The 56,906-nt window shown below is 40.8% G+C and carries 63 protein-coding genes and 1 tRNA gene; 30 read left to right on the top strand and 34 right to left on the bottom strand.

The features are described 5' to 3' along the window. Positions 1-125: 125 nt before the first annotated feature. The 8 genes from G564_RS0109295 (at position 126) to G564_RS0109255 (ending at position 9,030) form a co-directional block, all read left to right on the top strand. Positions 126-1,574, top strand: coding sequence for a glyceraldehyde-3-phosphate dehydrogenase (locus tag G564_RS0109295; protein WP_029037424.1), 1,449 nt, complete (start codon positions 126-128; stop codon positions 1,572-1,574). A 115-nt stretch (positions 1,575-1,689) separates the two neighbouring features. Then, a complete protein-coding gene (locus G564_RS0109290; protein ID WP_029037423.1) occupies positions 1,690-2,757 on the top strand; it encodes an AsmA family protein in 1,068 nt (355 codons plus the stop codon). 173 nt (positions 2,758-2,930) lie between these two features. After that, on the top strand, positions 2,931-3,512 hold the full coding sequence (locus tag G564_RS0109285; RefSeq protein ID WP_029037422.1) for a hypothetical protein: 582 nt from the start codon (positions 2,931-2,933) through the stop codon (positions 3,510-3,512). Between the two features lie 66 nt (positions 3,513-3,578). Further along, positions 3,579-4,265, top strand: coding sequence for a tRNA (guanosine(37)-N1)-methyltransferase TrmD (gene trmD / locus G564_RS0109280; RefSeq protein ID WP_029037421.1), 687 nt, complete (start codon positions 3,579-3,581; stop codon positions 4,263-4,265). A 119-nt stretch (positions 4,266-4,384) separates the two neighbouring features. After that, positions 4,385-4,735 carry a 50S ribosomal protein L19 gene (rplS, locus tag G564_RS0109275; protein ID WP_029037420.1) on the top strand — a complete coding sequence of 117 codons (351 nt, stop codon included), beginning with the start codon at positions 4,385-4,387 and terminating at the stop codon, positions 4,733-4,735. Between the two features lie 535 nt (positions 4,736-5,270). Then, entirely contained in the window at positions 5,271-7,493 is a 2,223-nt protein-coding gene (locus G564_RS0109265) for an NADP-dependent isocitrate dehydrogenase (protein ID WP_029037419.1), read from the top strand. Positions 7,494-7,629: 136 nt separating this feature from the next. Further along, a complete protein-coding gene (locus G564_RS0109260) occupies positions 7,630-8,010 on the top strand; it encodes a DUF2141 domain-containing protein (protein WP_029037418.1) in 381 nt (126 codons plus the stop codon). 78 nt (positions 8,011-8,088) lie between these two features. Beyond that, positions 8,089-9,030 carry a LysR family transcriptional regulator gene (locus G564_RS0109255; protein WP_029037417.1) on the top strand — a complete coding sequence of 314 codons (942 nt, stop codon included), beginning with the start codon at positions 8,089-8,091 and terminating at the stop codon, positions 9,028-9,030. Positions 9,031-9,087: 57 nt separating this feature from the next. On the opposite strand, the gene G564_RS20710 is transcribed toward G564_RS0109255, so the two are convergent. From G564_RS20710 to G564_RS0109240, 3 genes are all read right to left on the bottom strand, one after another. Beyond that, the gene (locus tag G564_RS20710) at positions 9,088-9,285 is read right to left on the bottom strand and encodes a hypothetical protein (RefSeq protein WP_029037416.1); all 198 of its coding nucleotides are present in this window, start codon (positions 9,283-9,285) and stop codon (positions 9,088-9,090) included. Positions 9,286-9,417: 132 nt separating this feature from the next. Continuing rightward, positions 9,418-10,218 carry a TIGR00266 family protein gene (locus G564_RS0109245; protein ID WP_029037415.1) on the bottom strand — a complete coding sequence of 267 codons (801 nt, stop codon included), beginning with the start codon at positions 10,216-10,218 and terminating at the stop codon, positions 9,418-9,420. A gap of 190 nt (positions 10,219-10,408) precedes the next feature. Beyond that, the gene (locus tag G564_RS0109240; RefSeq protein WP_029037414.1) at positions 10,409-10,861 is read right to left on the bottom strand and encodes a DUF4442 domain-containing protein; all 453 of its coding nucleotides are present in this window, start codon (positions 10,859-10,861) and stop codon (positions 10,409-10,411) included. Positions 10,862-11,006: 145 nt separating this feature from the next. On the opposite strand from G564_RS0109240, the gene G564_RS18975 reads away from it, so the two are divergent. The 4 genes from G564_RS18975 (at position 11,007) to G564_RS20310 (ending at position 13,785) form a co-directional block, all read left to right on the top strand. Next, positions 11,007-11,531 carry a DUF4870 domain-containing protein gene (locus tag G564_RS18975; RefSeq protein WP_037373775.1) on the top strand — a complete coding sequence of 175 codons (525 nt, stop codon included), beginning with the start codon at positions 11,007-11,009 and terminating at the stop codon, positions 11,529-11,531. Positions 11,532-11,607: 76 nt separating this feature from the next. Beyond that, entirely contained in the window at positions 11,608-11,952 is a 345-nt protein-coding gene (locus tag G564_RS0109230; protein ID WP_029037413.1) for a PadR family transcriptional regulator, read from the top strand. Next, the gene (locus G564_RS18970; RefSeq protein ID WP_051205377.1) at positions 11,945-13,645 is read left to right on the top strand and encodes a PspC domain-containing protein; all 1,701 of its coding nucleotides are present in this window, start codon (positions 11,945-11,947) and stop codon (positions 13,643-13,645) included. Before G564_RS0109230 ends, G564_RS18970 begins: the two co-directional genes overlap by 8 nt. Then, positions 13,645-13,785, top strand: a complete 141-nt coding sequence (locus tag G564_RS20310; protein WP_156879211.1) for a hypothetical protein — start codon at positions 13,645-13,647, stop codon at positions 13,783-13,785. Before G564_RS18970 ends, G564_RS20310 begins: the two co-directional genes overlap by 1 nt. 69 nt (positions 13,786-13,854) lie before the next feature. On the opposite strand, the gene trxB is transcribed toward G564_RS20310, so the two are convergent. Next, positions 13,855-14,826 (bottom strand): thioredoxin-disulfide reductase, encoded by a 972-nt coding sequence (gene trxB / locus G564_RS0109215; protein WP_029037412.1) that lies wholly within the window; start codon positions 14,824-14,826, stop codon positions 13,855-13,857. Between the two features lie 141 nt (positions 14,827-14,967). Here trxB and G564_RS0109210 point away from each other — a divergent pair, with 141 nt between their 5' ends. Both G564_RS0109210 and G564_RS0109205 read left to right on the top strand, forming a co-directional pair. Next, on the top strand, positions 14,968-15,603 hold the full coding sequence (locus tag G564_RS0109210; RefSeq protein WP_037373774.1) for a trimeric intracellular cation channel family protein: 636 nt from the start codon (positions 14,968-14,970) through the stop codon (positions 15,601-15,603). A gap of 139 nt (positions 15,604-15,742) precedes the next feature. Next, entirely contained in the window at positions 15,743-16,105 is a 363-nt protein-coding gene (locus tag G564_RS0109205; protein WP_029037410.1) for a hypothetical protein, read from the top strand. On the opposite strand, the gene G564_RS0109200 is transcribed toward G564_RS0109205, so the two are convergent. From G564_RS0109200 to G564_RS0109135, 14 genes are all read right to left on the bottom strand, one after another. After that, entirely contained in the window at positions 16,102-16,518 is a 417-nt protein-coding gene (locus G564_RS0109200) for a DUF6691 family protein (protein WP_029037409.1), read from the bottom strand. The genes G564_RS0109205 and G564_RS0109200 overlap by 4 nt on opposite strands. A gap of 1 nt (position 16,519) precedes the next feature. Further along, positions 16,520-17,080, bottom strand: coding sequence for a YeeE/YedE family protein (locus G564_RS0109195; RefSeq protein ID WP_029037408.1), 561 nt, complete (start codon positions 17,078-17,080; stop codon positions 16,520-16,522). A gap of 77 nt (positions 17,081-17,157) precedes the next feature. After that, positions 17,158-18,054, bottom strand: coding sequence for an NAD(P)-dependent oxidoreductase (locus G564_RS0109190; protein WP_029037407.1), 897 nt, complete (start codon positions 18,052-18,054; stop codon positions 17,158-17,160). A gap of 160 nt (positions 18,055-18,214) precedes the next feature. Next, positions 18,215-19,756, bottom strand: coding sequence for an acyl-CoA carboxylase subunit beta (locus tag G564_RS0109185; protein WP_029037406.1), 1,542 nt, complete (start codon positions 19,754-19,756; stop codon positions 18,215-18,217). Between the two features lie 20 nt (positions 19,757-19,776). Next, positions 19,777-21,219: an acetyl-CoA carboxylase biotin carboxylase subunit gene (gene accC, locus G564_RS0109180; RefSeq protein WP_029037405.1), complete on the bottom strand. Its 1,443-nt coding sequence runs from the start codon at positions 21,217-21,219 to the stop codon at positions 19,777-19,779. Positions 21,220-21,270: 51 nt separating this feature from the next. After that, positions 21,271-21,756 carry a biotin/lipoyl-containing protein gene (locus tag G564_RS0109175; RefSeq protein ID WP_029037404.1) on the bottom strand — a complete coding sequence of 162 codons (486 nt, stop codon included), beginning with the start codon at positions 21,754-21,756 and terminating at the stop codon, positions 21,271-21,273. A gap of 145 nt (positions 21,757-21,901) precedes the next feature. Beyond that, positions 21,902-22,264 (bottom strand): DUF3703 domain-containing protein, encoded by a 363-nt coding sequence (locus tag G564_RS0109170; protein WP_029037403.1) that lies wholly within the window; start codon positions 22,262-22,264, stop codon positions 21,902-21,904. 9 nt (positions 22,265-22,273) lie between these two features. After that, on the bottom strand, positions 22,274-23,611 hold the full coding sequence (locus G564_RS0109165) for an MBL fold metallo-hydrolase (RefSeq protein ID WP_029037402.1): 1,338 nt from the start codon (positions 23,609-23,611) through the stop codon (positions 22,274-22,276). A 134-nt stretch (positions 23,612-23,745) separates the two neighbouring features. After that, the gene (locus G564_RS0109160) at positions 23,746-24,357 is read right to left on the bottom strand and encodes a class I SAM-dependent methyltransferase (RefSeq protein WP_029037401.1); all 612 of its coding nucleotides are present in this window, start codon (positions 24,355-24,357) and stop codon (positions 23,746-23,748) included. 13 nt (positions 24,358-24,370) lie between these two features. After that, entirely contained in the window at positions 24,371-24,988 is a 618-nt protein-coding gene (locus G564_RS0109155; RefSeq protein ID WP_029037400.1) for a class I SAM-dependent methyltransferase, read from the bottom strand. Beyond that, a complete protein-coding gene (locus G564_RS18965; protein WP_051205376.1) occupies positions 24,960-26,033 on the bottom strand; it encodes an MBL fold metallo-hydrolase in 1,074 nt (357 codons plus the stop codon). The genes G564_RS0109155 and G564_RS18965 overlap by 29 nt, the downstream gene beginning before the upstream one ends. A gap of 6 nt (positions 26,034-26,039) precedes the next feature. Continuing rightward, positions 26,040-26,504 carry a methyltransferase family protein gene (locus G564_RS0109145; RefSeq protein WP_037373773.1) on the bottom strand — a complete coding sequence of 155 codons (465 nt, stop codon included), beginning with the start codon at positions 26,502-26,504 and terminating at the stop codon, positions 26,040-26,042. A gap of 65 nt (positions 26,505-26,569) precedes the next feature. Further along, positions 26,570-27,367 carry a sulfite exporter TauE/SafE family protein gene (locus G564_RS0109140; RefSeq protein ID WP_029037398.1) on the bottom strand — a complete coding sequence of 266 codons (798 nt, stop codon included), beginning with the start codon at positions 27,365-27,367 and terminating at the stop codon, positions 26,570-26,572. 66 nt (positions 27,368-27,433) lie between these two features. Further along, positions 27,434-28,069 (bottom strand): Crp/Fnr family transcriptional regulator, encoded by a 636-nt coding sequence (locus G564_RS0109135; RefSeq protein WP_029037397.1) that lies wholly within the window; start codon positions 28,067-28,069, stop codon positions 27,434-27,436. A gap of 219 nt (positions 28,070-28,288) precedes the next feature. Between G564_RS0109135 and G564_RS18960 the strand changes: the two genes are divergently transcribed. Continuing rightward, the gene (locus G564_RS18960; RefSeq protein ID WP_051205375.1) at positions 28,289-29,107 is read left to right on the top strand and encodes a TlpA family protein disulfide reductase; all 819 of its coding nucleotides are present in this window, start codon (positions 28,289-28,291) and stop codon (positions 29,105-29,107) included. Between the two features lie 417 nt (positions 29,108-29,524). Here G564_RS18960 and G564_RS0109120 read toward each other — a convergent pair whose 3' ends face one another. Both G564_RS0109120 and serA read right to left on the bottom strand, forming a co-directional pair. Continuing rightward, positions 29,525-31,324 carry a nitronate monooxygenase family protein gene (locus G564_RS0109120; RefSeq protein WP_037373772.1) on the bottom strand — a complete coding sequence of 600 codons (1,800 nt, stop codon included), beginning with the start codon at positions 31,322-31,324 and terminating at the stop codon, positions 29,525-29,527. 598 nt (positions 31,325-31,922) lie between these two features. Then, positions 31,923-33,815, bottom strand: a complete 1,893-nt coding sequence (serA, locus tag G564_RS0109110) for a phosphoglycerate dehydrogenase (RefSeq protein WP_029037395.1) — start codon at positions 33,813-33,815, stop codon at positions 31,923-31,925. Between the two features lie 60 nt (positions 33,816-33,875). Between serA and G564_RS20305 the strand changes: the two genes are divergently transcribed. The 4 genes from G564_RS20305 (at position 33,876) to G564_RS18955 (ending at position 36,685) form a co-directional block, all read left to right on the top strand. Beyond that, positions 33,876-34,052 (top strand): hypothetical protein, encoded by a 177-nt coding sequence (locus tag G564_RS20305; protein WP_156879210.1) that lies wholly within the window; start codon positions 33,876-33,878, stop codon positions 34,050-34,052. Positions 34,053-34,188: 136 nt separating this feature from the next. Beyond that, positions 34,189-34,605, top strand: a complete 417-nt coding sequence (locus G564_RS0109100; protein WP_029037394.1) for a hypothetical protein — start codon at positions 34,189-34,191, stop codon at positions 34,603-34,605. A 142-nt stretch (positions 34,606-34,747) separates the two neighbouring features. Then, positions 34,748-36,055, top strand: coding sequence for a sulfurtransferase (locus G564_RS0109095; protein WP_029037393.1), 1,308 nt, complete (start codon positions 34,748-34,750; stop codon positions 36,053-36,055). A gap of 63 nt (positions 36,056-36,118) precedes the next feature. Beyond that, the gene (locus G564_RS18955; RefSeq protein WP_037373771.1) at positions 36,119-36,685 is read left to right on the top strand and encodes a cupin domain-containing protein; all 567 of its coding nucleotides are present in this window, start codon (positions 36,119-36,121) and stop codon (positions 36,683-36,685) included. Positions 36,686-37,057: 372 nt separating this feature from the next. Here the strand turns inward: G564_RS18955 and G564_RS0109085 are convergent, their stop codons facing one another. After that, positions 37,058-38,527 carry an SLC13 family permease gene (locus tag G564_RS0109085; RefSeq protein ID WP_029037391.1) on the bottom strand — a complete coding sequence of 490 codons (1,470 nt, stop codon included), beginning with the start codon at positions 38,525-38,527 and terminating at the stop codon, positions 37,058-37,060. Positions 38,528-38,661: 134 nt separating this feature from the next. Between G564_RS0109085 and G564_RS0109080 the strand changes: the two genes are divergently transcribed. The 5 genes from G564_RS0109080 to G564_RS0109060 all read left to right on the top strand — a co-directional run bounded on the left by G564_RS0109080 (position 38,662) and on the right by G564_RS0109060 (position 43,036). Next, complete coding sequence (locus G564_RS0109080) at positions 38,662-39,135, top strand: hypothetical protein (RefSeq protein WP_029037390.1); 474 nt, start codon at positions 38,662-38,664, stop codon at positions 39,133-39,135. A gap of 149 nt (positions 39,136-39,284) precedes the next feature. Beyond that, positions 39,285-39,719 carry an RrF2 family transcriptional regulator gene (locus G564_RS0109075; RefSeq protein WP_029037389.1) on the top strand — a complete coding sequence of 145 codons (435 nt, stop codon included), beginning with the start codon at positions 39,285-39,287 and terminating at the stop codon, positions 39,717-39,719. A gap of 18 nt (positions 39,720-39,737) precedes the next feature. Continuing rightward, on the top strand, positions 39,738-40,685 hold the full coding sequence (gene nadA / locus G564_RS0109070) for a quinolinate synthase NadA (RefSeq protein WP_037373769.1): 948 nt from the start codon (positions 39,738-39,740) through the stop codon (positions 40,683-40,685). 2 nt (positions 40,686-40,687) lie between these two features. Continuing rightward, positions 40,688-42,214 (top strand): L-aspartate oxidase, encoded by a 1,527-nt coding sequence (gene nadB, locus G564_RS0109065; RefSeq protein ID WP_051205374.1) that lies wholly within the window; start codon positions 40,688-40,690, stop codon positions 42,212-42,214. A 90-nt stretch (positions 42,215-42,304) separates the two neighbouring features. After that, a complete protein-coding gene (locus G564_RS0109060; RefSeq protein ID WP_029037386.1) occupies positions 42,305-43,036 on the top strand; it encodes a PepSY domain-containing protein in 732 nt (243 codons plus the stop codon). Positions 43,037-43,095: 59 nt separating this feature from the next. Here the strand turns inward: G564_RS0109060 and G564_RS0109055 are convergent, their stop codons facing one another. Both G564_RS0109055 and trhA read right to left on the bottom strand, forming a co-directional pair. Then, positions 43,096-43,398, bottom strand: coding sequence for a DUF202 domain-containing protein (locus G564_RS0109055; protein WP_084625614.1), 303 nt, complete (start codon positions 43,396-43,398; stop codon positions 43,096-43,098). A gap of 50 nt (positions 43,399-43,448) precedes the next feature. After that, positions 43,449-44,105, bottom strand: coding sequence for a PAQR family membrane homeostasis protein TrhA (trhA, locus tag G564_RS0109050; RefSeq protein ID WP_029037384.1), 657 nt, complete (start codon positions 44,103-44,105; stop codon positions 43,449-43,451). A gap of 218 nt (positions 44,106-44,323) precedes the next feature. Between trhA and G564_RS0109045 the strand changes: the two genes are divergently transcribed. From G564_RS0109045 to G564_RS0109035, 3 genes are all read left to right on the top strand, one after another. After that, positions 44,324-44,668, top strand: a complete 345-nt coding sequence (locus tag G564_RS0109045; RefSeq protein ID WP_029037383.1) for a hypothetical protein — start codon at positions 44,324-44,326, stop codon at positions 44,666-44,668. A 70-nt stretch (positions 44,669-44,738) separates the two neighbouring features. Beyond that, positions 44,739-44,909 (top strand): DUF1059 domain-containing protein, encoded by a 171-nt coding sequence (locus G564_RS20155; protein WP_084625613.1) that lies wholly within the window; start codon positions 44,739-44,741, stop codon positions 44,907-44,909. 169 nt (positions 44,910-45,078) lie between these two features. Further along, positions 45,079-46,449, top strand: a complete 1,371-nt coding sequence (locus tag G564_RS0109035; RefSeq protein ID WP_029037382.1) for a TIGR00366 family protein — start codon at positions 45,079-45,081, stop codon at positions 46,447-46,449. A gap of 12 nt (positions 46,450-46,461) precedes the next feature. On the opposite strand, the gene G564_RS0109030 is transcribed toward G564_RS0109035, so the two are convergent. The 6 genes from G564_RS0109030 to G564_RS18945 form a co-directional block, all read right to left on the bottom strand. Next, on the bottom strand, positions 46,462-46,833 hold the full coding sequence (locus G564_RS0109030; protein WP_029037381.1) for an SPW repeat domain-containing protein: 372 nt from the start codon (positions 46,831-46,833) through the stop codon (positions 46,462-46,464). Positions 46,834-47,097: 264 nt separating this feature from the next. Then, positions 47,098-47,853, bottom strand: coding sequence for a LytR/AlgR family response regulator transcription factor (locus G564_RS0109025; protein ID WP_029037380.1), 756 nt, complete (start codon positions 47,851-47,853; stop codon positions 47,098-47,100). Positions 47,854-48,121: 268 nt separating this feature from the next. Further along, positions 48,122-48,673: a hypothetical protein gene (locus G564_RS0109020; RefSeq protein WP_156879209.1), complete on the bottom strand. Its 552-nt coding sequence runs from the start codon at positions 48,671-48,673 to the stop codon at positions 48,122-48,124. A gap of 865 nt (positions 48,674-49,538) precedes the next feature. Next, a tRNA-Pro gene (locus G564_RS0109010) sits at positions 49,539-49,612 on the bottom strand. 230 nt (positions 49,613-49,842) lie between these two features. Beyond that, positions 49,843-50,058 carry a hypothetical protein gene (locus tag G564_RS0109005; RefSeq protein WP_029037378.1) on the bottom strand — a complete coding sequence of 72 codons (216 nt, stop codon included), beginning with the start codon at positions 50,056-50,058 and terminating at the stop codon, positions 49,843-49,845. A gap of 154 nt (positions 50,059-50,212) precedes the next feature. Continuing rightward, on the bottom strand, positions 50,213-51,205 hold the full coding sequence (locus G564_RS18945) for a hypothetical protein (RefSeq protein ID WP_051205373.1): 993 nt from the start codon (positions 51,203-51,205) through the stop codon (positions 50,213-50,215). Positions 51,206-51,432: 227 nt separating this feature from the next. On the opposite strand from G564_RS18945, the gene G564_RS0108995 reads away from it, so the two are divergent. After that, complete coding sequence (locus G564_RS0108995) at positions 51,433-52,323, top strand: arsenite methyltransferase (protein WP_029037377.1); 891 nt, start codon at positions 51,433-51,435, stop codon at positions 52,321-52,323. 27 nt (positions 52,324-52,350) lie between these two features. Here G564_RS0108995 and G564_RS0108990 read toward each other — a convergent pair whose 3' ends face one another. The 5 genes from G564_RS0108990 to G564_RS0108970 form a co-directional block, all read right to left on the bottom strand. After that, a complete protein-coding gene (locus G564_RS0108990; RefSeq protein WP_029037376.1) occupies positions 52,351-53,070 on the bottom strand; it encodes a Dph6-related ATP pyrophosphatase in 720 nt (239 codons plus the stop codon). Between the two features lie 72 nt (positions 53,071-53,142). Next, positions 53,143-53,688 carry a porin family protein gene (locus tag G564_RS0108985; protein ID WP_029037375.1) on the bottom strand — a complete coding sequence of 182 codons (546 nt, stop codon included), beginning with the start codon at positions 53,686-53,688 and terminating at the stop codon, positions 53,143-53,145. 126 nt (positions 53,689-53,814) lie between these two features. Then, a complete protein-coding gene (gene aroQ / locus G564_RS0108980; RefSeq protein WP_029037374.1) occupies positions 53,815-54,228 on the bottom strand; it encodes a type II 3-dehydroquinate dehydratase in 414 nt (137 codons plus the stop codon). A 115-nt stretch (positions 54,229-54,343) separates the two neighbouring features. Beyond that, positions 54,344-54,826 (bottom strand): hypothetical protein, encoded by a 483-nt coding sequence (locus G564_RS0108975; RefSeq protein ID WP_245583678.1) that lies wholly within the window; start codon positions 54,824-54,826, stop codon positions 54,344-54,346. A 124-nt stretch (positions 54,827-54,950) separates the two neighbouring features. Continuing rightward, entirely contained in the window at positions 54,951-55,538 is a 588-nt protein-coding gene (locus tag G564_RS0108970; RefSeq protein WP_029037372.1) for a porin family protein, read from the bottom strand. Positions 55,539-55,650: 112 nt separating this feature from the next. Between G564_RS0108970 and xerD the strand changes: the two genes are divergently transcribed. Next, the gene (xerD, locus tag G564_RS0108965) at positions 55,651-56,547 is read left to right on the top strand and encodes a site-specific tyrosine recombinase XerD (RefSeq protein WP_029037371.1); all 897 of its coding nucleotides are present in this window, start codon (positions 55,651-55,653) and stop codon (positions 56,545-56,547) included. A gap of 100 nt (positions 56,548-56,647) precedes the next feature. Further along, on the top strand, positions 56,648-56,906 hold a 259-nt coding region (locus G564_RS18940; RefSeq protein ID WP_037373762.1), incomplete at its 3' end, for a hypothetical protein.

Raw genomic sequence — 56,906 nt, 5'->3', positions numbered from 1 at the left:
TACGGGGAAAGACAAACCAAAAAAATACCTGCCGGCAAGCAGGTATTTTTTTTGTTAAAAAACATCTACGAAAACGTTTGAAATATATATTTTTGCCGCGAAAACAAAACAACCAAATTAAAATAATGAGCACGAACGAAGTTTACGAGAAAGAATTAGCCTTCCAGGCAGATCGCCGAAGGGCGGCAGTTCAATTTATTAAGACCGTAAGTGACCTTTGGTATGATAAGTCTATTGAACTGGTCCTTTTCAGAAATCAGTTGATCGACAGAAATGTGAGTGATATTCTTGACCTTCATGAGTATGCCGGGGAATTTGTTCAAAAACCTATTTCTATTTTTGATTCGGTGGAAATTGCAGAAGCCATTCAGAGGCTGGATTTTCCACCTTCAAAGCTTGATATTGGAAAACTTACTTATGAATACCATCTGGAAGACCAAAAATATGCCAATGCTACGGCCTTTGTTTCAGACAAGCTAAAAGATGCAAAAAAGGTCGAGGAGCTAACACCAAAGGATGTAGTGCTTTATGGCTTTGGGAGGATTGGCCGGCTTCTTGCCCGGGAATTAATGACCCGTACAGGCAAAGGAAGTCAGTTAAGACTTCGTGCAATCGTCACCAGGGGAAAGATCGATGAAACTGTTCTTGAAAAGAGAGCTAGTCTTCTAAAAAATGATTCCGTACACGGAGATTTTTCCGGAACGGTATCTTTTAATTCTGAGAAAAAATGCCTTGTGATCAATGGAACCACAGTTCACATGATCTCTGCAAACGAACCCGAAGAAATTGATTATACTGTTTATGGTATTCGGGATGCCTTAGTCATCGACAATACGGGGGCTTTTAGAGACGAAGAAGCATTAAGCAGACATCTAAGCTCCAAAGGAGCTACAAAGGTTCTTTTGACTGCTCCGGGCAAGGGAGTTCCCAATATTGTACACGGAGTGAATCACAAGGAATATAATCCAGATGAAGTATCTATTTTCTCGGCAGCATCATGTACTACAAACGCTATTACCCCTGTTCTAAAAGCAGTGCAGGATTCTCTCGGAGTTGTCCATGGTCATCTTGAAACCATACACGCATATACTAATGACCAGAACCTTGTAGATAACATGCATAGAAAATACAGGAGAGGTAGGGCAGCCGCACTTAACATGGTGATCACTGAGACTGGTGCAGGACAGGCAGTCTCCAAGGCTCTTCCTATTTTTGACGGTAAATTGACCTCTAACGCAATCCGGGTTCCCGTTCCTAATGGTTCGCTGGCTATTCTTAATCTTGAGCTGGAAACCCCTACAACAAAGGAAGATATCAACAAAATCCTGAAAAAATATGCTCTTGAAGGAGATCTTGTGGAGCAGATAAAATATTCTATCGACAACGAACTGGTATCTACAGACATTGTGGGATCTGCCCAGCCATCAATATATGACAGTAATGCGACAATTGTTACCGAAGACGGTAAAAATGCGGTACTTTATGTTTGGTATGACAATGAGTATGGTTACAGCCACCAGGTGATAAGACTTGCGAAATATATCGCCAAAGTTAGAAGATATACTTATTATTAATTGTTTTTTTTTAATTAGTTACACTACCCGTCAACCTGCGTTGGCGGGTTTTTTTATTATTCTTTTAACTGCAGCAAAAGCCGGTTTTTTTAAACTTTACACCTATACACCCGGCATGAGCAGGAAAAGATATATTCTTTTGGGGATCATTGGACTTCTTATTGTAGCCAGGGTACTCCTGCCTTATTTTTTGAGAAATTATGTCAACCGGGTCCTTAACGACATTCCCGGCTACACCGGCTATGTTGAAGATATTGATATTGCTTTATATCGTGGTGCCTATGTTGTAGAAGGCCTGCATCTTGATAAAATAAATGCAGATATCTCCACTCCCTTTCTAATTATTCCCAAAGCAGATATTTCCATTGAATGGAAGGCTCTGTTCAAAGGAAGGATCGTAAGTGAAATTTATCTACATGAACCGGTTGTAAATTATATCTATGAAGACCAAAAGAAAAAGACTCCCGAAGGAGAACCGGCAGTTGTTGACTGGAGACAGGCATTAAGGGACCTGGTTCCTATAGATATCAATTATTTCCAGGTGAATAATGGAAAATTCAGTTATGTTGAATTTTCTGAAGATCCACAGATTGATCTGGTTCTGGATCATATAATTTTAAGTGCTACCAATCTACGGAATGTAGAACGAACCGGCGGTCCTTTACCTTCACGTATTCACGCCACAGCTGTCTCCTTTGGCGGGGGAAGTGTTTTGCTTACCGGAAAAATAGATCTTATGAAAAAGATTCCCGATCTGGATCTCGAGTTTTCCCTTCAAAAGGCAGATGTCACCGCTTTAAATGAAACTTTCCTGAAGTTTGCGGGGGTAGATTTTGCCCGTGGAACCTTTGAGCTCTATGCAGAAGTGGCAATTGCAGACGGCTACCTTAAAGGTTACATTAAACCGATGTTTATAGACACAGAATTACTGGGTGAGGAAGACAAAGGTTTTTTCGAAAAGATCTGGGAAGGATTTGTTGGGGTCTTTAAATTTCTGTTTAAGAATCAGGGAACAGATACCCTGGCGACCAAGACCCCTCTCGAAGGAGATCTGAACAATATTGATGCAGGACTAACGGCTACCATTTTTAATATATTTAAAAATGCATGGTTTGAAGCCTTCAGTCAAAATGTAGAAGAAGAAATCAACTTTAAGGAGGCAAAGAAAGCATCAAAAGATTAACTAAAAAATTATTCACGGTGTATCTTTAGATGCGATTTTTATTCTTTAGTTTTGCAGCCTCCTTTACATCGGGTACAGATACACAGTAAGTTAAAGAAGAAAAAAAATAAAATTCTTCGGCAATATCAGTTGGTAAGACTCGTTGTGGTAGAGAATAAAATTGAATAACTGCTATGAAAAAAATCTTATTTGCCTCCCTTTTCCTTTTGACCATTTTCAATACATTTTCCCAGGTTTCTTCAGAAACAACTATTGATGAAAATTTTCAGGAACTAATTACGAATTCGAACAATTTTAAAGGTTATAAAGTGGTGGATACCGATCAGCTAACCACTTTACAAAAGCTTACATCAAACCGAATCGCTGAATTAAAAGAAGAGATTGCTGCCTCTAAAGAAGCTACAGAAGTACAGGAACAAAAAATGGCCGACCTAAGAGCCGAAATGGAATCCCTGCAGGCTAATCTGGCCGAAGTCAGTCAAGAGAAAGACAGCATAAATGTACTGGGGTTATCCTTAAGCAAGGCTTCGTATAATACTACTATGTGGAGCATAATAGGTATTCTGGTAGCTGCCCTTCTCCTTTTTATTATCAGGTTTAAAAGAAGCCACGTTCACACTACAGAGGCAAGAAAAAATCTTGCAGAGCTGGAGAAGGAATTTGATGCCTACAGGGTCAAAGCTCTTGAAAAAGAACAGCGACTGGGGCGTCTTCTTCAGGATGAGAAAAACAAGCAGTTTAAAGTAGCCAAGTAACCGGCTTTTCCTAAGGGGTTTTTATATTAACTTTGCGCACCGGTAAACGAGCAAATCTTCTATTCCATGCGTATTGATATCATTACAGTAGTTCCTGACATTCTTCGAAGTCCTTTTGAAGCCTCTATCCTCAAAAGGGCCATAGAAAAAGGTCATGTGGAGATCCATTTGCATAACCTGCGGGATTATGTTACAGATAACTACAAGCAGGTAGATGATTATCAATTTGGAGGAGGTGCAGGAATGGTCATGATGATCGAACCTATTGACCGGTGCATTTCTTCGCTAAAGTCTGAACGTGATTATGACGAGGTGATCTATTTAACACCAGATGGAGAGACGCTAAAACAGGGCATTGCAAATGAATTATCTCTAAAGAAGAATCTTCTCATTCTTTGTGGTCACTATAAAGGAGTGGACCAGCGTGTTAGGGATCATTTCATTACCAGGGAGATCTCTATAGGAGATTACGTGCTCTCGGGAGGAGAATTGGGAGCCGCAGTATTGTGTGATTCAATAATAAGATTATTGCCCGGTGTTTTGGGTAATGAGACTTCTGCCCTTACCGATTCGTTTCAGGATAATCTACTTGCTCCACCAATTTACACCAGACCGGCCGAGTATAAAGGCTGGAAAGTCCCTGAAATTTTAACCTCCGGAAATACACCGAAAATTGAAGAATGGCGTGAGGAACAGGCGTATGAACGTACCAGGATCCTGCGACCGGACCTTTTGTCTGAAGAGGAGAAATAAATTTACCTCCACCCCTTTTAAAAATAAGATTTTTTATTACTTTTGCACACGTTTCTGAACCAACCTCTGGCGAAATCCGTGAATGTTGCTTCAGACTTTATTTTTAAACCATTACAGATATGGAATCCTTAGTTAAATTTGTACAAGACGAATTTGTAACAAGAAAAGATTTCCCTGAATTTTCAGCCGGAGATACTATTACTGTTTACTATGAAATTACTGAAGGTCAAAAAACCCGTACCCAGTTTTTCCGCGGAGTTGTTATTCAGAAAAGAGGAACCGGTGCCTCTCAGACCTTTACCATTAGAAAAATGAGTGGAACTGTTGGAGTGGAACGTATATTCCCTCTTAATCTTCCCGCACTTCAAAAGATCGAGATCAACAAACGCGGTAAAGTTCGTAGAGCCAGAATCTACTACTTTAGAGAACTTACCGGTAAAAAAGCTCGTATCAAAGAAAGAAGAAGATAATTTTTTCAAAAATACCATCTCAAAAGCCTCATTAAATGAGGCTTTTTTTATGTTTATAATTTTAAGATATATTTATAACTAATTGATGTGATATAAGTTGTGCATTAAATTTAATTTTCTTAAATTTAATAGAGTTTAAAAGTTATAGAGTGTCGAAAGGAATTCTTCTTCTAAACTCAATGTAGAGCTAAGGTCTTTACATAAGTTTTTACCTTTTTGAATAACAATATGCAACACATAGTTGGTTTAATTCGGTAAAAACGTTTTGGATCATTTACACACACTCTTTTGGGACATGTAATTGATCCAGATGAAATAACAACTTGCTTGTGAAATGATAGATTTCACTTGAGAATGTCAAAGTTCAGCAAAGAATTGTTATTTCATTAGAGCCATTTCATTATGCAAATAGTGAAATGGCTTTTTTTGTGCTTTTTGGCAGCTTTCCTCCCCTATCTTCTATAAAATCTACTGTGAAAAGACCTTTTAAAATGGTAAATTGCAAATCCTTTTAAAATAATTCAAACCTTTTAATATGTCAAACACACCAAAGATCATTTATACCAAAACAGATGAGGCTCCGGCACTTGCCACATATTCTCTTCTTCCAATAGTCGAATCCTATACAAAACCTGCAAACATCATTCTGGAAACCCGTGATATCTCGCTGGCCGCAAGAATTCTTGCTCAATTTCCGGAACGACTTACGGATGACCAGAAGGTTTCAGACGCTCTGGCAGAACTTGGAGAGCTGGCAAAACAGCCTGAAGCTAATATTATTAAGCTTCCAAATATTAGTGCTTCCATTCCGCAGCTTAAAGCAGCAATAGAAGAACTTCGAAAAAAAGGCTATGATCTGCCACAATACCCCGACGAACCAAACAATGATGAAGAACGGAAAGTTAGGGCAAAATACGATAAAGTAAAAGGTAGTGCGGTTAATCCCGTATTAAGGGAAGGGAATTCCGATCGACGGGCTCCAAAAGCGGTGAAGAATTACGCAAAAAAGAATCCGCACTCAATGGGAGACTGGAGCAAAGATTCCAAAACCCATGTGGCGACAATGGGAAAGGATGATTTTCGTGATAATGAAAAGTCGGTTACCCTTAGTGAGAAAACAAAAGTAGATATTCAACTTGTTACTTCCTCCGGCGAGAAAACTATATTAAAGAAGGACCTTCAGCTTCAAAAAGGAGAAATTCTTGATGGCACCTTTATGAGTAAAAAAGCTCTTTTAAAATTTCTCGAGGAACAGGTAAAAGATGCCAAAGAGAAAGGAGTGCTTTTCTCGCTGCACATGAAGGCCACAATGATGAAGGTTTCAGATCCGATTATCTTTGGACACGCGGTAAGAGTATTTTTTAAGGATGTTTTTGAAAAATATGGCAGCGAACTTCAACAGGCAGGCGCCGATCCTAACAGCGGACTTGGTGACGTATTAAACGCCATTAACGACTTGCCTGCAGATAAACAAAAGGAAATCAATTCGGCCATTGAAGCCGGTCTTAAGGATGGACCCGACCTGGCAATGGTAAACTCAGATAAAGGGATCACCAACCTTCACGTGCCAAGTGATGTGATCATCGATGCTTCAATGCCGGCAATGATAAGAACCTCCGGAAAGATGTGGAATGCCGATGGTAAACCCCAGGATGCAAAAGCGGTAATTCCTGATAGCAGTTATGCCGGACTTTATGAAACTACGATCCAGTTTTGTAAAGAAAACGGAGCTTTTGATCCTACAACTATGGGAACTGTTCCCAATGTGGGTCTCATGGCGCAAAAAGCCGAAGAGTATGGCTCTCATGATAAGACTTTTGAAATTCAGGAAGCAGGAAATGTACAGGTGGTAACCGAAGATGGCAAAGTTCTTTTTGAACATGCGGTTAAACAAGGTGACATCTGGAGAGCCTGCCAAACCAAAGATGCTCCTGTAAGAGACTGGGTAAAACTGGCCGTAAGCCGTGCCCGTGCTACAAATTCTCCCGCTATATTCTGGCTTGATAAAGACAGGGCTCATGATGCCGAGCTTATTAAAAAGGTAAATGAATACCTTAAAGAGCAGGATACCGATGGTCTTGAAATTAAAATAATGTCTGTAGAAGAAGCTACCCGGTTTACTCTTGAGAGGGTAAAGCAGGGTAAAGATACTATCTCGGTTACCGGAAATGTGTTGCGGGATTACCTTACCGACCTCTTCCCTATCCTGGAGTTGGGTACCAGCGCCAAAATGCTTTCTATAGTACCGCTTATGAACGGTGGCGGATTGTTTGAAACAGGTGCCGGCGGATCTGCTCCCAAGCACGTACAGCAATTTGTGGAAGAAGGCCATTTGCGATGGGATTCGCTCGGAGAATTTCTTGCTCTGGCAGTTTCCCTGGAGCACCTTGGAAATAAGTACGGTAACAAAAAGGCACTAGTACTTTCAGAAGCGCTTGATAAAGCAACTGAAGAGTTTCTTGATAAGGATAAATCTCCTTCCAGGAAAGTAAATGAACTGGATAACCGCGGAAGCCATTTTTACCTGGCGCTGTTCTGGGCTCAGGCTTTAGCTGAACAGAACGAAGATGGCGAATTGAGAGATCACTTTAAAAAGGTGGCAACGGAGCTTAAAGAGAATGAGGAAAAAATCCTGCAGGAAGTGATTGACGCCCAGGGATCTCCTGTAGACATTGGAGGTTATTACTATCCTGTAGAGGATAAAGTAACTACCGCAATGCGACCAAGCGAAACTCTGAACAGGATCCTCAACAGGTAAAAAACAAAACAGTTAAAAATGAAAGCCGGATCTTTTCCGGCTTTTTCTTTTTCTGCTTTCCATTCAAAAAAGTACTTAATTGGTTCTTTAACCAACTACTTATAAATAGGATGAATAACAATTACTTTTATTTTTTCTGTTTTTAAGCAGCCTTGCAGGCGCACAGACAACTACTTTAAGTGTTAAGGTTACAAATGCCTCTTCAGACGAAGGAAACGTTATTTTCAGCCTTTTTGATCAGCAAACTTTTATGGTAGCTCCTTCGCTGGCTTCAAAAACCTCAGCAATATCAAATGGTGTAGCTACTGTCATTTTTGAAGATCTGGCTCCCGGAATCTACGGGGTAATTGCGGTTCATGACAAAAATGGAAATGGAACAATTGATTCTAACGGGCAGGGAATGCCGGTAGAGGATTATGGAGCTACAAATAATGCTCTGAATTTTGGACCTCCCGGGTGGGAAGAGTCCAAATTTTCTCTGGGGCAAAATCCGCAGGAACTTGAAATTCGTTTTTAAAACCAATAGATAAACTCCTTTTAATTCTATCTTTCAATAGAAAAAATATATACTTTTGCAGTTCCGAAAAAATTATCAATGACGATCACCCAATTACACTACGTTCTGGCTGTAGCCGAACATCAGAATTTCACAAAAGCTGCTCAAAAAGTTTTTGTAACCCAACCTACTCTAAGTATGCAAATTCAAAAACTTGAGGAAGAGCTGGATGTTTTGATCTTTGATCGCAGTAAGAAGCCCATTGAGCTGACTGAAACAGGAAGAAAAATAGTGCAGCAGGCACGAAATATTGTCAATGAAAGTGACAGGATCAAAGATATTGTAGATCAACAAAAAGGCTTCGTAGGAGGCTTATTTCGTCTTGGAGTCATTCCTACAGTAATGCCTACATTATTACCAATGTTTCTGAGTGCCTTTATTAAAAGGTATCCAAAAGTTAAACTTAAGATAGAAGAGTTACATACCGAAGCTATCATAGAAAAGCTACAGGATGGACACCTCGATGCCGCCATTGCTGCCACACCACTTGATCTTCCTAATATTAAAGAACAGGTTTTATATTATGAGCCTTTTGTTGGGTACATCCCGCCGGGCCACAGGCTACACAATAAAAAGAAAATAGAAGTGGATGAACTGGACCTGGATGATATTTTGCTTCTGGAAGACGGACATTGTTTCAAAGACGGAATATTAAATCTGTGCAAGGCATCCCGTCCTACAGGAGAGCATGAGAATTTTCAATTAGAAACCGGAAGCTTTGAGACCATGATCAAACTGGCTAATGAAGGTCTCGGAATGACGCTTTTACCCTACTTACATACTCTGGATATGAAGGACAGTGAACAAAAAAATATCAGGATGTTTGTTGAGCCTAATCCGGCCAGGGAAGTTAGCCTGATCTACAACAAAAGTGAATTAAAAATGCAAATTGTGGAGGCCCTGAGACAAACCATCTCGGGAGTCATAAAAGGTGCAATTGCCTACCAGAATGTCAAAATTGTAAGCCCCGTCCACAAATAAGATAAGATTTAAGGGATACTGATTTAAAAAGAGCGGCTCGAAAGCCGCTCTTTTTATTTAAGGATTTAGATAAATTAGACACTGATTTAGTTCGGGATTCTGCCTTATAAGGGAGAAAATGTAAAGCTTAAGTTCTTCAATTTCATATGGTAATAATCGTTGAAGTGCTTTTTTTACCTCCTTGCAGAAAAGTGTAACATCAAAACTTACTTTATGTAAAACAGTTTTGGTGTATTCAAACATCGCTCTTGCCATAGTTTGTAAAATAAATAATAACCTGGGTTAGTAAAAAGTAATGGTTATCAATAAGCGAAATCGTTTTCGTTAGTGCATTAAAAATAAGAATATTTTTTAAAACTGGCTATAGAAACACCTAATTTAACACACCTAAAATCGGTTATCTCCCTGGACCATATTTCCGAGTCCGCCAAGGATGCTTCCCTCACCTTTATCCTTACCTCCGCCCTGTGGTGCAGCGGCAAGAATTCTCCCTGCAAGCCGGCTAAAGGGAAGGGATTGTATATAGACAGTTCCCGGCCCCGTGAGGGTTGCGTAGAACAAACCTTCCCCTCCAAAAAGGCTGTTTTTAATACCTCCTATAAATTCGATATCGTAATCAACTTCTTTAGTGAAACCAATAATACATCCTGTGTCCACTTTTAGTTTTTCACCCGGTCCCAAAATCTTTTTGGCTGTGGTACCACCCGAATGAACAAAGGCCATCCCATCCCCTTCAAGTTTCTGCATAATAAATCCTTCTCCTCCAAAGAATCCCCGGCCCAGTCTTTTACTGAATTCTACCCCTATTGATACTCCTTTGGCAGCACACAGGAAAGCATCTTTCTGGCAAATGAATTTCCCTCCGAATTCGGTAAGATTTAGGGGAATCACCTTACCGGGATAAGGAGATGCAAAACTTATTTTCTTTTTTCCCTGCACCTGATTACTGAAAATAGTCATAAACAGGCTTTCCCCTGTGAGTAACCTCTTCCCTGCCCCAAGGACTTTTCCCAGGAAGCCTTCATTCTGTTTGGATCCATCTCCAAATATAGTATCCATCTTGATCCCATTATCCATCATCATAAAGTTTCCGGCTTCGGCAATTACCGCCTCCTGTGGATCAAGCTCCAGTTCCACATACTGCATCTCCTCTCCGAAGATCTCATAATCTATTTCATGTGCGTTCATACTTTAAAGGTTTAAAATTCAAGGTTTAAGGTTTAAGGTTTAAGGTTCCAGGTTCCAGGTTCCAGGATACGAGTTTCGGGTTGCGAGTTGCGGGTCAACTGATAACTGATCTTTGAGTATTACAATATTACTGCCTACTAATTACTGCGCACCGCATACTTTTTTCTGATCACTGACCACTGATCACTGATCACTTGGCCTTAATCGTCCATTCAAATTCAAAGACAGATACCTCCTGTCCCTGTTCGTTCACTCCGCGGGATTTCATCCAGAAGGCCTGCCCCTCTCCGGTTTTTAATGTTTCTGCTATAGCCGAATTTATCAGATTTCCATCGTTACAGATGAAAGTGATCTTACCGGTAGCTTTTTTAGTGAAATGAGCTTTATTCTGGGCAACCAACATTGAAACAGGCTTTCCCGATCTTCTTATTGCTGTCATAACAAGAGCCCCCGTACTTAATTCGGCTGCCATCGCCTGTACAGCAAAATACAGGGAATTGAAGGGATTTTGATTTATCCAACTGTGCCGAACCCCGGTAACACAATTAGTATCATTTATTTCTTTCACCCGTACGCCGCAAAACCAGGCACTCGGTAATTTAAACATTAAAAAAGAATTCAGTTTTTGCGGGGAAATGTTCATAAGAAATAAAGATTTTTCTAAAAGTATTTAAAATTTCCAAGATGCTAAAATGTTAAATTTTATTACTTCAGTAAAAAAATATAGTACTTTGTTTTGCATAATACCATCCTTTAGATATATATTTGCATAAGAAAATCAATCAACAATGACTAATCAAACAGTAAATCACGACAAAACGGTAGCAGCCTTAATCCATCTGTCTACCTTTACAATGCTCTTCTTTCCCTTCGGAAATTTTATTTTTCCGTTGATATTCTGGACTGCAAAAAAGAATGATCCATTTGTAAACGAGCATGGAAAACAGGCCCTGAATTTCCAGATAAGTCTCTTCCTCTACACTTTTTTCCTCATTATGTTAGGAGTGGCAGGAGCAATCATTCTTGGCCTCAGCATGAATTTTGAAGGTTCTTTTTACATGAATGATCATCAGCAATGGATAGGAAATCCTCTAGAGGCTACTCCTGTAATAATTTATATTATGATAATGCTCCTCCTGTTGCTCAGCTTATTTGTGCTCTTCATATACGCCACAGTCTCGGCTACTATAAGGGCAGGAGAAGGAAAACTTTATAATTACCCTCTTAGCATTAACTTTTTAAATGCCCGTGGAGAACTGGCAGAGACCAATTTCAAATCTGAAGATCCGGAAGAAGAAGGATCTCATTTATAACAATCAACATTAACCATCATCATATCATCAATCAATCAAAAAATGAACACATCAACAACATTCAAAACCCAACACTATGAAGATTGAAAACACAAAGGCCCAGATGCGCAAAGGTGTTTTGGAGTACTGTATTTTGTCTGTATTAAAAGACAATGATGCATACGTAGCCGAAATTCTGGACACATTAAAAAGCGCAAAATTACTGGTGGTGGAAGGCACGATCTATCCCTTACTCACACGCCTCAAGAATGCGGGATTGCTCAACTATCGCTGGGAGGAATCCACCAGTGGACCTCCAAGAAAATATTATGGCCTGACCGAAACCGGCAAAATTTTCTTAAAAGAGCTCACCCATACCTGGGATGAACTGCAAACTGCAGTAACTATAGTAACTACCCAAAAACCTAAAAATCATGAATAAGACAGTTAATATAAACCTTGCCGGCGTATTCTTTCATATTGATGAAGACGCATATGCCCGGCTACAGCATTATCTTGAAGCTATAAAGCGGTCTCTAACCAACACCACAGGACAGGAAGAGATCATTCATGATATTGAAGCCCGTATAGCCGAATTATTTACAGAAAAGATCAAATCTGAAAGACAGGTAATTACTGTAAAGGAGGTAGACGAGGTAATTTCGGTTATGGGTCAACCCGAAGATTATATGCTGGATGAAGAAATTTATGAAGATGAGCCGGTCTATAAAAAAACCAGGGGTAAAAAACTTTTCCGCGATACAGAGCACAGCTATCTGGGTGGTGTATCTTCAGGGCTTGCCCATTACACCGGGATTGATGCCCTCTGGCTAAGAATTCTCTGGATCCTGCTCACAATATTCTCAACCGGTGCTTTCATATTAATTTACATTGCTCTCTGGATCTTTGTTCCTGAAGCCAAAACCACGGCCGATAAACTGGCCATGCGCGGAGAAGAGGTTACCATAAGCAATATAGAAAAAAAGATAAGGGAGAGCTTTGACGATGTTTCCGGAAAGATGAAGGACATCAACTATGAAAAGTACGGCTATAAAGCACGGGCGGGAGCCAGTTCTGCTGCAACTGCCGTGGGCGATGTTGTTATGTTCATATTAAAGCTTTTTGTGAAACTTATCGGTATCTTCCTCTTGCTAATAGCAGGAACTACACTTATTGGTTTGTTTATAGGTTTGTTTTCTATTGGCACCTTTGGGATTATTGAAGCACCCTGGACAGATTTTATCGAAATTGCAGGTCCGGGAACCGACAGCATCTGGATCATTTCAATACTCGCATTCTTTGCATTAGGTATTCCGTTCTTCTTCCTTTTTATTCTTGGATTAAAACTTCTTGTAAAGAATCTGCGGTCAATAGGAAGAACTGCAAAACTGGTTCTACTGGCTCTTTGGATAATTTCTGTTCTTGGTCTCATTTTCTTCGGAATTCAGGAAGCTACAGAACGGGCCTTTGATGGAGAGGTAAGGACTACAGAAACAATTCCGGTGACCGCTAATGACACTTTATATGTTTCTATGTTCGGAGATCCGCAGTTGAATTCTACTCCTTATCGCTCTGGAAATCTTAATATCAACTATGATGAAAACGACAGAAAAGTGATCTGGTCTCAGAATGTGCAGTTGCTGGTTAAATCAACCTCAGATTCTGTTGCAAGGCTGGAAGTGATCAAACATGCCGAAGGAAAAAATTATGAAGACGCGCGTACAAGGGCACAGGATATCAATTATGCAACGCGATTTTCCAATGGCAGACTGGAGCTTAGCGGTTTATTAATCACAGACCCCGAAAATAAATACAGAGACCAAAGAGTGCAGGTAACTCTGTTCATGCCTGTAGGGTCTGTGCTTTATGCAGCAGATAATACTTACTCCTTTCATCGTAATGCAGATTATTATGGTGATATCTTACTCAATGGAGATGAGGAAAGATATTTGAAGATTACCAGGGGAGGAACAGAGTGTCTTGACTGTCCTGCAGAAGAAGAGGACCCCTGGAGTGAATCTGAAGATAACTGGGATAGTGATACCGGGTGGGAATCAGGAGAAGAAAGATCTCAGGAGCCTTCCGGGTCTTCAGAACCTGTTGCCCCTACTGAAACCGATACAACATCAATATAATGAGTGTTTTGATCGAAGTTATCATTGCCGCATTTTTTTCTGTACTTATGTCTACAGAAGAAGTGAAGAACGAAAATTCGGAAAAGGCAGATCCACAGGAACAGGTTGCCGGTGTTTCCTCCTCCGAAGATTGTGATTAGGATTAGTTAAACAAAAGAGAAGGCTGCCGTAATTGGCAGCCTTCTCTTTTTTATGAAATATGTTTTTCTTTATTTAGCTTCAACTTCTTCGCTGCTTTCCACCGTCGCAAGATATCTCTCCGCATCCAGTGCCGCCATACATCCTGTACCTGCAGCAGTTATTGCCTGCCTGTATTCTTTATCCTGTACATCTCCGGATGCAAATACGCCGGGAAGATTTGTTTTCGTGCTTTTGCCTTTTGTGATCAAATAACCGGTACTGTCCATATCCAGCTGATCTTTAAATATCTCTGTATTGGGCTTATGTCCTATGGCTATAAAAAGTCCGGTGATCTTGATCTCTTCTTTCTCTCCGGTTTTATTATTTACCATTCTAAGACCTTCCACTACCTGCTCTCCCAACACCTCATCAACTTCGGTATTAAATCTCAAGTCAATGTTTTTTGTATTGAAAACCCGATGCTGCATTGCTTTGGAAGCTTTTAATTCATCTTTCCTTACCAGCATGGTCACTTTGGTACAAATATTTGCAAGATATGTGGCCTCTTCGGCAGCAGTATCTCCTCCTCCAACTATAGCTACTTCCTGACCTTTGTAGAAAAATCCGTCACATACTGCACAAGCAGAAACTCCGCCGCCTCTCAAGCGCTGCTCACTGGGAAGTCCCAGATATTTTGCAGTTGCCCCGGTGGAAATGATCACTGTCTCTGCTTCTATCCAGGTTGAATTATCTACACAAACTTCGTGTATACCTCCTGTTTCTTTACTGAATTGAACCTCTGTCACCATTCCCATTCTAACCTGGGTTCCAAATCTTTCAGCCTGCTTTTGAAGATCGATCATTAAAGCAGGACCATCAATACCTTCGGGATACCCGGGGAAATTATCAACTTCGGTAGTCGTTGTCAACTGTCCTCCCGGTTCAAGACCTGTGTACATCACAGGGTGAAGATCTGCTCTTGCTGCATATATAGCCGCAGTGTATCCTGCGGGTCCGGAGCCAATGATAAGGCATTTAATACGTTCTCTGGTTTCGCTCATGATGTAAAATTTTCTTCCTGTAAAAGTAGTAACTTTCCAAGAAACCTTACAGCTTAAAGAATACAGATTTACTATGTGGACATAAGGCAACTATATTTGACACTCCTTTACAAGCTACTGCTATTATTTTACCTTTGCTGAATGATTGAACTGTCTCTTTTCAATATCCTGGATCTTTTAGGGACTGTTGCTTTTGCCATTTCGGGAGCACTGGCAGCAATGAACAGGCGACTGGATCTTTTCGGGATTTTTATCATTGCTTTTGTAACGGCTATTGGTGGCGGAACGGTTCGCGACATGTTAATAGGCAATACCCCGGTCACCTGGATGGAAAATATTATATACATCTATCTCATTGGAGTAGTGACCATATTTGCCATAATTTTTAGAAGAAAACTTAATCATCTTAAAAAATCCCTCTTCCTGTTTGATACTATAGGTTTAGGAGTTTTCACCATTACAGGGGTTGAAATGGGAATTCAAAATGATCTAAATCCTATAATATCCATCACCCTTGGTGCGATGACCGGAACTTTTGGGGGAGTGATAAGGGATATCTTATGTAATGAGATCCCTGTTATCTTTAGAAAAGAAATTTACGCAACTGCCTCCATTACCGGAGGACTTGCTTTTATCATACTCCATGAAATTGGAGTAAACCAGGATATCATATATGTGGGCACGTCACTAACAGTAATTATTATACGCCTTATAGTTGTAAAATATCATATCTCCCTCCCTTCTTTTTACCTTTCTTCCAAAAAATCCCCTCTCTAAAATAGTATTTTTGACAGCTCTTCTTTAACAGGAAAAGATTTACAGCATTTTTTTATTTCCGATGTAACAGATTCATTTTCAGATAGTCTTTAAGATAACTCCCTCAAAGAATTGATTATTAACTTAAAGAATTGAAATCATGAAAACTCTTAAATTTTTATTAGTAGCCCTTATTCTGTCCTTAAGCACAACAACCTATGCGGAAAAAAACCCGGATAAGATTTTTGATCTGAAGTCTCTTTCTGAAGAAATTGAGAATTTACTCCGGAAATCGAAAAGCACAATTCAGGAAGGAGAAACCATAACCCTATTCTTTTCTGTTTCTGAAGATAAGACCATGCAATTTGTCAATGTAGCTTCGACTGACAGAAAGATCAGTGAACTCCTCGAAAAGAAACTTCAGCATCAAAAACTTGAAGGAAATAAATGGAGAGAAGGAATGATCTATGAATTATCGATTGAGGGCCGAGGATTTTCTACAGACTGTATAGTCAACTTTTAATGGGGTAATTTTCTTTTAAACAGCCCATATAGAAATGCTCCCAGTAATGCTCCCGCCAATACAATGATAATCGAAACATATCCCGCGCCTATTAAAGTATATATAGGCCCGGGACATGCCCCCGCCAAAGCCCAGCCAAGTCCAAAAATAATACCTCCAAAAAGGTAATTTTTAAAGCCTCTGTCTTTAGAGGCTATTTTTATTGGTTCTCCTGAAAAAGATCGTATTCTCTTCCTTTTAATCAGCTGTACACCTGTAACACCTAATAACAGAGCAGATCCCATTATTCCGTACATATGAAAAGATTCGAACCTGAACATCTCATAAATACGAAACCAGGAAGCGGCTTCGGACTTATACATGACAATCCCGAAGAATATTCCAATAAATAAATAAGCAAGTGTTCTTTTCATATCAAAATATTAAAGGGAATAATAAATGGATCATAATCAATCCTCCAATAAAGAAACCAATAACAGCAATCAGGGATGGGAGCTGCAAATTACTTAATCCCGAGATAGCGTGTCCCGAGGTACAACCCGCTGCATATCTTGCTCCAAACCCTATAAGCAGGCCGCCCCCTAAGAGAATAATCAGAGTTTTAGGCTCTGTAAGCGCTTCTACTGCAAACAGTCTATCTGGTAAATATGCCTCTCCCGCACTTTGAAACCCGAGACTCTCCAGACTTTTTACAGTTTCTGCAGAAATATCCACCGGCGCTGCCCCTACCGACAAAAAATGAGCTGCAACAAATCCACCAATGGCCGCTCCAAGCATTACTATGAGGTTCCAACGCTTTGCTCTCCAGTCAAAATTAAAGTAATCGGCTCTTTTCCCGGCTCCACACATACTGCACATGCTTTCCAGATTAGAAGACATACCAAATTTCTTACCCATGAAAATGAGCAAAAACATCACCAAAGCTATCAAAGGACCCGAAACATACCAGGGCCAGGGTTCAAGTAAGATATTCATCTAAAGAATTTTGGACGAAGATAATGGGTTTAAGTTGAATTATTTTTGGGAGACAATCAGGAAAAATAATATACGTATCAGCCAAGGAAATCTTTTAAATTTTCCAGAACCTTTTCTGAAAGTCTTTGCTGAGTTTCTTTAGCCCAGCCGGCACTTTTTGTCGCAGTGATCACCCGGGGTAGATTTTCAGTTTTAGCCGAAAGTTCTTTCTTTCCATCCCCGTCAAAAATGGCAAAATTGCCTTCCCTTTTTATCCATTCGGCAAAAGCTTCCTCCTCAAACGGGAGACCAAGAGAGGTATTGATCAGAATTTTACCGGTTCCAAAAAGGTCAAATTGGGGTGCCTTTAAAAGCAGCGTGTTCCGCGGAAGGTGAATGGTGATCACATCCACCGTCTGCAATAGCTCATCTAAGGGTAGATAAGAAATATTGCTTTCAAGTTCCTTTTTCCTGGTACGGCTGTAGTAAAAAAGATCAGGACCAAAGGGCTGCAGGCATTTCGCAACCAATTTCCCTGTGTTACCCAGGCCAATGATTCCAATTTTCCTGTTGGTCATTTCCACCGGCATTTCCCGCCACCGGTGATCTCCTAAACCATGAAATAATCTTATGAGTTCAGAAGTAATGAATTCGGCCACCCCGGGATCACCGTAATCTTTGATCCCGGTTACGGCGATTCCCCTGCTGCGTGCAAAATTTACCGCCACATTAGCAGAGGCATCATCATATAAACTACAAGCCATTCCGATATAACCTAAATTGGAGCACTGCTCAATTATCTCTTCAGAAATTTTGGTTTTCCAGGAAACCAGCACCGCATCGGCATCTCCAATTCTTCTTAAAATCTCCTCTTTTGAAGAGGGATGATCGTCATAAACATCTATTCTTTCTTCACTATAGGCCTGCAGCTCCTCCAGCGCCCAGGGCTCCAGCTTTGTATAATCGACACAGACGATTTTTCTGAATTTAGACATGATAATTTAAATAGGAGACGTGAGACATTAGAAGTGAGACGTTAGGCGTGAGAATTGAGATTAAAACCCCGAACTCATAACCCGGAACTCACGAACATAAAACCTGAAACCTGGCACAATTAACTTTAAACATTAAACCTTATTCCTTAAACCTTAGACCTTAGAGTGGTATGTTTCCATGTTTCCGGTCAATGCGCAGTACCTCTTTGTTCTCGAGCATACCAAAGGCCTTCAGTAGTTTTCTTCGCGTGTCCTTTGGCATGATCACCTCATCGATAAATCCGCGTTGAGCTGCTTTAAAAGGATTTGCAAATTTTTCAGCATATTCCTTTTCCTTTTCAGAGAGTTTCAGTTCGGGATCTTCGGCTGCCTTAATTTCTTTCCTGAAGATGATCTCGCTGGCTCCTTTTGCACCCATTACAGCAATTTCTGCAGTAGGCCATGCATAATTTAGGTCGGCACCAATATGTTTTGAATTCATCACATCATAAGCACCTCCATATGCTTTACGCGTGATCAACGTCACTCGTGGCACTGTGGCTTCACTAAGGGCGTAGAGGAGTTTGGCACCATGCAGAATTATCCCGTTCCATTCCTGGTCTGTCCCGGGAAGAAATCCGGGCACATCCACTAAAACGAGCAGCGGAATATTAAAACAATCACAGAAACGTGTAAAGCGTGCGGCTTTGCGGGAGGAATTCACATCCAGCACCCCCGCAAGGCTCATAGGCTGATTGGCTACAATTCCTATACTCCTGCCCCCCATTCTGGCAAATCCGACAATAATATTGTCTGCATAATTCTTATGGATCTCAAAAAAGGAATCCTTGTCTATAATTCCTTTGATCACCTCATGCATATCGTAAGGCTTGTGAGAACTATCGGGCACTATATTTTCCAGTTCTTCCCGCAGCTCATCTCCCAGCTTGTAGTCCAGCCTGTGGGCTGTATCTTTATTGTTCTGTGGCAGATAACTCAGCAGCTTTTTTATGTCTTCGAGGCAACTAATGTCGTTTGCAGAAGTCACATGCGTAACGCCACTTTTCGTCGAATGTGTACTGGCCCCTCCAAGCTCTTCGGAAGTTACCTCCTCATTGGTCACCGTTTTAACTACGTTAGGACCCGTTACGAACATATAGCTGGTTTCCTGCACCATCAGCGTAAAATCGGTCATCGCGGGTGAATAAACCGCTCCTCCGGCGCAGGGACCCATGATGGCAGAGATCTGCGGAATTACTCCCGAAGCCTGCACATTGCGGTAGAAAATATCGGCATAACCTCCTAAAGAACGAACTCCTTCCTGTATCCTTGCTCCACCCGAATCATTCAGGCCAATAATAGGCGCTCCTACCTTCATTGCGTGATCCATGACCTTACAGATCTTCTCGGCATGTGTTTCGGAAAGAGATCCTCCAAAAACAGTAAAATCCTGTGCAAATACATACACCAACCTTCCATTGATAGTACCATATCCTGTCACCACGCCATCCCCGTAATACTGCTGATTTTCCATTCCGAAGTCGGTGGTACGATGGGTGACCAGAATTCCTATTTCTTCAAAGGAGCCTTCGTCCAGCAGGTATTCCACCCGTTCCCGGGCAGTGAGTTTTTTCTGCCCGTGTTGTTTGGCAATTCTTTTTTCACCACCACCCTTAAGGGCTTCGGCCATTTTTTCTTTTAACTTTTCGGTATTCTGACTCATATATTTTCTGCTTCCGAAGTTTAATTATTAGGTAATCTCAACTGCTCGCGATCTTCCAGGTATTGGCGGATCGCAATGATCGCTGCCAGGCGGGCTTCCTCTTCAGTCTGAGACTGCAGCTTTTCTGCCGAATAATATTTTTTAACGAAATGGGTATCAAAATTTCCGCTTCTGAAGGCTTCATGCTCAAAAACGAATTTTCCGAAGGGAAGCGTTGTACTAACCCCCTTCACCTCGTAATCCTTAATGGCCTGCAGCATACGCTGAATGGCTTCTTCCCTGCTCTTTCCGTAGGTGATCAACTTCGCAAGCATGGGGTCGTAATAGATTGGAACTTCCATTCCCTCTTCAAAACCATCGTCCAGCCTTACGCCTTCTCCCGAAGGCCCCCGATACTTCTCAAGGGTGCCAACGCTGGGCATGAAATCTTCCAGCGGATCTTCGGCGTAGACCCTTAGCTCCACCGCATGTCCCGATATCTTAAGATCCTGCTGCGAGAATTTTAAAACTTCTCCTCTTGCTACCCTAATTTGTTGTTCCACAAGATCAATTCCGGTAATTAATTCTGTTACCGGGTGTTCCACCTGCAGGCGGGTATTCATTTCCAGAAAATAAAAGTTTTTGTTCTCATCCAGTAGAAACTCCACAGTCCCTGCACCAACATAATCACAGGCTTTTGCCACTTTTACCGCAGCCTCTCCCATTTTTTGCCGTAACTCCTCATTGAGTACCACAGAGGGGGCTTCTTCCACGACCTTCTGGTGGCGCCTCTGAATGCTGCACTCGCGCTCAAACAGGTGCAGATAATTCCCCCAGGTATCAGACAATACCTGGATCTCAATGTGACGCGGACTTCCAATATACTTTTCTATAAAGACTGAACCATCTCCAAAGGCAGATTCTGCCTCACTTATAGCACGTTTCATCTGGTCCTCCAGGTCTTTTTCCTGTTCTACTATCCTCATTCCTTTTCCTCCACCCCCGGCAGATGCTTTGATAAGGATTGGAAATCCAATTTCGGCAGCAATTCTTTTTGCTCTTTCGGGATCGGTAATTGCTTCATCTATACCCGGCACCATAGGAATATCATAATCCTTTACCGCGTCTTTTGCAGCAAGTTTGCTCCCCATGATCCTGATGGCTTTTGAGCCCGGACCAATCCAGGTAATGTTGTTTTGTTCGACCTTTTCAGCAAATTCAGCATTTTCACTCAGGAATCCGTAGCCGGGATGAATACCGTCTACGTTCAGACTCTTTGCTAATTCTATAATTTTATCGCCAAGCAAATAAGATTTATTGGAAGGAGCTTCTCCCACGCAAACAGCTTCATCGGCATATTTCACATGAGGTGCATTGCGATCGACCGTTGAGAAAACGGCAACTGTTTTTATTCCCATTTTACGGGCCGTCTTCATCACCCTTAAAGCAATCTCTCCCCTGTTGGCAACTAATATTTTTTTCATTTCAATTTTTTAAATTGGAATTTGGTGCTTGAATTATTGGAATTTGTGGTTCTATTCCATTTCTATAAGCAGCTGATTCTTGTCAACCGTTTGACCTTTATTGACACTTACAGACTTGACAATGCCATCACGGGGAGCAGTTAAAGTATTCTCCATTTTCATAGCTTCCAGAACAAGTAAATAATCCCCCTCTTTCACTTCCTGGCCCTCTTTTACCTGCACATCCAGAATGAGCCCGGGCATAGGTGCCTTGATATCATTAATAACCTGCGCGGCAGTAAGGTTTAATCCCATAGCTTCGATCAAAAGATCCAGCTCATTTGAGATCTTAACTTCATAAGAAGCAGAATTCACCTTAACCTTATAGGTCTTATTCAGAAAATCTGTTTCTATTAATTCTGTAGTGAAGGAACGGGAATCCTGTAGCACATGAAAATTTTGGGAAGAGATTCTTTGAATATCGGCTTCAGAGATTTGATCTTTAGTAAATTCAAAGTTCATTTCCCCATTCACCGTAACTTTATATTTTTCGGCCATAAATGCAGTTTTTCTTCGCTTTTTTGTAAATATAAAAAATTATTATGCGCTTAATTTCATAAAATTTTAATAAACAGGATATCGTTAAATAATTCCATAAAAAAAGCTGTCTGGAGAGACAGCTTTTTAATTTCTTTTCAGCAGGCTATAAATTCCTAAACAAAGCCTGAATATCTGCGGGTAGAGGCATGACTTTCAAAGGAGGAACATTTGCCCCTCCGGGATTACCTAATGGTATTTTCCCGACAAAGGATTTCACTCCACCAACAAGCAAACGCGGCAATTGTCCCAGGACCTCTCTGGTGTCTTTTATAGCGATCCCGAACTTCAACATAAGCCAATGAGCATAGGTATGTTCCCATGGATAAGACTGTCCTATGATATGGGCTCGTTCAAGATGATACCAGGCATGTAAAAGGTCTCCTTCTTTAAATGCAACTCTATATTGCACCAGCTCCCGCAGGAAATAATATCTCAATCGCTTAGGAATTGTGGTATTAAACCTCATTGTTTTGATCTAATTAAACTTTTTGATATCATCACTTAAATCAAAAACATCTGTCTTGTGGAAAAAATTCTCCAGAATACTGGCACCTGCAGTAGACCTGTAACCACCGGCACAGTGCACCACTATAGGTTTATCTGCCGGAACTTCATTGGCCCTTCCCCTCAATTCATTAAGAGGAATGGTAAGAGCAGATTCAAATATCTTGCCTTCGGCCACTTCACTCTGATTCCTGATATCCACAATGGTGTAGTTCTCCCTGTGCTCCTTAAAATCGTGCAGGTTGAATTCCTCTGAACTTTGATGTGCTTCTTGCGAAAGAGTTAATATCCCTCTCAATTGCTTTTCATAACCAATCTTGGCAGTTCTTTCCAGAATGTCCCCAACCTGTTTCACGCTTTCGACAACGAGGTAAAACGGCTCTTTAGGCTTCACAATGGCTCCCAACCAGGTTTCATATTTATCGTCTTCATTCCTGGCCATAATATTAATACTGTTTGGCAGGTGATTTTCTTTGTATTTGTCTTCGTCACGAACATCTATTACAGTTATTCCCGCCTCCACTTTATCTGCCAACAGCTGAAGCTTTACAGCTGCTTTTGTTTGCTGCACATTATCTGCTCCTGTTTTGTTGACATCCACATTAAATCCGAAGTAATGTGGAATAAAGGGTTGATCTTTTAAGATGGTGTCTACAAATTTTTCTTCTGTCTGCTCCTGAAAGGCCCAGTTATATTTTTTCTCATAACCAAGGGTACTGGAAGAATCTGTGCTCATATTTTTTCCGCAGAGAGATCCCGCTCCATGTGCGGGGTACACGATTGCATCATCGGGAAGACCATGGTATTTATTCTGCATTGTATGATACATCGCCTTAGCGAGTTCCACCCTCTTTGCAGTCATATTTCCAACTTTTTCTCTGAGATCCGGTCTGCCTACATCTCCAATGAATAATGTGTCTCCCGTAAAGAGTGCTGTTCTATGGCCGTCCTGTGCAACTATCGTTATACTGTCAGGAGAATGTCCCGGAGTATTAAGAGCTTTAAAAGTGACATTTCCCATTTTTACCGAATCACCTTCATCAAATGCCTTGTGTTCGTAATCTGCTCCAAGTAATTTACTCACATAAATAGTCGCACCTGTTTGCTCTCTCACCTGGGAGTGACTGCTCACAAAGTCCGCATGGGGATGAGTTTCAAAAACTGCTACTATTTTGGCTTCCTCTTCCTCTGCATATTTGTAATACTGTAAGGGATTTCTACCTGGATCAATCAAAGCCATCTTACCTTCACTTACCACGGCATAGGAATAATGTGCAAGGGGACTGTCTTTAAATTGTTTTATTTTCATATTCGAATTATTTAGTTTGTTTGGAGTGATCTTGTGATTAACAAACAGTAAAAATATCTTTTTTTACTGGTTTTACAGTAACTTCAGTTACTTCAGGAAATCATCAGTGGTAAACCTGTTTAATTTTCCTATTGTTACCTCTTCTGAGCCACAAATCTTATCACAGCTCCCAGCCCATCATGAAATCTGCCTTCTTTCAACTCTACTTCTGCCTCATATAGTTCCAAAAAATTAAGTTCTCCGAAATCTTTTTTTATCTCCTCCATAGAATATAAAAGAGCATCATCTTTGGGACCACCAACTTCAGGGTTCTTTTCCTGATAGACCTTATGTTTTTTACTGAAGCCTTCAAAAATGATTAGCCCATCTCTACGCAGGTAAGAAATAAGAAGTTCGTGATACCGACTGCGGATGTCGGGCGGAAAGTGCGCATAGATCATTGCTACTGCATCAAATTCATTTTCTTCAAATCCAAGATCCGGCAATTCCCCTATCCGGTAATCCAGCTCTACTTCATGCTTTTGCGCAAGTTTTTCGGCTTTCTTTTTCGCCTCTGTACTTATGTCAAAGGCAGTTACTTTCCAGTCACACTTGGCAGCAAAAACAGCATTTCTACCCTCTCCTTCCGCAGCAAATAATATTTCTCCCGGATCAAATTGAGTAAATCTCGAGTGAAAATACTCATTAGGCACCTCTCCATATACATATTCTTCATTACTGTATCTTTCGTCCCAAAAATCTTTCATCTCTAATTTTTTATTATTCTTTTCGTTGAAAACTACATACTGTAAAATTTTGAGTGTCTCCCGAAGGAGTTGTGTGGTCTACAGTCTTTCCACTTAGCACATTAAATTCCTCCTCAAATAATTTTTGCATTTCTCCTACAGAATACCGCTGCACTTTGAGTCCGCTACAGGTTTCAGGACCTTTATCAGAAAATGTACTCATGATCACAAATCCCCCCGGTTTTACTGCTTCAAATAAAGTGTTTAAGTAATTCTCCTGTTGCACTTTATCTGTCAAAAAGTGGAAAGCAGCCCTGTCATGCCAAAGGTCAAATTTTTTATCAGGCTTAAATTCTGCAGCATCGGCCACGATCCAGGTCACCTGGTCGGCTTTTTCACACATTCGTTCTTTGGCCCTTTCGATGGCATTTTGTGAAATATCCACCACAGTCACATCCTCATAACCTTTTGAAACGAGAAACTCTGCCAAAAAGCTATCCCCTCCTCCTATGTCTATAATAGATGCATCTTTTGCAGGCTTACACTCATCTATCAGGTTCAAAGAGATCTCGGGCATAGGTTCATACCAACTGACTTCTGTGGGTGGTTTTTCGGAATATACTTTATCCCAGTGTTGCTGATTCTCGTTCATATATCTCTATTTTATTTTCAAAAAGCCACCATGACTCCTGATTGTATTCCTCTTTCATATTTACAGCTTCGCCGATCTTTGGCACAAGGTAATTCACACCCGCTGCTCTCGCTGCTGTAATAAATCTTTGAACAGGTTCATTCCATGGATGGTATGATAAAACAAATTTTCCCCAATGCAAAGGGATCACTTTTTTAGCCCCAAGATCAACTGCTGCCTGTACCGTTTGCTCCGGAAACATATGGATCTGGGGCCAGTATTTCCCGTATTGTCCACATTCGAGAAATGCGAGATCAAAACGTCCATACTTATCACCAATTTTCCTGAAGGTTTTGTCATAGCCCGAATCTCCTCCAATAAAGATCTTCAATTCATTTATCTCAAGCACAAAGGAAGACCAGAGGGTTTGAAATCTTTTGATGCTACGTCCTGAAAAATGTCGGGAAGGAGTGGCTGTGATTTTGGTTTTTGTATTCACCTGATGATCTTCCCACCAATCAAGTTCAGTTATTTTGTCATTTTTGACACCCCAGGTTTCCAGGTGCGCGCCCACTCCCAGTGAAGTAACAATACCTGAGACTTTTTTCTCCAGTTTTTTAATACTCTGGTAATCGAGATGATCATAATGGTCATGAGTAAGAATGAGTAGATCTATGGGCGGAAAATCTTCTGCACAATAATGATCGGCCCCGTCAAAAGCTTTCCCAAAGAACCTGAAAGGAGAAGCGTTACCACTAAAAACAGGATCTACAAGGATCCGGTAATTTTCAACCTGAATATAATATGATGAATGGCCAAACCACACCACTTGTATATTCTTTTCATCAAGCTTATAAAGATCTGTCTTTTCATTGGGGATCTCTGCTGATGGTCTTACAGAAGAGGGCCTGAAAATTATCTTTTTGAGTATCCTTAAAATAGAAACATCGTTAGGATTTACTGAAGTTTTCTCCACATTCCTGAAACTTCCATCCCGGTGATGAGGAGAATTTTTAATTCTCTGCAGCCGTTCACCTTCGGGATATTTTCCTAACCTCTTCATCATGGATTTTTAGATTCTTCCACTAAATTTAGGAAAAAATCTGCCTGTATTCTTCCTGTATAATGGATATTCCGGAAAAACCTCTGTAAGCCTCTGCTCTTCATACCTGCTCTTGAAGTATAAAAGTATATATAGCATTAAACTTATCAATAGCTTATATCCTGAACCCAGCCAGAAAGAAATGCCGAACGCCCCAAATAAAATACCTGAATAAATGGGATGACGGGCAAATGCAAATACACCTCCCGTTATAAGTTTGGCTCCCTTTTTAGGACTAGGAAAGGGAGAAAGTTTAGTATTAAGTTGCAGAAATGCCGCCAAAATGAGTATCAGTCCAATTCCCGCAGTGATCAATGCCAGTGATTGTAGGTTGTCAGATAATTCAAACTTCCAGTTTTCAACCTCCAAAAACCAGGTAAAAAACAACAGGAACTGAAGCCCGACAAAAATTTTGTCCTTTTGAGGAACAGCCATAATTCTTAATTAAACAACCGTTTAGAATTAACCAGATCTGTATTCTCTGGTCCAGTGACCAATGATTAGAAAATTTCTTTCCAAAAGATATAAATTCCCATAAGCAACACAAACCATCCGAAGCCTTTCTTGAGTTTCTTCCCGTCAAGGAAACGGTTAAGATAGATTCCCAGAAAAATGCCCGCTACAGAGATAAGGGTGAAGATAAGAAGAAAAGCCCAGTCAATTTCCATGTTCTGTACATCTCCTATAAATCCTATAAGAGATTTTACTGCTATGATCACCAGAGAGGTCGCTACGGCTCGTTTCATTGGTAGTTTAGCCATTAGCACCAGCGCCGGTATAATAAGAAATCCTCCACCGGCTCCTACAATTCCTGTTAGAACTCCAACTATACCTCCTTCAAGAATTATAAAGAGATAATTGTATTTTACTTTTTTGGGCTGTGCATCCTTTTCTGCCGGTTCCAGGATCATGGAAACCGAAGCCAATATCATGATAAAAGCGAAGAACAGCATGATCCCAATGTCTTTGGTAATAATGATATCCCCAATGCTCATAATTGTTTCGGGAATTGCCGGAACAAGAAATTTCCTGGTAAGATAAACCGCAATAAATGCCGGAATTGAAAACACCACGGCTGTACGAATATCTACTCTTTTTTTCTGAAAATTCTTAATAGAACCTATAAGTGAGGAAGTACCAACAACAAACAGCGAATAGGCCGTTGCTGTTACAGGATTTATGGAAAGTAAATAAACCAGAACAGGTACCGTAAGAATTGAACCACCTCCCCCAATAAGCCCAAGAACCACTCCTATAAAAAGTGCTCCAAGGTACCCGAGAAATTCAGTGATTTCCATAATGCGTTGAATTCAGCAGTAAAATCCGGTTTTTGCACTTTGCTGTACCGTAAAAATTTAGAGCTATTAAAGATTCAGAACCTTTATACTGTTTCGTTGCAATTCGATCTTTCCCTCCATCTCCAGCTTTTTAACCAAACGGGAAACTACTACCCTCGAAGTATGAAGATCATACGCGATTTCCTGATGAGTCACCTGTACCTGCTCATTCCTGTTGATCTTCGCTTTGTCCTGCAGGTAGCGCATAATTCTCTCATCCATATGTAAAAACGCAATTGTATCAATCGTTTCCAGCATTTCTGAAAGTCGGGTGTGATAGCTTTCAAAAACGAAGTTGCGCCAGGACTTGAACCGTGATGTCCACTCCTCCATTTTTTCTATGGGAATCATGATGAGCGTCGTATCTTTTTCTGCTATGGCCCTGATTTCGCTTCTCGTTTGGCCCAGGCAACAGGAAAGTGTCATAGCACAGGTATCCCCCCGCTCAAGAAAATACAACAGCAATTCATCCCCATCTTTATCTTCGCGAAGGATTTTTATCGCCCCTTCGAGCAACAGAGGCATGCTCTTCACATATTCCCCGATTTCGATGATCTTTTCTCCGGCGCTTACCTCTCTCAATTTTCCGAATTTCACAATTTCCTGCAATAATTCCTCTTCAAAAATGAAGTGATACGCTTCTTTCAGTTCTTTCTCAAGCATTATTTTACTTTTTTGGATGTAAATTTAAAATAATTCAAAGGATTTCAGGATTCTATTTTCAGCAAGAAATTCTCTCCGGTAAAACATGGAGATCACTCCTGCGGAAGATTCTCGCGTCTTCATTACTTCGGAAGCTTTCTCGTACAACAGAAGCAGCAGCCACAACATTTATTTTTTGCAGATTACCTATCTTTAGCAACAATTTTAATCAGCTGAAGTTTGAAACCTTTTTTACACTCATCACTCCTATTCCTCTTTTCCCTTTTTGTGCTTTCCTGTGGGGAAAACGAAAAGATATCTGAAACAGAGCTTACGTTCTCTAACATACATTCCGACCAGGCTAAATGGTGGCGGTATCATAAAACGAACATCGATCTCTCATCTGAATTTACTGCACGGGGAGAAGAAGGAGATACCCTCTCCAAAAAGGCCTTTTTTGAAGCCCTTTTAACAGGGGACTATATAGCTCTAAAGCTCAAATCCAACGCATCAGAAAATAAGTATAAGCTTTTCAGACTTCAGGAAGACAGTGATGACGATATCAGTTATACGATCATGGCCGACACCTATCCCTATTATAAACATTTTATGATGGAAGGAAAGGAATTCCCGGATTTTGAATTTACAGATCTTCAGGGAAGAAAAGTTTCCAAAGAACTGGCAAAAGGCAAAACTCTGGCAGTTAAGACCTGGTTCATAAGGTGTAAGCCCTGTATTGAAGAAATGCCTCAACTCAACCGGCTGGTGGAGGAATATGAGAACAGGGATGATGTGCTTTTTTTAAGCCTTTCCCTTGATCCAAAAGAAGAACTTGAGACTTTCCTTTCCACAAGAGAATTTAAATATCCCGTAATCGCTAATCAGAAAGCATTTATTGAAGATACCCTCGGCTTCACCATTTATCCCACCCATATTATTGTGGAGCCTTCAGGAAAGATCAGGAAAGTAGTCAATACCGCCCCCGAAATGATCGCAGCCTTAAAAAACACCGCTGTAGATGTGCCCGATTACAAGGATGCTCCGCCTCCGCTTGATTAGTGATCAGTGGTCAGTGGTCAGAAAAAAGTTTGCAGTGCGCAGTGATTAGTAGGCAGCAAGGGTTTAGCGATCAGTGGTCAGTGGTCTGTACCTCCCCCGCTAAAACAGCAGGATTACTGCGGAATATGACTGTAGAAGATTTTGTGCGGACAGCAAAAAAAGCCCCAGCGGGGCGCAATATTAATAGCCCGGGGTTTTAACCCCGGGTTTAAAGAACCACCTGACAAGAGCCCTGTAAGGGCGACACATATCCATCAGATTATTTGTTTAGTCATATGATAGTGATTAGTAGGCAGTAAGGGTTCAGTGTTCATTGATCATCCCTTTAACCTGAAAACTGAAACCTGGAACTTTGTACCTTGAACTTTGAACAAAAAAATAACGCCTCAAAAATGTCATTTTTGAGGCGTATTTTTTTTACCTGTTGGCCAGGCTCGATTTAACCTGCATCACTGTCTGTTCCATCTTTGTAAGTCCCTGTTCAAAAGCATCTTTCTTTTTTACCAGTTCCTTCTCCAGAAGAACTTTGTAATGCGAAACCCCTTCCAGCAGATTGTCACAAAAGGACATCCAACCTTTGATATCCCTCGGAGCCGGATTAAAAGTATTTCTGATCTCTTCTTTAATATAATCCACGTACAACTCCATTTCCCTGACAAACATATGAGGTCTTCCGGATTTTTGCGGGAGTTCTCCGCGACCGTAAATATGGTCTGTCATCTCCTGCAGACTGGCTACCTTACTAAAGTTGACGATGTTTGGTCCCGGACAGATAGTTACTGCATCCAGTTTTTCCACCACCGGAACATTATAATTTAAGGAGGCAGAATTACTAAGTCCTATACAAAGACACTCTTTGCTAAGGAGATCATCGACCTGCAAATCATATTCAGCCTTGGGCAAATCGGCCTTTTCCAATTGTTCAAGCTTCAGTTTCTGGTACTTTCTTGATGCTGTACAAATAGGTTCTTTTGTGAATTCTGTATTTGAAATCAGGTACTTCTCAGTACAGGGGCTTCCGGGTTTTCCCTTTTTTATACGTTGCTGTCGTTCCTCATCGGCCGTAGTGTTTTTTAAATAGTTGAACCGTACTCCCAGCGGAGAGGCTTTACTAAGCACCACGTCCTTTTCTTCACTTTTGCTAAGCAGCTCGAGGGTTTTTGCGTCTACCGTAGTCGCCTCCGGACATAGAAGAAAAGGCGTTCCCCAGCCGGTACCGGAAACATTGTAGTATCCCATGAGCAACTGCTGTTCTTCGGCATTTCCTATGCCGCCCTGCACAGTGATATTCACAGGGTGTGGTTCATCAAAACCTTTTTCTCCCCTTGCAATAATTGCCGGATTGTAAAGGCTGAACAGCTCTTTTCTTAACTCCTCTTTCTTAATCCTGAATTCTTCCAGGATTGGTCCCAGCAATAAACCCTGAGTAGCAAACGCATGTCCGCCGCAATTGAGACCTGATTCTATCCTGAATTCACTCACCCAGATGCCTTTTTTGGCAAGATATTTTCCCTGGATAAGAGCAGATCTGTAATCACTTACTTTGATGATCACCTTCTTTTTAAATTCTCCCCAGGCGGTAGCGTCAAAATCCCTGAAGTTTTCCAGGTAGTTATATAACCTCGGATTCATTCCGGCAGAAAAAATAACAGCCGAATTATCAAGATCACTTTCCGCATAGGCTTTTAAAGCTCCAAGCGCATCAGACCCATCAGGAATTATTTCCCCTGCCTTGTCTTTGTTATTCTTGTCGACTTTGGTCATGATGTTCACCTCTATGGCTCCAGGGTGCACATGCTTCCGCAGAAAACTTTCCAGCTCTGCCTTGGCTTCTCCATGAGCCTGCAGGAACTGATAATATTTTTCCTTGAGTCTGCTTTCATCCGGCAACATTTCGAAATATTTTACAATTTCCGAACCGGTTTCAAATGCCGAACTTTTTAGATCCTCCAGTTTTTGATGGACATTCTTTTGAACAAGGTTCAGGTAATCTGTAATCCGGCGCACCCTGTAATTGGGCTCATGTTTTTCAATGGGAATATATTCTTCCTCATTTTGTTGGTAGTAGTGTTTCCTCATCATTTCTATCAGGTTGTCTTCAATGATAGAAATAGCCGAATTGATCCCGTAAGCAGCAACTTTGATTGGGCTGTCAATAGTAAAAGCCAAACCCATTACGGGAATATGAAAAGAGTGTGGCGAAAGATTATATGTCATACTGATGATTTTTAAAGGCAAAACCTCAAAGATGCATTTCCTTCCGCAGCTAAAATATGATTTGGATCAGGTTTGAAAATTAGTATTGAGTACTGAGTACTGAGTATTGAGTATTGAGTATTGAGTATTAGATATGAGATGTGAGATTTTAGTTTGGCTATGGGCTATCCTAATGCATACCGGGGATCAGCAGAAATTAGCGTGATCAGCGGGAAATTTTTTAAAATTCAAATTACAAGCACCAAATCCCAATCTGAAAATGGTGAGTACGGTAAACGGTATCAGTAAATCAAATTTAACCGCAACCCGCTCTCCAGTTGGCAGTAAGCAGTAATTAGTAGGCAGTAATGGTTAAGTGGTCAGAAAAACAGAAGACCGGAACTTTGAATCCTAAATTTGGAACCGCTGAAGCCAACCCGCAAACACGTAACCCGCTCTCCAGTTGGCAGTAAGCAGTAATTAGTAGGCAGTAATGGTTAAGTGGTCCGTGGTCAGTGGTCAGAAAAACAGAAGACTGGAACTTTGAATCTTAAATTTGGAACCACAGAAGCCAAACCTTGAACCCTGAACCTTGAACCCCGAACCTTGAACCTTGAACTTAATAAAGTACCCTAAACCTTATCGTTCCTTCAATATCTTTCATTTCCTCAATGACTTCTTCATTGTAAGCTTTATCAATATCGGTGATCACATAACCTATGACCTCATTTGTTTTAAGGTATTGACCTACAATGTTACAGTCATGATCTGAAAGCACATTATTTATGTGTGCTATAATTCCCGGTTTATTGTGATGAATATGAATAAGTCTGTGGGCATTTTCTAAAATTGGAAGCTGTAAATTCGGAAAGTTCACACTGTTGGTGGTGCTTCCGGTGTTGATATATTGAATTATTTTCCCTGGAACAAAATTTCCGATATTGACCTGAGCCTCCTCTGTGCTTCCGCCAATATGTGGCGTTAAAATGACATTTTTGAGACCCTTTAATTCAGACTGAAATTCTTCATCGTTTGTTTTAGGTTCTTTTGGAAAGACATCCACTCCGGCACCACTAATCCTTCCACTTTCCAAATGTTTCCGAAGCGCCTGAAGGTCTACAACATGTCCGCGACTAAGATTGACAAAAACAGAACCTTCCTTCATAAGCTCAAGCTCCTTCTCTCCGATGAGATTGTGGTTTTCCTTACGACCGTCAACATGTAGCGTAACTATATCAGAAATCTTTAAAAGCTCTTCCAAACTGTTACATTTAGTGGCATTTCCCAAAGCCAGCTTTTCCATAAGATCGTAATAGTAAACATCAAAACCGATAGCTTCGGCGACTACAGAGAGTTGGGCGCCAATATTTCCGTAGCCCACAATTCCCAGTTTTTTACCGCGGATCTCCCTACTACCGGAAGCCGATTTGTTCCAGGTACCGGCATGCATCTCGGCAATCCTGTCCGGCAGACCGCGCATAAGCAAAATGATCTCGCCTATTGCCAGTTCAACTACAGAGCGGGTATTACTAAAGGGCGCATTAAAAACTGCAATTCCTCTTTTTAAGCACTCATCTAGATCTATCTGATTGGTTCCTATGCAAAAAGCACCCACCGCAATAAGCCGGTTAGCATTTTGTAATACTTTTTGAGTAACCTGTGTTTTAGAACGGATCCCCAATACCGATACGTCCTTAATTTTTTCTGCCAACTCCTCCTCATCCAAAGCTCCCGAGATGGTAGTAACATTATAACCTTCATTCTTCATGATCTTCACAGCATCCTCATGCACATTCTCCAGAAGCAGAACTTTAATACGGTTTTTAGGATAGGAAATAGCTTTATTCATTTTGTGCAGGTATAAGAATTCATCAAGACTGGGAGTGATATGGTCGGCTTTATCAAGAACATTTCCCCGCTCTACGTTTTCTGTAAAAGCATAAAATTTATTAGCGAGTCCGGCAGCCTTTATTTCGTAATCGGTATACCCGTCACCAATAACATATACATCTCCCTGTAGATCCAGCCTTTTAAGCATTTCCACCTTTCCGTTGTTGGATGACAGTACATTTTCTTTATCAAAATCCTTTAAATTTCCCGAGGGATCGGGTCGGAAGGTGTTGGCAAAAACATTTTCTTCCTTTATTCCAAACTCCCTGACTATTGGAACAATAAATTCTTTAAAACCATTCGAAATAATATAGATGTTCTCGTGATTTTCTTCAAAAAATTCCCGGTTTCTTATAAAACTAATAGAGACCTTACTTCTAAGCCTATCAACCAGCTTTGGCAAATGATGTTCTTCAGCATTTAGCAGGGCGAGGCGTTGCTCCAGGGACTCCCTGAAGGAAAGATCACCGGCCATCCCGCTGTTGGTGAGATCGGATAATTTTTGAAGTCGCTTATCCTTCTCCTGGTGTCCTTCAAGAGAGATCTCTCCCAGGATATCAAGAGCCTCCACCTGTGTAAAAGTACTGTCGAAATCTATAACAAAATGCCTGTTGTTCTTCATGCTGAAAGTGTTGAAATCTACCCAAAACTAAGCTTTTTAGGATACACTTGAAAAGCATATTTGAAAAGACTAAAAGAATTCACACATCTGGAATTAAATGCTTCGAATATTGGATATTTCCTAATATTTATGGGTGAAAACAATTTATTAAAAAGAATTCCTGCCCAGTTTCTTAAAGCCTGTAACGAAATTCACTCTTCTCCTACTAATCCTATACAACATGAAATGAACAATTAGGCAACTGGAGAAAAATTATTAGTGTTCCAGTTACCGGATTATTTATAAGAAAAGGGATTCACAGAAGTTTCAGTTGCTGGAGAATAAGATTTTTTTCTGTTTTAAACCATTTCCAATTAAACCATTCTTATAGCATATGAAACTTAAGACACTGCTGCCCTTATTAATTATACTTTTTTCCTTCACTGCCTGTGATAATTTCTTAGGAAGCAGATTATTTGGAAGAACCATTGAACCGGAGTTTAGTATTAAAGAGGAAAATTTAAAGAGCAGAATAGCCTCGATCCTCCCTTCAGAAGAAATAAATATTACCACCTCCAAATCATTAAAAAAAACCGAATTTAATACCTTGCATATAGAAATTTTACGCCCCGGAACTTTCCCCTTAAATAGTTATTCTTTTGTGGGTCTGGCCCAAAACATACATAGGATCGTAATAACGAGTATCAGCAATATAAATCAATTCCAAAAAATGGAAATTGTGGTTCGTCACAGTGTTGAGGAAAATGGAATCAGTTTTGAAAGATCTTATAAAAAGGAAATAGATATTTAAGGAAACTATTTAGACTCCTGCAAGATTTAGGAATTTCTTAAGTCAGCAACTTCTTCAGAAAAAGTGAAATTTAATATCTTCGGAAAAACAGGATTTTAAAGGAATAGAACCACACCCCTTCTTCCGCCGAAATATTTAGAAAATGACACAATTCAGAGAAGTAACTACCCTCGAACTTATTGATAAACAAAATAAAGGAGCGCGAATAATTGATGTTAGACCCGTAGATGCTTATAATGGCTGGAAATTACACAATGAAACGCGCGGCGGACATATAAAGGGCGCTAAGTCTCTTCCGGTAAAATGGACCGGGTATATGGACTGGATCGAGATCGTTAGACACAAAGAAATTGATCCTTCCGAAGAAATAATTATCTACGGTTACACTCCTGAAGAGGCCGAAAAAGTAGCTGAAAATTTCCAAAAGGCAGACTATCCAAAAATAGCAGTTTACAACAACTTTTTGGAGGAATGGGTTAGAGATAGAACCCTGCCCATGGAGTATCTTCCCAAATACCGGCAACTGGTTTCAGCTGCCTGGATGAAAAAACTGATAGCAGGCGAAAATCCGGCAGAATATGATAACGATAATTTTGTGGTGGTACATGCCCACTATAGAAATCGCGATGCTTATTTAAGCGGTCACATTCCCGGGGCAGTAGATATGGACACTAATGCGCTGGAGTCACCGGAAACATGGAACCGCCGTTCTCCGGAAGAGTTAAAAAAGGCACTTGAAGCTCACGGGATCACGGCAGATACTACCGTTGTACTCTACGGTAAATTTATGTTTCCCGATAACGATGATGAATTCCCCGGAAGCGCTGCCGGCGACATAGGTGCCATTCGCAATGCTTTTATAATGATGTATGCCGGTGTAAAGGACGTAAGAGTGCTAAATGGTGGTTTCCAGTCCTGGGAAGATGCGGGTTTTGAAGTTAGTAAAGAAGATGTGCCAAAAAAACCTGTGGAGGACTTTGGAGCACAAATTCCCGCCCGTCCCGATCTGGCTGTTGATGTTCCACAGGCAAAAGAAATGATCGCCGCAAAGGATGCCGAACTGGTGTGCGTGCGTAGTTATCCTGAATATATTGGGGAAGTTAGCGGTTATAATTATATAGAAGCCAAAGGAAGAATACCCGGAGCTATTTTTGCCGATTGTGGCAGTGACGCATACCATATGGAAAACTACAGGAACGTTGACCACACCACCCGGGAATTTCATGAAGTAATAGAGAACTGGAAACAGAACGGTATTACACCAGATAAGCATTTAGCTTTCTACTGTGGTACAGGATGGCGTGGCAGTGAAGCCTGGTTTAATGCCTGGCTTTTAGGTTGGCCTCATGTTTCGGTATATGACGGCGGCTGGTTTGAGTGGAGCAACGATCCAAATAATCCCTTTGAAACAGGAGTGCCCGAAGAAAGTATTAGATCTGAAATCTCCTAAGCTTAAATTTTTTAAGCAGCTCAGGTTCTTCGGAAGTCAAGGTAAATAATCTAAAAAATAAATATGAAAACCCCGGCTCGTTTCAACATCATTGAGAAAATTTTTGCCTTTACACTTTTGCCACTTGTGCTATTAACTTCCTGTAACGGAAATCCTGACCGGGAAACTTCTGACCCTGCCATCCAGGATCGTCGTCTTAATGAAGTTCCGGAAACCCTGCAGACAGAGGCAGAGCCTTTTACCGTAAATATTGAACAGGCAACTATAGATAATGACCATTACCGGGAAGTGAGGTGGACAGGAGAATTCATGCAGTTGGTCTTTATGTCCTTAGGTCCCGGTGAGGAGATAGAGATGGAAGTTCATGATGATATCGACCAGTTCATTCGAATAGAAGAAGGGCAGGCACAGGTGCGTATGGGTAAAGACCGCGACAATTTCACCTTTGATCAAAAAGTAGAAGATGATTGGGCGGTTATTATTCCTGCGGGATATTATCATCACGTGAAAAATATCGGAGAAAATCCTCTGAAGATCTATACCCTCTATGCTCCCGGAGAGCATCCTGAAGAAACGATCCACACAACATATGAAGAGGCTCGTGAATATGAAGAAGCCAAAGGACATTGATCATTAGTCATCAGTGGTCGGTCTGAACCCGTTTAAAAGTGGGACTACCAGGCAAAATGACTTTTAATAATTTTCATTGATTTATCTTCCAAAAGTGAACGACATGAGTTAGCCCAAGCGGGGCGCAATATTATTAGGCCGGGTAATCAGCAAGCTTGCATTACACAGTGAGGAATAAGCCCAGCGGGGCGCAATATCATTAGCCCGCGGTTTCAACCCCGGGTTTAAAAAGAACCACCTGACAAGAGCCCCGTAGGGGCGACACATAAACATTGGTAATTTATTTAGTTATATGATAGAATGACCTTGCCTGAATAAGGTTACCAAATCAAATTTAAGATCATAATATTATCCATCGTCCTTTTCACAGGCTTACTGAAAAACCTGAGGTATTTCATCTACAGTTATTCCCCATAGAACAGGTAACATGAAATAAATTATAAGAGTGATAAGAAGAATGGAAAAAATATTCATCCAGATCCCCGTCCTCACCATGTCTTTTATTTTAAGTTGACCAGACCCGAACACTACTGCATTAGGCGGCGTAGCTACCGGCAACATAAAAGCACAGGAGGCAGCCAGGGTTGCTGCCACCATTAAATAGAAAGGATGAATATTCATTGCTACTGCCATAGGAGCCAATATTGGCAGCAGCATTGCAGTTGTCGCCAGATTTGAAGTTATTTCGGTTAAAAAATTCACTGATGCTACCAGGACCAGTACCAGCAGGATGAGCGGAAGATTCTTAAGGTCTGTAAGTTGCTCCCCTATCCACACCGCCAGACCGGTATCTCCAAAAGCTTTTGCCAGAGCCATTCCTCCTCCAAACAGGATAATTATTCCCCATGGAATATTTACTGCATCCTCCCAAACCAGGATTCTTCCCCCATTCTTCCCCGATGGCAGCAGGAACAATAAGATCCCGGCCGTAATTGCTATAATAGTATCATCGATTAAAGGAATTAGAGGCTGTAGAAGGAAAGAACGGGTAATCCAGGCAAGGGCGGTAAATATAAAGACTATAAGAACAATCTTTTCCTGCCGGCTCGTATTGCCCAAACCTTTAAGAAGGCGAGAGATCTCTCCTTTCCCACCGGGGAGCTTCATTCCCTTGAAATCAAAAGCAAAATTTGTCAAATATTTCCAACAAAGAAAGAGTAAGAACACAGAAATTGGGAGCCCCAGCTTAAACCATTGAAAAAATGTTATCTCTATCCCGTAAATCTTTTCTACTATCCCTGCAAAAACAAGGTTTGGAGGAGTACCAATTAGAGTGGCAATACCACCAATGGAAGCGCTGTAGGCAATTGCCAGCATGAGGGATTTTCCAAAATATTTAGTTTCATTTTTCTCGGTATCGGGATTGTCCTTCATCTGGCTGATGATGGCCGCTCCTATGGGCAACATCATTACAGAAGTGGCCGTATTGGAGATCCACATGGAGAGAAAAGCAGTTGCCACCATGAAGCCGAGGATGATCAATTTAAGATTGGTTCCTATAAGGCTTATTATATTAAGTGCAATACGACGATGTAATTCCCACTTTTCTATAGCAATGGCCAGCAGAAAACCTCCCAGGTAAAGAAAGACAAATTTATCTCCATAAGCTGCGGTAGTGTCCGCTATGGGCAAAGCCCCCGTGAGAGGAAAAAGTACAATAGGCAGTAAGGCAGTGACTGCAATAGGCACAGCCTCGGTAACCCACCATAAAGCCATCCAAAGTGTTACACAAAGTACATCCCATGCTGGCGGCGGCATGGATTGAGGATGACCTGCAATCTGGAGCAGAAAGAACAGCAACGGCCCCAGGAAAATCACAAGTGTTTTAAAAGAGATCTTCATTCGCATTTAAGTTAAGTTTCCCTTAAGAGCAATGAAGACCACATAATTTTGTTTTAATTTCATAGAGGGATATCTGTCTCTAAATGAATCGACAACATGTCTAAAGTAGTAATTAACAACCAAAGAATAAAGTCATGAAACAAGGTATTTTTAAAATTCCGGTCTTCACCGGTTTGTTCCTGCTTTTTTTATTTACTTCCTGTGATAATGATGACAGGGTGGTGAATCTTTCAGAAAATCCTGAAGCCAGGGAAGGAGTTTATGAACAAATTCTCAATGATGAGCAGCTTTTTGGAGAGTTTATGAATGAACTACGGGAAAACAAAAGATCAATGGAGTGGATGGATAATAACCGCCCTATGATGAACCGCATGTATGGCGGGGAAAGAATGCACAACATGATGAGAAGAAATCCACAGATGCGGGATTCCATGATGCAGGGAATGTTTAACAGTATGGAGAGAGACACCTCCATGAGAACGACTCCCCAAATGCGGCAACGAATGCTACAGCACATGAACATCATGATGCAAAGAGACACTGCCTTTGCCAGACGACTGCGACAAATGGTTCAGCAACAATCATCTACAGCTGCTACCGGCAGATAAAATTGAAGTTACATCTTAACTTAAAAGGCTTCTCAGGGAGCCTTTTTTTCTTTCCGAAAATTTTAAAAATTTCCCGGTTACTGACACAGGTCATAAAAAAGAGACTATTATGTCCTTAATTTTGGGGTCGTAATTAGAATTCTAAAACTATGTTTTCAAAAGCCTGTGAGTATGCTATAAGAGCGGCGATCTTTATTGCTTCGGAATCAGAAAATGGGAGACGGGCAAGTCTTAAGGATATCGCCCGGGAGATCGATTCTCCCGAAGCCTTTACCGCAAAAACACTTCAGAAGTTATCCCGGAGTGGTATAATTATTTCTACAAAGGGAGCCCATGGTGGTTTCCAGGTTGCCAGGGAGGAACTTGAAAATATTAAGATCTCCCAGATAGTTATAGCAATAGATGGAGATAAGGTCTATACCCGTTGCAGTCTGGGATTACAGGCCTGCAATGAAGATCACCCCTGCCCCTTCCACTCCCGTTTTAAACCCGTACGCACCGAATTAAAGGAAATAGTTGAAAAGACCAGCTTAAGAGATCTTACCTCGGGACTGGTTTCCGGAGATACCTTTTTGAAAATTTAATTAAGCCTAAGATTATTTATGACAGTATCCACTCTGCACCAAACTCCTTTACAGGAAAAAGTTATTAAACTTAAAGAGGAAAAGAACGCAGTCATTCTTGCTCATTTTTACCAGGAGCCGGAAATCCAGGAAGTTGCAGACTTCATTGGAGATTCGCTTGAGCTTGCCCGTAAGGCTGCGGAAACTACAGCAGATATCATCCTGTTTGCAGGTGTGCATTTCATGGCCGAAACTGCCAAAATACTGAATCCGTCTAAAAAGGTGCTCCTGCCCGATCTACAGGCGGGATGCTCTCTTGCAGATAGTTGTCCGCCTGAAGCTTTTAGAGAACTTAAAAGACAGTATTCCAATCATGTCGTAGTAACCTACATCAACTGCTCGGCCGAGATAAAAACCCTGAGTGATATTGTTTGCACTTCTTCAAATGCCGAAAAGATCATCAATTCCATACCCGAAGACCAGCCCATAATTTTTGCACCAGATAAGAATTTGGGGAAATACCTGATAGAGAAAACAGGCAGAAAAATGCTGCTTTGGGATGGAGCCTGTATTGTACATGAAGCATTCTCTCTGGATAAACTTCTGGAATTGTATAAACAACACCCAACGGCACAGATCATTGCCCATCCTGAATCTGAGTCTCATATTTTAAAGGTGGCAAATTATATTGGCTCTACTTCCGGAATGCTTAACTATGTGAAGAGCAGCGAACATGATACTTTTATTGTGGCCACAGAAGCCGGTATTCTGCACCAGATGCAAAAGGATGTGCCCCATAAGACATTAATTCCGGCACCGGCAAAAGAAGATAATACCTGTGCCTGCAGTGAGTGTGCTTTTATGAAAATGAACACCCTGCAAAAGTTATATAACTGCCTGGAAAAGGAAAATCCGGAAATTAACCTGCCCCCAGAAATGATGGAAAAAGCCCTTGTGCCTATTCAAAGAATGTTAAGCCTTTCATGATAATGAAAACAGATATCCTTGTTATTGGATCCGGAGTAGCAGGTCTCACTTTTGCCATAAAGGTGGCAGAGGCGAGGCCCGATGTCTCTGTAATGGTTATCACTAAAAAGGAAAATAATATCTCAAATACTGCCCATGCTCAGGGAGGGATCGCTGTGGTACTCGATAAATTGCGGGACAGCTTTGAGCTTCACATCAAAGATACCCTAAAGGCGGGGCGCAACCTGAACGATCTTGATGTTGTACAAATGGTGATTTCCCAGGCACCTGAAAGATTGCAGGAATTGATAAACTGGGGGACTTCTTTTGATGCCAAAAGCGGAGAATTTGAATTAGGACTGGAAGGAGGACATTCCCGGCACCGAATAGTACATCATAGAGATCTCACCGGACTGGAAATACAGCGGAAACTGATCTCGAAAGCAGAAGCCAGTCCAAATATTACTTTTTTAGACCACTATTTCGTAACAGACCTGCAGCTGAATGAGGTGCAGGATCAATGCACCGGAGTGACCGCTTTGAATAAGAGAACAGGAGAATTAATAAATATTTCCTCAAGAGTCACCTTTCTTGCGAGCGGAGGCAGTGGTATGGTATTCGGCAATACCACAAATCCTTCTGTGGCAACGGGCGACGGAGTGGCAATGGCATGGCGTGCGGGAGCGAAAGTTGCAAACATGAACTATATTCAGTTTCATCCAACCGCACTGTTTGAAGAAAACAAACATCCTCTATTCTTAATTTCTGAAGCAGTTCGTGGATTTGGAGCCTACCTGGTAAATCACCGGGGCAACCGCTTTCTTTTCAAGACAGATTCAAGGGGGGAGCTTGCAACGAGAGATATAGTTTCTGAAGCAATAGTTAATGAACTTAAGCTTTCCGGGCATTCAACAGTCTTTCTCGATTGCCGGCACCTGAATTACAAAGCTTTCTCCAAAGAATTTCCAACAATAGTAGCCTATTGCAATTCTATAGGAATCGATGTGCGCATAGATCTTATTCCGGTGGTACCTGCAGCACATTATCAATGCGGGGGAATACAGACGGACAAAAAAGCGAAGACCTCTGTTAAAAACCTGTACGCATCCGGGGAATGCGCGCATACGGGTCTTCATGGAGCAAACAGGCTTGCCTCCAATTCCCTTCTGGAAGCTCTTGTATTCTCACACGAGGCCTCACTGGCTATCATAGAAGAAATTGAAAATATCCCGGTCCCACCAATTAGAAAGCCAAGAATTTTATATACCCATGAGGATGAGGCAGATGACGAAATTATCTCCAGTCTCAGACAACGGCTGAATGGCATTATGAGTTATGAGCTTTTACAATCGGCTTCAAAAAGGGAAAAACTGGAGGCCTTTGAACAATTACAGCATTTAATGGACATGCTCGAAAATTATCCACCCTTCAATTCGGGTACTGTGGCCTTTTTTGAATTAAGAAATATGGTACAGACTGCTATCCTTATATTACAGGATGTGCTGGCTGCTAAAACTTCCAGTAAAAATTTTCCGGAGGGAATATATTAGATCTTTTGTAAAAGCTCAATCAGGTTTAAAGCAGTAAGAAAAGGTTGGTTAAAATTCCTATACTTGCAATATTAATCTACAAAATTTCTTATGCCTTTCGTAAAGCGCAAAACCGCCGGATGGATACGCAAAGCCCATCGTTACCTCGGAATTTTCCTTGGTATTCAATTTTTAATGTGGACTATAAGCGGAATATACTTTAGCTGGACAGACATTGATGAAATTCACGGTGATCACTTCAGAAAAGCACACGTTCACCCTGTTGCATTTTCAAATCTGGAGGGGATATCTGCACTGTTGCCAGATGAACAGGTGGAAAGCTTACAGCTGAAAGATATTGCCGGAGAACCTTATTACTGGATCAATGAAAACAAGCTTATCCACGCCCGAAGCGGAGAACAAAAACAAGAAGTTTCCGAAGAAGAAGCGGTGAAGATTGCAGATAAATATATGTTGGATAATCTGAAAATTGAGAGCGTCGAAAGGATAATTTCAACCGGAGATCACCATGAATACAGAAGCGGACGCTTACCTGCCTTTGTGATTAATTACAAATCCCCTGAAAATATCAAGGCCTATGTATCGACTGTTGATGGTACTTTCCGTTCTGTGAGGCACAGAGACTGGAGATGGTTTGATTTCTTATGGATGACCCACACCATGGATTACGACACCAGGGATGATTTTAATACCACTATTCTCCGGGCATTTTCTCTTTTAGGCCTCATTACAGTGTTGAGCGGTTTTATTCTTTGGTTTATTTCCTCTCCTACTATGATGAAGGTTTTTGGGAAAACCGGGAAGAGAAAAGTAAAAAGATAAAAGTTAGGGTTTACCGGAGAGACAGGAATTCTATTTTTTTTCCGGTCTCTGAGCACAGATCACTCGTTCAAAGTATAATACTTCCGGATATGCCTTTTCACATAAATAAACCGCACCAGGCCAACGATGAGCACAATGGGAGCTACTATCAGAAGAAATACTCCCAGATCGAGCATGTCCTCAAGTATCTCTACCCGAAGAATTGCCACCCCTGAACCAAGTATTACAATAAAGGTACGAAAATACGCCAGGAAGGTGCGCTCATTAGCCATCCGGGTGCGGTCGATAGCCAGCCAGTCACGGGTAATGAGTTCTTCATTAACTTTATATTGTTCACTTCTTTTCACTTTCTTACTAGTCATTTGGTCAGATTAAAATTTAGCCTTCAGGTAAAATATAATTTAAGCGGGAGTTACACAACAGGTAATACATAACAGTAGATGGCTACAAAATGACAATAGCTTCCTAGTAGAACAAAGAAGTGGAACATCGCATGGTTAAATTTTATTTTACCTATGCTGTAGAGAATTGCGCCAATGGTATAAGCAAGTCCGCCCCCTAACAGCCACCAAAGTCCGGCCGACGTAAGATTTTCCATCAGGGGCTCAATGGCAAATATGATCACCCAGCCCATTGCTACATAAAGTAAAGTGGACAGGATTTTAAATTTTCCGGTAAAGAAAAGTTTTAAAATGGTTCCCAGAATAGCTATACTCCAAACTACTCCCAAAATGATCCAGCCGGTGCGGCCTTGCAGGGTAACAAGCGCAAAGGGCGTATATGTACCCGCAATTAATATGAAGATCGCGACGTGATCAAATATTTTAAAGATAAACCGTCTTCGCAGATTTCGGGTACTATGGTAAAGAGTTGAAGCTGCGTAAAGCAAAATAAGGGAGCTTCCAAAAATGACAAAACTCAACAATAATTTTGCACTGTCATAGGCCAATGCCCTGAATACTAATAGGAAAAGCCCTAGAATACTAAACACCAGGCCGGCAGCGTGGGTGATAACGTTTAAAAGCTCCTCCCGCGGAGAATAGAGTCTAACTTTAAGAGGCTTTTTCATGGGAATTTATCTGCAGTAAAATTAAACTATTCTCTGTTCGAATTAAAATTTTATCTAATTAAATGGAAGAATTTTCCTTCAAAAAAGTCCTACTTACAAACTTTTTAATCGATGAATAGCGCTATTTTTAGCTGAATAACCTAAATTTTCTTAAAAAAACTTGTGGAATTGAAATATTGGATTAATTTAGCAGGTTCAGTATCATCTACTTAAAATCTATGGATCTATTAATTGTGCTGATTGCTCTGGAGATTATAGCCTCAAAATTTTTGGTTTCCTATATCTCCTTTTATCGGCAAGAGGGTGCTTATGAAGAAAAGAATCCGTTGTTGAAATGGTTTCTTAACCGTCTCCATATAAAACACGATGAGTGGCTTTCTTTTTTCTGTTCTATTCTCCTTGTAGGTTTGGCTGTATTTATTCTGAATTCCTTCTACAATGCTGTAGCATACCAATATCTTTTTATTTTCTCGGGACTCTTCACCACAATTTTAAACCTGGGTGCGGCACACAGCAGCTATTTTCAAAAAACAAATTTCATTACCCGCAGACTGCTTAGATAGAATATAAAGCAGTAGTTTCCCCTATTGCCGATGTTCTGAAAAGAACATAATTTTTCCAAAAATTATAATCATGAGAACATTACATTGTCGTGATGCAGGATTTGACTGCGATGGTATCATCAGAGCGGGTTCAGACGAAGAAGTTTTAGGACAGGCTACACAACACGCCCGTGATGTACATGGCTTGGATGCCGATCCTCAAATGACCGAACAGCTTAAGAGACTGATAAGAGAAGAGTAACTTATTACTGCAACCTTCAATGACTTCCTTCCCGGAAGCAGGCCCGATTTTGCCTTTTTTGACACCTTCAACTTCTTTATTTTCAACTCACTTTCAATTCACAGCTTCTAACCTGCTCCCATCAAATTCATGAGGATTAATTTCAAACTTTTTCCTCATATTTGAGGTTATGAATATTACAAGGCTTATAGAGTCTGGCTTCAGAAGATTTATTCCAGCCCCTTTTACGCTGGCGGTACTGCTTACTCTCCTCACCATGCTCCTGGCTTTTTTCTTTACCGGAAATACAGGAGTTTCCGATGCAACAAATATTCTTGATTCCTGGCAAAAAGGCATGTGGGATCCTTCCCTCCTGGTTTTTGCGGTGCAAATGATGCTGATCCTGGTTTTAGGACATATTCTCGTTCTCAGCAAACCGGTGGCAAAAATCACAAGTAAACTCACCTCTCTGGTTAAGGGTAATTCAAGTGCGGTTGTTATGGTTTCTGTTTCTACCATGATAGTAGCATTTTTCAATTGGGGACTCGGCCTCATATTTGGAGCTATTATGGCTCGTAAAGTGGCGGAAACAGCCAGGGAAAAAAATTTCAAGATCAATTATCCGCTGCTGGGAGCTTCAGGTTATGTAGGTCTTATGGTCTGGCATGGAGGCATGAGCGGAAGCGCACCTCTCAAGGCTGCTGAAAAAGGGCATTTAGAAAGTCTCTTTCCGGGAGCAGAAAACACCGGTATAGCAGCAGGGCTTCCGGAGTATATCTCAACTGAAATAACAATTTTTTCCTCCTGGAACCTCATAATTTTCGGACTTTTACTGGTTATTATACCTGGGGTACTTTATTTTGTCTCAAAAGCCACAAGTGTAAAAGAAGTCAACCTTCCGCAGGAAAAACGAACTAAAGAAAAATTTTTCATTTTCGGAGCCGAAAAGCTGGACCACTCCCCTGCTCTGAAAACAGTCTTTGGTCTTCTCCTCCTGGCCGCCTTTTTTGCCAACTACCATTCTAACTTACTTGAAGCAAATTTAACTCCGAACATGCTTAATTTTCTCATGTTAAGCCTTTGTATCCTCATGCACAGCTCTTTCGTTTCCTTTCTCAGGGCTTTGGATGAAGCAATCGTTGGTGCCGGGGCTATTCTTATCCAATTCCCACTGTATTTTGGTATCATGGGGATCATGAGGGAAACAGGAATGGTAAATGATATAGCTGTTTTCTTTGCTGAAATTGCAACAGAGGCTAGTCTCCCTGTGTACATCTTCTTTAGCGCAGGCCTGGTAAATATTTTTGTTCCCAGTGGTGGCGGACAGTGGGCAGTACAGGGTCCGGTAATCATCGAAAGTGCACTGCAACTGGGTGTCCCTCTCAACAAAGCAATTATGGCCTTTGCTTATGGAGACCAGATCACTAATATGTTACAGCCCTTTTGGGCTTTGCCATTGCTCGCAATCACGAAGCTGGAGGCCCGGGAGATCCTGCCTTATACCCTCATTCTAATGCTCACGGGGATCCTTATATATGTAGGTGCACTTCTGCTTCTGTGATAAATTCTCCCTCTACTCTCCTTTATGGTGATTAGGATGAGATTCATAAGACGGCTCTTTTTTCGTGAGAAGACCGGCTCCTATTTCAAGGGCACCTAAAATAACAAACGGCCAGATGATCTCATCTGCAAAGCCGAAGAGCCAGGGCGAGGCAACTAGAAAAATGCCTCCAATAATATCAACGATAAGATGGGTCTTCATTGCCAGGATCTTAAGCAATCCCAGTTCATAATCTGTAATAAGACTATAGACAATCACTCCCGCTCCCAGAACAACAAGAATTGTACTGGCTGCACCCGAAGATATTTTTAGGATCAAAGGCAGAAGGATAAGAGTGAGCCCCATGATGTAATCCAGATATCCGTGAATCTTTGTACTAATCATAACAGAGATATTTTAAATTCATTCTTAATTTCAATACTTTCATTCAATAAAGCTAATAGGTTAACAGAATTTTTATTGTTAAAACACTTCTGTCAGGATAAGTTTAGCAGCCATTAGATATTGGTGTGGAAGTTCTCCGGTTTGGAAAACCTGAGACAATTCATGCTTTTCGGTTTTTATAAAAGTTTAGCTTTAACCGGTATTCCACAGGCAGAACAAAATCTTGATAAAAGGAGAAATTTATACCCCGGTCGGCTTGAACGCTTAAACTCCCAGTTTTTCCAGGAAATGCTTTTTGTGTGATTTGCTGGTATGAAGGAGACGACCATCGGTCATTTTTGCGTCTATCTCCCCATATTCTGAATGAATGAGTTCTTTGACGTGATCAAGATTGACAATAGCAGATCTGTGGATACGGAAGAAAAGATCGGGATCAAGAATTTCCTCCAGCGCACACAAGGATTCACGGAGAACATATTTATGGTCTCTTGTGTAGATCTCTGCATAATAACCGGAAGAAATAATGTAAAAAATTTCACGGGGATCCAGCAGCACAGTTTTATTTCCCTGCTTCACCGGAATCTTAAAAGCAGGATTCCTTGTTTTTCCCGTATACAAACGCAAAAGATTTTCTACCGTGTTTTCAATATTCACTACTTCCCTTGGTGCAGATTTAAGAATTCTGGAGATGGTCTTATAAAACCGTTCATCTTTAAACGGTTTAAGAAGCAGATCACAGGCTCCGGTATCGAATGCTTTACAGGCATCTGTACTCTGTGAAGTCATTAAAACAATTATGGGTCTGGAATTTATATTGATCCTGTCAAGAACTTCAAAACCATCAAGCTCTTTCATTTCAAGATCAAGAAAGATAAGATCTGGTTTTTGCTCGTTTATCTGCTCTACAGCTTTTTTCCCACCCTTGCATTCTCCTAAGACTTCAATTTCTGAGATCCTGTTTAGGAGGTTTATAACCCGCTTTCTGGCGAGTCCTTCATCATCTATTACTAAAGCTTTCACAGGTTAGAAATGAATTCCTGAAATACTGGTCAAATTTACGTCTTCCTGTTTTAATAAAGAAGAATAACCGTCCGAAAATTTCTACAAAATCCCTATTATTACGGGGCTTTTCGGACATTTTTGTCCCCGGAGCAAAAGCTTTTAAAACAGTAAAAAGAAGACTGTCAAAACAAATCATCCCTTAACTTCTCCAACCTGGTTGAAACTTTGCCTTTAATGCAAAAAAATGATTTCTTTGACAGTCCTCCTGCGAGCCGGGTTAGATATCTTAAATGCCCGCTATTTCTCTCCCGTTCATTCTATTTCTCTTAAGTTTTAAATTCTGAATGCGTCCATCGTTCTCCAGTTTTATTTTAAAATACTCTTCTCCAATTGCTCCATTACGCCCCTTTACCACATGAATATTTTCTACCATGGTCCATCCTTTATAATTTCGGTAAACCTCTTCTCTAAGATCATCGGGAAGAAGAACATTTTTTAGTTTACAGGTCACTTTCTTTAAATTCCCTTCTCGGCAATATTTTGCCTGCATGTTCCCTTTAGTGCTCTTGAGCTCTACGAAATATTCAATATGATTTTCATCCTGTATGAGATCAATGAAGGCTTCTATATTGCAATACTTATCGAGGTATGCCATAGGGTCTTTTTCAAACTCACCTGAATATTTTTCCTGGATTTTAATCCTATAGGTATTACCACTCACCGTTATTTCAGGTAGTTGTGGATCAAACCCCACCCGTGCCTCTCTTAATTCTGTAATTTGAGCACTCATAATACCTGTCCACATAAGGAACATTAAATAAACGACTGACTTTTTCATGATAAAAAATTTAAATTAGAATTCTTCGGAAAGCTGTTACTGAATAAGGACTTCCGAATTCAACCGCAAATTTATTACTTAATACAGGCCTCTTTCTGTGGAATGATACGAATGACCAGAAAGAGGTAATGGCTAACCACTGGATATATATGAAGCTTACCGAAATTCACGAAACACATAATTAAATAGAGAGAGAGAGAGAGAGAGAGAGACCCAACATCCCGGTTATAATTTGAGTCGTAGAGTATAAGGAATATTGGAATTTGGTGCTTGAAGATTGAATTTTACCCCCAGGGTTCAGGATTTAAAGAATCCTAATTACATCCGGCGCTGGAAATACAAAAGCTCTGCCGGCTCCGCCGTCATTCTGTCTCAAATTGGAATTTGGTACTTGTAATCATTTGTTGTCTGATGAAAAAAGAGGGAACCTCAGAAAAGCCCGCTAATGCTAATAAGAGATCTAATCTATCAGTCTGAGGGGGGTGGTTCTTAGTTCTTTGAATTTTCACAACATTGAATTTCAGCATCTTATAAAAATGTCTTGGTTCTGGATTCTAGAAGCGGAGCGCTCTAGATTCTTTTACCGGACAACAATGACTTGTAAATTGATATTTACCCGAAGAGTTCAGGATGTAAAGGTCGGCTCCGCCGTCATTCTGTCTCAAATTGGAATTTTGTGCTTTAAAATTGGAATTTACCCAAAAGGTTCAGGATTTAAAGAATCCTAATTACATCCGGCGCTGGAAATACAAAAGCTCTGCCGGCTCCGCCGTCAGCTTTTCTTGTTCAAGTCGGTACTGCAAAATAAATTTTGCGCACCTCCTTGAACAAGAAAAGCGATGCTTTCGCATCGCTTTTGTGCTTGTCGGGATGACAGGATTTGAACCTGCGACCCTACGCCCCCCAGACGTATACGCTACCGGACTGCGCCACATCCCGAATTCATGTTTTCGAAAAAGAGGTTTATAATTACATTACTTAATAGTTCTGAAACCTGGACCCTATTTCGAACTGCAAATTAAGCAGCTTATTTAGAAATTTCAAAGAGAAAAAAGGCTTTTTATATGGATCCTTCCCTGGGATCAGACTCAAGATCAGGAATTAGCACAAAATCAACCTTCTACGACAAATATGGATCTAAGAAATCAATAAAGGCTTTATAAATTAATTTAATAAGTTCCTCTTACAAACTTGATCGGCGTGTTTATAAATTCAAGATCAGGAGTAGAAAATGGACCAAAGATATCTTTCTTTTCGTAGGCTTTTTCAGAAGTGAAACTTTCCGGTGCACCCGCCGATTTTCCTGAGAGCTCGCACTCCTCTTCTTTTGGAGTAAAAATGGTAAACAAAACGGTGGTAAAAACAGCAACAAAAATCTTCTCCATAACTCAGGATGTTTACTTTAAATATTGTTTGCCGTAGGGGAAGCGGGCCAAATGTAGGAATTAACTTTTAATTAAGGAATCTGAAGGAGTAAAATTATGGGGCTGGAAGAAAAAAGTAAAAAACTTGTGGTAAAAGAACTCCTCCTGCCTTCGATTATTTTGTCGCATCTTCGTAAATGTGTTCTTTGATAAACGCAATTAACTCCAGATTGATCTTCTCGTCAGACCTGTGCCCCACTCCCAAATAAATACGAAAATGTGAATTTATTTTCTCCTCCCTGTAGATCTGCTGACACTTCTCCCACCGGTTAGGTTGCATCTGTTTCCCAACTGTCGCATAGATTACCTTTCGTTCCTCATCACCATAAGCATCATCATAAGGCACTGCATCATTACCATCAAGAGCCCCCATAAATATAAATTGAGGTACCGCCGAGTACAATTTTGAATTGAATTTTTTACCCGTGATCTCCTCCAGGTCATTGATCCCAAGAGGATAATTTAATTCAATTCCATTCATCTCCTTCCTTGGAAGCATAAGAATACCATTCACACCTCCTGCCACTGTCGCCTGTACAATTTCGGGATGTAAAAACAAGAACCGGTTCACAAAACTCCCTGAAGCCGAGAAACCGCTCATGAGCAGCTTCTTTTTTACAGGAATCCCCAGCTCTTCCAGTCTTGTTCGCACATCTTCCACCATACTTATCAACTGCAGGTCAGGACGAAAAAAATCTTCATTTCTTCCCAGCATGACATCACGATCAAGAGCGTGAGTGTATATTTTGTGGTGTAATTTAGGTCGGGGAAAAACCGGCACCAGAAGAGGCATCTTTAATTCCCTGGAAATGTAATTTCCAAGTGACCTTTTGGTAGCCACAAAAATTGCAGAATCATGGTGTTTTTCAATAGAATCTGAAGTGAAGCCCGAATTATTAGGCTCGACAATTAACCATTGCTCCTTTCCTTTCTTTGTTGCCTTCGGAATAAAGACCAAATATTCATAGTTAAAACCCGAATCAGGTTTTGCTTTAACAGTAATTAATGTATCCCTTGTGAATATTTCAGTTTCATATTCTGGAGTTAAGGTCTGAGAAAAAATTGTTCCTACTGAAAAGACTGCGAAAAATAATAAAGAAATTTTCATGATCTCTTTTCTTTAATGAGGCTCAATAGTATACCTTGTTTCACTCTTTTTCGGGTACAGCCTTTCCAGAAAAACCTTCTGCAAAATTGCTAATTCCGGAGTAAAGAACTATCTACCAGTAAATTTAAGGATTGTCTTTATAAACTCAAGGAAAAATTTTTCAATTTGTTCTTTTTATCGTAATATTACAATGATTAATAATTGATCTATTTCAGAAAATATTTGATATGAAAACGGAAAAGGAACTTAAAGATTCGGTTAAAGAACGCTACGCCAAAATTGCCGGACAGGGCAAAGCGGAAAATGCTGCTTCATGTTGTGGTGCCACCACTCCATCAAGTAAGATCTATAACATCATGATGGACGACTATACCGGTACCGGCGGCTATGTCGAAGATGCAGATCTTGGGCTCGGCTGTGGCTTACCCACTCAATATGCCGGCATTAGAAAAGGTGATACTGTGATCGATCTGGGCTCGGGTGCAGGAAATGACTGCTTTGTTGCCCGTCATGAGACAGGAGCGGAAGGAAAAGTCATTGGTATTGATTTTACTCCGGCAATGATTACAAAAGCCCGCATCAATGCAGATAAACTTGGCTTCAACAATGTGGAGTTCAGAGAGGGAGATATTGACGACATGCCTGTGAATGACGACACTGCAGATGTCATTGTAAGTAACTGCGTACTTAATCTTGTTCCGGATAAAAATAAAGTCATTGCCGAAATCTTCAGAACATTGAAGCCGGGAGGACATTTTAGTATTTCTGATATTGTACTGGTAGGTGAATTACCTGAAGCTTTACGCGAAGATGCAGAAATGTATGCCGGTTGCGTAGCAGGTGCTATCCAGAAAGATGATTATCTGCAATACATAAAAGATGCAGGTTTCAGCCATATCATCCTTCAAAAAGAAAAACCTATCGTTATTCCCGATGATATTCTTACAAAATATCTTTCTCCGGAAGAAATAACAGACTTCAAAAAAGGAGATACAGGCATTTTCAGCATTACCGTTTATGCAGAAAAACCGGGTACTAAAAAAGATAAACCGAAACTTAAAATGCTCGATTTACAGACGCAGAATGCCGGTTGCACCCCAGATTCAGGTTGCTGTTAGAAGCATTTGTTGAACCTGAAACCCGGCCTAAATAAGATCACAATAATAAAAACTTGTGTCCCAGGTTTTAGGTTCCTTTTTAAAGCAATTGTCATTTTTATCTCCGGCAGGAGCGAAAGAGCGCTCTACAATTTCGCCTTTTTGGAAGGTGATTGGTGCTGAAAAAACAGGACCGTCAAAAACAAAACTGTGAAATTCCCCATTCTCTCCTGCGGGATCTACATTTTCAGGTAGGTCTGAAAGGAATTGATCATCAATGATCCTTCCGCAGAAAGATTGGTCCAGCAGTCGGGCATTCACACTGACAGTTATAGCTTTAAAACCTGCAGATAGGAATTCTTTCATAAACATCCCGGTATCCTTTTTCCACAGCGGAAACACCGGCTGAATATTCACTTTTTGAAGCTGCTGCTCCCTGTACTGCTTAAGGTCTTCAAGGAAAATGTCCCCAAAGACGCTGTGGGTGAAACCCTCTGCACGTAATTTCTCAACCTCTTCTTCCATTATTCGGTTATATGTCTCCATAGAAACTTCCCCGGGCAGGGAAATAATATGATGTGGAATTCCAAGACTACTTGCCTGCTTTTGCAGCAAATCCTTCCGAAGGCCGTGCATGGAAACCCGGTCCACCTGAGAATTAATAGTGGTGACCAGTTTTTCAACAGAAAGTTCTTTTTTGTTTTGAAGCAGGTACAAAGCATAAGCAGCATCCTTCCCGGAGCTCCAGTTGATAAAGGCTTTTTTCATACCTGCAAGTTATTTAAAAAACATAAAAAAAGCGGAAGATCTCTCTCCCGCTTCCGTTTAAATTATTTGTTCCTAAAACATAAATCCGACTGATAATTGAAAAACTCCATTCTTTGCATCTCCTTCTGAAGAAATATCGGAAAGCCCCATGGCATATCTTCCCTGGAAGAAAAGACCCATTGGCAGTTCATATCCTAATCCAAGAGCAGCTCCAAAATCAACCGATTCTGTTTCATCGGCCAGATCTACTGAAATTCCCTCTGACTCCACTTCAGACACTACATTAAAAGCTAAATAAGGTCCTGCATGAAGAGAAAAACCTTCAGTAACAAAGAATTTGGCCATTATTGGAATAGATACATAATCAAGTTTCCAGGTGATATCTTCATCTTCTGCACCCTGTGATGAGTAAAGAACTTCGGGCTGAATAGCAAAACGTTCTGACAAATTGAATTCTGACACCAAACCAACATGAAAAGAGGTTCTGCCATCAATGTCATCCACATCATCTCCCGTAAGGTTTGCAAAGTTCACTCCAGCTTTTGCTCCAAAATCAAGCTGCTGTGCATTCATTGCTGTGGCACATACTAAAACAGCTAGAAAAAATATTTTTTTCATAATAAAAGATTTAAGTTAGAGCACGAATATCCATAAAAAAGTTAATTTCTTATACTATTCTCATCTAAATCAGACATAACCATCCATTTAAACGATGAACTACGCGATGTTATCTTTTAAACTGATTTAGAGGAAACTATAAAGAGCGAGCTTGTAACTCTGTAGACCAAATCCAAGGATCACTCCTTTTGCATTAGGTGCTATAAAGGAACGGTGCCTAAACTCTTCCCTTGCAGAAGTATTGGAAATATGCACTTCTACTACCGGGGTAGTAATGGCTTTTACAGCATCCCCTATCCCAATTGAAGTGTGGGTATAAGCTGCAGCATTGAGAATAATGCCATCCACCTCTTTATCGGCTGCCTGTAACTTATTTATGAGCTCCCCTTCTATGTTGGATTGGAAATACGTTAATTCAACTTCGGGAAAATTTTCCTTTAGCTTTTGAAAGTATGAGTCAAAAGTTTCACTCCCATAGGTTCCGGGTTCGCGGCTGCCCAGGAGATTAAGATTAGGGCCATTAATGATCAATATTTTCATAAGGTAAATGTATAAAATAAAGGCATAAAAAAAGGCAGCCTACACCTGCCTTACAAACTCAAATATAAAAATAACCACCTGTTATATTGAAACAACAGGTGGTTTTATTCTAAAATTAAAAGTTAAACTCTACTCCAAGATTGAGAGAAGATACGTCAATAGCGTCGTCGCTGATCCCTTCATATGAAACTATAAGACCAACATTAAAAAGCCGGAAACCTAAAGAAGGTCGCCAGTAGAGTCCGCCGTCACTTTCATCACCAAGACCAACAGCATATCCAAGGTCGAAACCACCTACAAGGGAGCTTGGCAACCCTAACCGGCCGGATGCGGCAATGGGTAAATACTGAAAATCGTCTAGGTTATCCTTGCCAAAATAGTGGGAATAGCCTACCATTGGCCCCACCTGTACAATATCCATGAGGCTTATCATATAAGCGAGATCGGCTCCTATCTTAAAGCTGGAAGCATCATCCACGTCACCCATGGGAATACCAGCGTTCACGCCCACCCGAAGACCGGTGGTGCTCGTTTGCGAATGTGCAGCGCTAAAACTAATTAATGCCAGTACTGCAATAAGAAGTAATTTTTTCATCATGCTGATTTTTAATTGGTTACTATGAATTAAAGATAAGCATTTAATTTTTATATTCTGATATACAGTGCGTTATATAAAAAAAAGCGGAAACACAGTTCCCGCTTTTTCTTAATGATTTTTTTTACTAAAACAGAATCCCGACTCCCGCCTGAACTACAGAGTTCTTGACATCAACTCCATCCACATCATAAACATCGGTCATACCCGCGTTATAACGGCCATAAATAAAGAATTTGTTCAGTTTTACAGATGCCCCGAGCCCAAGACTTAGATCAAAGTTGTTGATGTTGTCATCTCCCAGGTCCATGTCATTCTCTCCGGTCCCTACTTCATGATCTGCAAGAAATCCGAACTGAGGGCCAGCTTCGAGACTTAAGCCTCTATAGACGTAGAGCTTTGCAAGCACGGGAACAGTAACATAATCAAGTTTGTGTTCCAAATCAGCTCCATTTTCACGCCTTACAATGTCATAACCCTGTGCAGAATACAGCACCTCGGGCTGGATTGAGAAACGGTCGGATACCGGCACTTCGGCAACCAAACCTAAGTGATATGCTGTTCTTGCGTCTCCATCATCAAAACCTGACCATCCGTCTCCTGAGAAGTTAGAGAAGTTAACCCCTCCCTTTGCTCCAAAATAAACGAATTCCTGTGCAGCTACAAACGTGGTACTTAAGATCATTGCTGCAATAAATAAAAGTGACTTTTTCATAATTCTATGTTTTAAAGTTCAGGGACAAATGTAGGAGCGTCACTGTTAAGAAAATGAAAGTTTTTGCTAAATTATTTGTAATTCGGATCTTTTAACCCGTTATCTTTAGCTTATGAAGTGGGAAAACGCATTAAAGGATTACCGGCATTACCTCAAAATTGAAAGAGGTCTGTCAAACAATACGATCACCAATTATTCCTTTGATGTGGTAAAGTTGATGAACTGGCTGGAGGAGAATGAAATGAGGCTTTCTCCTGTTTCTATTTCTGAAGAGGAAGTACAGCAATTCATTTATTCTATTGCGAAAAAGGTCAATGCCCGCTCCCAGGCAAGGGTGATCTCTGGCTTACGCGGTTTCTTTAATTACCTGGTCTTTGAAGATTACCGTAAAACAAATCCGCTGGAATTAATTGAATCTCCTAAAACAGGCAGAAAACTTCCAGATACACTTTCCACAAAAGAGATCGATTCCCTTATCGCTGCAATTGACCTCAGCAAACCTGAAGGAGAACGAAACCGGGCCATTCTGGAAACCTTATATGGCTGCGGACTCCGGGTTTCAGAAGTCATCAACCTCAGGCTGTCAGATCTTTTCTTTGAAGAAGGTTTTATCAAAGTCACAGGGAAAGGAAATAAATCCCGGTTTGTTCCTATTGCTGATGTTACTCAGAAATATATCAGGCTCTACCGGGAACACTTAAGATCTCACCAGGATATCCAAAAAGGTCATGAAGATACCCTCTTTCTTAACCGGAGAGGTAAGCAACTTACCCGGGCGATGATCTTTACCATTATCAGGCAACTTTCGGTAGCTTCAGGTTTGGAGAAAAAGATCAGCCCCCATACCTTCAGGCATTCCTTTGCCACTCATTTACTGGAAAATGGCGCCGATCTAAGAGCCATCCAGCAAATGCTCGGGCACGAAAGCATTACTACCACCGAGATCTACGTGCACATGGACCGTTCTCATCTGCGCAGGGTTGTGGAAGAGTTTCATCCGAGGCGCTAAGCGCGATTCAAAGTTCAAGATTGAGTCCACTCTAAAAACAAATTTACTTCAATTAATTCTAAGAATGGATTATCTTTAAACCACTTTCCAATGTACTATCATGTTTAGAAAAACTCAGGATTCTTCTCAATCAGATCTCTTCTCTGGTTTTGGCCAATTGCTTGATGACAAGAAAGATAAGAAGCTAAACGATCCAAAGGCCTGGTACAATATTTTTTATAAATACTTTGTTTCCAGGATTGATGAAGAAAAATTTGCTGTTCTTTTTTCCTCTACCGGTCGTCCCAATGCCTCAGTGAAGACTTTGGTGGGGATGATGTCTTTAAAGGAAGGTTTTGGCTGGAGTGATTCCCAGCTTT

The sequence above is a fragment of the Salinimicrobium xinjiangense DSM 19287 genome (genome assembly GCF_000423585.1).
Classification (GTDB): domain Bacteria; phylum Bacteroidota; class Bacteroidia; order Flavobacteriales; family Flavobacteriaceae; genus Salinimicrobium; species Salinimicrobium xinjiangense.
Note: the sequence above shows the minus strand (reverse complement) of the source record. Positions and strands in the feature narration are given on the sequence as shown.

Coding starts and splice junctions, on each gene's coding strand:
- G564_RS0109195 (WP_029037408.1), bottom strand. CDS start 17,080: ATGAATATCTTACTTGAACCCTGGCCCTGGTATGTTTCGGGTCCTTTG.
- G564_RS0108970 (WP_029037372.1), bottom strand. CDS start 55,538: ATGAAAAAGTCACTTTTATTTATTGCAGCAATGATCTTAAGTACCACG.
- G564_RS0109185 (WP_029037406.1), bottom strand. CDS start 19,756: ATGAGTCAGAATACCGAAAAGTTAAAAGAAAAAATGGCCGAAGCCCTT.
- serA (WP_029037395.1), bottom strand. CDS start 33,815: ATGAAGAACAACAGGCATTTTGTTATAGATTTCGACAGTACTTTTACA.
- trxB (WP_029037412.1), bottom strand. CDS start 14,826: ATGAGCGAAACCAGAGAACGTATTAAATGCCTTATCATTGGCTCCGGA.
- G564_RS0108990 (WP_029037376.1), bottom strand. CDS start 53,070: ATGAAAAAAGCCTTTATCAACTGGAGCTCCGGGAAGGATGCTGCTTAT.
- G564_RS0109055 (WP_084625614.1), bottom strand. CDS start 43,398: ATGACTAGTAAGAAAGTGAAAAGAAGTGAACAATATAAAGTTAATGAA.
- G564_RS0109135 (WP_029037397.1), bottom strand. CDS start 28,069: ATGCTTGAGAAAGAACTGAAAGAAGCGTATCACTTCATTTTTGAAGAG.
- G564_RS0109060 (WP_029037386.1), top strand. CDS start 42,305: ATGCCTTTCGTAAAGCGCAAAACCGCCGGATGGATACGCAAAGCCCAT.
- G564_RS18955 (WP_037373771.1), top strand. CDS start 36,119: ATGAAAACCCCGGCTCGTTTCAACATCATTGAGAAAATTTTTGCCTTT.
- G564_RS0109295 (WP_029037424.1), top strand. CDS start 126: ATGAGCACGAACGAAGTTTACGAGAAAGAATTAGCCTTCCAGGCAGAT.
- nadA (WP_037373769.1), top strand. CDS start 39,738: ATGACAGTATCCACTCTGCACCAAACTCCTTTACAGGAAAAAGTTATT.
- accC (WP_029037405.1), bottom strand. CDS start 21,219: ATGAAAAAAATATTAGTTGCCAACAGGGGAGAGATTGCTTTAAGGGTG.
- trhA (WP_029037384.1), bottom strand. CDS start 44,105: ATGAAAAAGCCTCTTAAAGTTAGACTCTATTCTCCGCGGGAGGAGCTT.
- G564_RS18970 (WP_051205377.1), top strand. CDS start 11,945: ATGAATAAGACAGTTAATATAAACCTTGCCGGCGTATTCTTTCATATT.
- G564_RS0109155 (WP_029037400.1), bottom strand. CDS start 24,988: ATGAACGAGAATCAGCAACACTGGGATAAAGTATATTCCGAAAAACCA.
- G564_RS0109045 (WP_029037383.1), top strand. CDS start 44,324: ATGGATCTATTAATTGTGCTGATTGCTCTGGAGATTATAGCCTCAAAA.
- G564_RS0109255 (WP_029037417.1), top strand. CDS start 8,089: ATGACGATCACCCAATTACACTACGTTCTGGCTGTAGCCGAACATCAG.
- G564_RS0109230 (WP_029037413.1), top strand. CDS start 11,608: ATGAAGATTGAAAACACAAAGGCCCAGATGCGCAAAGGTGTTTTGGAG.
- G564_RS0109170 (WP_029037403.1), bottom strand. CDS start 22,264: ATGAGGTTTAATACCACAATTCCTAAGCGATTGAGATATTATTTCCTG.
- G564_RS0109085 (WP_029037391.1), bottom strand. CDS start 38,527: ATGAAGATCTCTTTTAAAACACTTGTGATTTTCCTGGGGCCGTTGCTG.
- G564_RS0108975 (WP_245583678.1), bottom strand. CDS start 54,826: ATGATGAAAAAATTACTTCTTATTGCAGTACTGGCATTAATTAGTTTT.
- G564_RS0109095 (WP_029037393.1), top strand. CDS start 34,748: ATGACACAATTCAGAGAAGTAACTACCCTCGAACTTATTGATAAACAA.
- G564_RS0109035 (WP_029037382.1), top strand. CDS start 45,079: ATGAATATTACAAGGCTTATAGAGTCTGGCTTCAGAAGATTTATTCCA.
- trmD (WP_029037421.1), top strand. CDS start 3,579: ATGCGTATTGATATCATTACAGTAGTTCCTGACATTCTTCGAAGTCCT.
- G564_RS0109005 (WP_029037378.1), bottom strand. CDS start 50,058: ATGGAGAAGATTTTTGTTGCTGTTTTTACCACCGTTTTGTTTACCATT.
- G564_RS0109290 (WP_029037423.1), top strand. CDS start 1,690: ATGAGCAGGAAAAGATATATTCTTTTGGGGATCATTGGACTTCTTATT.
- rplS (WP_029037420.1), top strand. CDS start 4,385: ATGGAATCCTTAGTTAAATTTGTACAAGACGAATTTGTAACAAGAAAA.
- G564_RS0109100 (WP_029037394.1), top strand. CDS start 34,189: ATGAAACTTAAGACACTGCTGCCCTTATTAATTATACTTTTTTCCTTC.
- G564_RS0109020 (WP_156879209.1), bottom strand. CDS start 48,673: ATGAAAAAGTCAGTCGTTTATTTAATGTTCCTTATGTGGACAGGTATT.
- G564_RS0109120 (WP_037373772.1), bottom strand. CDS start 31,324: ATGACATATAATCTTTCGCCACACTCTTTTCATATTCCCGTAATGGGT.
- G564_RS0109210 (WP_037373774.1), top strand. CDS start 14,968: ATGATTGAACTGTCTCTTTTCAATATCCTGGATCTTTTAGGGACTGTT.
- xerD (WP_029037371.1), top strand. CDS start 55,651: ATGAAGTGGGAAAACGCATTAAAGGATTACCGGCATTACCTCAAAATT.
- G564_RS0109140 (WP_029037398.1), bottom strand. CDS start 27,367: ATGGAAATCACTGAATTTCTCGGGTACCTTGGAGCACTTTTTATAGGA.
- G564_RS0109200 (WP_029037409.1), bottom strand. CDS start 16,518: ATGAAAAGAACACTTGCTTATTTATTTATTGGAATATTCTTCGGGATT.
- G564_RS18945 (WP_051205373.1), bottom strand. CDS start 51,205: ATGAAAATTTCTTTATTATTTTTCGCAGTCTTTTCAGTAGGAACAATT.
- G564_RS0109190 (WP_029037407.1), bottom strand. CDS start 18,054: ATGTCTAAATTCAGAAAAATCGTCTGTGTCGATTATACAAAGCTGGAG.
- G564_RS0109240 (WP_029037414.1), bottom strand. CDS start 10,861: ATGAACATTTCCCCGCAAAAACTGAATTCTTTTTTAATGTTTAAATTA.
- G564_RS0109245 (WP_029037415.1), bottom strand. CDS start 10,218: ATGAACGCACATGAAATAGATTATGAGATCTTCGGAGAGGAGATGCAG.
- G564_RS0109160 (WP_029037401.1), bottom strand. CDS start 24,357: ATGAAAGATTTTTGGGACGAAAGATACAGTAATGAAGAATATGTATAT.
- G564_RS0109205 (WP_029037410.1), top strand. CDS start 15,743: ATGAAAACTCTTAAATTTTTATTAGTAGCCCTTATTCTGTCCTTAAGC.
- G564_RS0109080 (WP_029037390.1), top strand. CDS start 38,662: ATGAAACAAGGTATTTTTAAAATTCCGGTCTTCACCGGTTTGTTCCTG.
- G564_RS20155 (WP_084625613.1), top strand. CDS start 44,739: ATGAGAACATTACATTGTCGTGATGCAGGATTTGACTGCGATGGTATC.
- G564_RS18965 (WP_051205376.1), bottom strand. CDS start 26,033: ATGATGAAGAGGTTAGGAAAATATCCCGAAGGTGAACGGCTGCAGAGA.
- G564_RS20310 (WP_156879211.1), top strand. CDS start 13,645: ATGAGTGTTTTGATCGAAGTTATCATTGCCGCATTTTTTTCTGTACTT.
- G564_RS0109075 (WP_029037389.1), top strand. CDS start 39,285: ATGTTTTCAAAAGCCTGTGAGTATGCTATAAGAGCGGCGATCTTTATT.
- G564_RS0109145 (WP_037373773.1), bottom strand. CDS start 26,504: ATGGCTGTTCCTCAAAAGGACAAAATTTTTGTCGGGCTTCAGTTCCTG.
- G564_RS0109030 (WP_029037381.1), bottom strand. CDS start 46,833: ATGATTAGTACAAAGATTCACGGATATCTGGATTACATCATGGGGCTC.
- G564_RS18975 (WP_037373775.1), top strand. CDS start 11,007: ATGACTAATCAAACAGTAAATCACGACAAAACGGTAGCAGCCTTAATC.
- G564_RS0109165 (WP_029037402.1), bottom strand. CDS start 23,611: ATGAAAATAAAACAATTTAAAGACAGTCCCCTTGCACATTATTCCTAT.
- G564_RS0108995 (WP_029037377.1), top strand. CDS start 51,433: ATGAAAACGGAAAAGGAACTTAAAGATTCGGTTAAAGAACGCTACGCC.
- G564_RS0109175 (WP_029037404.1), bottom strand. CDS start 21,756: ATGGCCGAAAAATATAAAGTTACGGTGAATGGGGAAATGAACTTTGAA.
- aroQ (WP_029037374.1), bottom strand. CDS start 54,228: ATGAAAATATTGATCATTAATGGCCCTAATCTTAATCTCCTGGGCAGC.
- G564_RS0108985 (WP_029037375.1), bottom strand. CDS start 53,688: ATGAAAAAAATATTTTTTCTAGCTGTTTTAGTATGTGCCACAGCAATG.
- nadB (WP_051205374.1), top strand. CDS start 40,688: ATGAAAACAGATATCCTTGTTATTGGATCCGGAGTAGCAGGTCTCACT.
- G564_RS0109285 (WP_029037422.1), top strand. CDS start 2,931: ATGAAAAAAATCTTATTTGCCTCCCTTTTCCTTTTGACCATTTTCAAT.
- G564_RS0109265 (WP_029037419.1), top strand. CDS start 5,271: ATGTCAAACACACCAAAGATCATTTATACCAAAACAGATGAGGCTCCG.
- G564_RS20710 (WP_029037416.1), bottom strand. CDS start 9,285: ATGGCAAGAGCGATGTTTGAATACACCAAAACTGTTTTACATAAAGTA.